Source organism: Microbacterium enclense (genome assembly GCF_004022425.1).
Classification (GTDB): Bacteria; Actinomycetota; Actinomycetes; order Actinomycetales; family Microbacteriaceae; genus Microbacterium; species Microbacterium enclense_A.
This window is the reverse complement of sequence record NZ_RBZY01000019.1, coordinates 1-55279: the sequence shown is the minus strand read 5'-3', so window position 1 is coordinate 55279 and position 55279 is coordinate 1. Positions and strand designations below refer to the sequence as shown.

The window sequence follows — 55279 nt, the reverse complement described above, 5'->3', positions numbered from 1 at the left end:
GGGCGGTGTGGGGCTGCTCACGCCCGAGCTGACGCGCGAGTTCTACGACGCGCGCCTGTTCGACGTGGCATCCATGCACGTGAACCTCGTGACCGCGTGGGGCCAGTCGGATGGCCAGGTCACGGTCGCGATCCTCCTGACGCTCGTCGTGCTGATGATCGCGTCGCAGTTCTTCACCCAGCTGCAGATCATCTCGAAGAACCTGTCGCCCGAGGCCAAGACCGGTCAGGCGTACCAGATGCAGAAGATCATGCTGTACATCCTGCCGCTGGCCTTCATCTTCTCCGGTGTCTTCTTCCCGCTCGGTGTCGTCATCTACTGGTTCGTCAGCAACCTGTGGACGATGGTGCAGCAGTTCATCGTCATCCGCGAGATGCCGACTCCCGGATCGGATGCCGCGAAGGCCCGGGAGGAGCGTCTGGCGCGCAAGGGCAAGGCGATCGACGCGAGCGGCAAGGTCGTTCCGATCGAGAAGTACGAGGCGGAGCAGCAGCGTCTGTTCGAAGAGGCTGAGCGCGCCCGCGCCGCCCAGCCGAAGCGCCAGCAGCCCGTCGGCAAGCAGCGCGCCAAGAAGCAGCAGCAGTCCACGAAGGGTTCGGGGACGGCACCGCGGCCGACCGCGAAGCCCGGAACCGACACCCCCTCCTGAGCACCCGGAGACGATGAGATGACGACGTCCGAGCAGATCGTGACCGACCAGCCTGCTGCCACCGAGGAGCAGCTCGAGCAAGAGGGCGACGTCGCTGCCGACTTCCTCGAGGGCCTCCTCGACATCGCCGACATCGAGGGCGACCTCGCGCTCGATGTGCGCGCGGGCCGTGCCTACGTGTCGGTCGAGGCCGACGACGTCGCGGCTCTGGCGACGCTGTCCCACCCTGACACCGTGCAGGCCCTGCAGGAGCTCACCCGTCTGGCCGTGCAGAACTCGACCGGCCGCTTCTCGCGGCTGATCCTCGATATCGGAGGGTCGCGCGACGCGCGTCAGCGCGAGCTCGAGAACCTGGTCGATCGCGCCATCCAGCGCCTCGACGAGGGGGCCTCGCAGGCGTCGTTGCCCGCCATGTCGAGCTACGAGCGCAAGCTCGTGCACGACATCGCCGCCGACCGCGGCTACTCGTCCGAGTCGTTCGGCGAGGGTGCGGACCGTCACACCGTGCTCCGTCGCGGCTGATCCGTTCGACGTGACGGACGAACTCGAAGCGGAACCGGATGCCGCGGCCGCGGTGTTCGGCGACCGCATCGACCTGGCGCGCGGCTTCACCGCCGCACTCGCCGAGCACGGGGAAGAGCGCGGACTGATCGGCCCGCTCGAGGTACCGCGGCTGTGGACGCGGCATATCCTCAACAGTGCCGTCGCGGCCCCGTTCTTCGACGGACGCGTCGCTGATGTCGGTTCGGGCGCCGGCCTCCCCGGTCTGGTCCTCGCGATCGCGCGGCCGGATGTGCAGTTCACGCTCATCGAGCCCATGGAACGCCGCACGGTGTGGCTGAACGAGCAGGTGGCATCCCTCGGGCTCGACAACGTGACGGTGGAGCGCCTGCGGGCTGAGGAGTGGGCCAAGGGGCGCGTCTTCGACGTCGTCACCGCCCGCGCGGTGAGCGCGCTGCGCACGCTCATCCCCTGGACAGCACCTCTGGTGCGCGTCGGAGGGCGTCTCGCGTATTTGAAGGGGGCGAACGTCGCGGCGGAGGTGGATGCCGCTGAGAAGCAGATGCGCCGGTTCGGTGTCGTCGACGTCGAGATCCACGTCGTGGGCGAGGGCGTGGTGGACGAGCCGACGCGCGTGTTGACGGCGACCGTCACCCGATAGGGATCCCATTCAATGGGAGTCGCGAGACCAGGCTCTCGCATGATGCAGCACGGCCGACGTCGGGTACGTCCCTCTGCCCGATGAGAGGTCGAAGACGTCGATGAGAAGCATCAGGGCGTACGTCGGGGCCTGATCGAATGTTGCGATCACGCGATTCTCGCAACCGATGAAGGTCACTCCCCCGCCCCACTCGACCGACCACGTCAAGGGCCGACGGGTGTCGTACGGGACGGTGGTCGCGATCATGTCGGTGGTGAGCCGGTCGTCGAGGTGGGCATTGATACCGCATCGCGTCCGCGTCCGCAGTCGGACGGTATCGGCATCGATCTCGGCGACGCAGATCTCGCCGCACTCGCGGGGGTCCTGGTGTTCGGTGCCGACGAGCCAGATCGCGGTCATGCAGTCGGGATCCGCGCTCGCGCGCAGGGTTACTTCGACACGGCCCGCACGTGGAGCGAAGCCGAGACGAGTGGGGACAGGCGTGTGGACGACGAGGTTTTCCGCGCGGTGGCGATGCGTGCCGCGATCGGAACCGACTGGACCCGAGTACGTGGCCGTCTGCATATTGGACACTCTGAGTGGTGCGTCCTCGGGACGCCAGTCGGGTTGATTCTCGTCGATCTGGAGGTGGAGCCCGGGGAGCGCGAACCGCAGCCGGGCAGCCGATCGTTCGGCTGTCGTCCAGTGCGGGAGGTAGTGCGAGGACCTGCTGTAGCAAGGGAGGAGCGGCCGGCTCGTGGCGAGGGTGCATCAACGTCTCGCGATGTCAGCGTGATCGAACAGGATCACCGATGGTTCCAGCGTCGATGGTACCGGCACACGAGGTGCAATCTGCGTGGGAGTTTGCCGTCCTAGGCCTGTGTGCGCGGGCATGACGGGCGCGCCGGATCCCTGCGCCGGCTGGGCCGCGCGGCAGATCGGCCCAGCAGCCGTCGTGTATCCGTTTCACGTGAAACGGCCCTATGCGCTGAAGCGGGTCGGGTGTGGCGTCTCGGCCGAGGCAATTGCCGTGTCTCCAGCGCATCGTGAGGCGGCGTTCCGCGCGGCGTACCCGGTACCTGCAGCGGACTGGCGCCCTTTGGGGAGTGAGTGCGCTCTCGTGGCTCATCCCGTACCCGGGAGTGTTGGGTGCCCGCACGATCGGACGCTCGAGGCACCACCATCCGATGCATCCACCCCCGCACACCGTGGCAGTCCTGCGCAGGTTGCCTCCGTCCTTCGGTATGGCCACATCTCGGCGTCACCGCGAGCTTCTCGACGGTCGGCTGTAGCCGACCTCGTCCGGCATTGGTACGGAGGCAGACGCGGGTGACGTTGGTCGTACGCGTGGCAAGATCGTGCGCGCACATCGATGGTCGTTGTGGGTCCGCAGTGGCCGCGCCCGGAACGGAACAGGCTCGGTGTCTCGTTCAGAGGTATCTGCACGGTCCGGTCTCGTCCTACGGTCGTGGTTGGACGGGCTGGACTGCGCGCTGGGGAGGGGCATCATCCTGCGGTGTCGTCCGAGCTCAGGTGTTGGCGTCGGAGACGGCTGCCCGTCAGTCGCGTCCGTGCGGTCCGCCAGGCCAACGGTCTCCCCGATCGTTGTCGGAGGATGTCGATCATCGAGAGGAAATCGCCGAGCTCTCGAGCGCCGGCGGCTTGGTCGACTTATCGTCGATGGCATTGGCTGCAGGAGTAGACCACCATGGGCCGGGTCGGAACCCACCCGAGAGGCCCGGCCCCTCGGGCCACGTGCACTGTGGCGGGAGTCGCTCGCAGAGTGACTGTAGGGCTTGAGTGTGGGTCCATGTTTCACGTGAAACCCGACGACTGTTCGGCCGGAACGGGGCGGGTGATACCGGCTACTCGCACCACTCTCCGCGGACGCGGGATTCGGTACGTCTCACGCCTGGTCGCATGGAGTAGGTGGTGGCCCGACGCGCACACGAGCTCCGTGCCTAGACGAGTCGTTTCACGTGAAACGAAGGCGCCGCCGTTCTGCGGCGAGGGTCGGTACGACGACCGGACGTGAGACCTGTCGTGCCTCGAGAGATGGCTCAACGAGCTCATGGCCGAGGTTCACGACACATTGCAAGGCGGGGCAGCTGCGAATGTGGGCTGAGCTGAACCCGGCGCGGACCGCCTGCTCGGAACCCAGCGACCGGTCGAGGTAGCGACTCACGGGAGCGTCGTCGATTCGCGGCGCGTGTCAGGGCCCGAGAGATGGGGAGAGTTGGGAACGACGCATCGACCCGGCCCGGGGTGAGACCGAGCACGGTGCGTCTGCGCTCCCTCTTGGTGACGGTTCACCACGCGATTCCCGCACGAGGGTGAGGCATCATCCGTTGCTGCCCACGCAGCATAAGATCGCTCCCGCCGGCTCCACTGGTCACGCTGCCTGCCGCCCGTTGCGACTTCTGTCGCGCCACACGTCGACTGTTGATTGACGCCTACTCCCCCGTTGTGGCGCAGGGAAATCGTGCGACGCGATACGTGCGTGAGGCCACGCACGCTCGACATGCCCGAAGAGCACGGGTCGCTGCAGCCGCACCTCGCGCATGCGATGCAATGGCGGATGCCTGGCGGACGTCGCTGGTACATCGCAGGGCGGTTCACGACGTCTCGGTGGTGTTGGCGGGAGTGTCTAGCATCGCCACCGCTGTTTCACGTGAAACATTCCCTCAGGTATCGCCCTCGTGGTGGTGTGCCGGCATCCGGCGCTTCGCGGGGTGCCGACATGCGGTGCCCATCGGGGCCGCCCCTCCCCCTAATCGCGCGGAGCGATCAGCCCCGCCCGTCACTTCAGGCGGCGCGTCCGGAGGGGGCGAAACCGCCAGGGTCACTGAGCGAGGGATGAAAGGACGCTGGGCCGCTTCAGGCACCCGCGCCGTATCCGACAGGCGGCATCACGATCGGCGGGGGATGGCCGGTGTCCTCACAAGTCGGCTCCGATGCCCTGGCCTGCGTGCAACCGTAGTGCGAGGCGGAACAGTGGGCCAGAACGCTCCGCCGGCTTGGATTACCAGGAGCGACCGGCGGGATGGGCCTGGGGGTGTACGTCCGCGGGGTGCGACGTGGTTGATCCCGGGAGACCATGCTGTGCGGGTAGAGGCGTCATGTTTCACGTGAAACACGACGGCGTCGTCGTCCCGCGCCGGATCATCGCGTGGAACCGCGCTGCGAGTCGATGCCTCAGCTGGCGCGTGAGGGACGCCGCCGCAAGGCGCGCCGGTTACGCGCACTCTTCAGCACCTCACGCACGCGCGCCGACACCGTCTTCAAGGCGCGGCAACGCACGCCGTACCGCTTCCCCCGGTGGCTAGGGAGCCATCCACCCGTGGAAGCGCACAGTCGGCGCAGGCCACATCTTTCCGTCAGTTCTCGCCGGGCCCGCAGAGCGGATACGGCCCGCCGCGACTGCCAGCTGCCGCACTGACCACTTCGACGCACTTTAGGGACGAGGTCGGGCGCCTAGGCGCAACACGTTTCACGTGAAACACACGCGTGACGATGCTCGGTGCGAACAACCGCGCCGCGCCCGCGCCCCACGTCAGCAACCCAGCCGAGGAGAGCGGCTGGCGGCCCGCGCGGCAAATAGGTCAGCTTGCGTAAGCATTCGGCGTGGTCCGCACGAGCTCCCACACCGTCGTCGGGATCGCGTCCCACGCCGTTTCCAGTCGGTCAGCAGTAGGAGTATGCGCTACCTACCCATCTACTCGACGCGATCGCGCCCAGGTGCAGCAGCGCGGAGAGATCCGGTCGGGATCCCGTCGCGGCCAGCCCCTGGCCTTCGCGCGATCCTCCGCCCGCGTAGACTGAGGTCGTTGTCCCCGGGTACGAAGGAGCGCGTTTCACGTGAAACAGTCCGGTGAGCCGTCTCGTTCCGCCACCTCCTTCGAAGACTCCCCCATTGCGCGCGAGCTCGCAGATTTGTCGGCGCGACGACGAGCGTTGGAGGCCGTTGAGGTGAAGCTGTCGGGACGCACCCGCGTATTCACGGTCTCCAACCAGAAGGGCGGCGTCGGCAAGACCACCACCGCCGTCAACATCTCGGCGGCGCTGGCATCCCTCGGTGCCAAAGTACTGGTGATCGACCTCGACCCTCAGGGCAACGCATCGACCGCGCTCGGGGTTCCCCACAATGCGGACACCGCGAGTATCTACGACGTCCTCATCGACGAGTTCCCGCTTTCCGACATCATTCAGACGAGCCCCGAGTCGCCGAACCTCCTGTGTGCGCCCAGCACGATTCATCTCGCGGGCGCGGAGATCGAGCTCGTCTCACAGGTGGCTCGCGAGCACAGGCTCCGCGGTGCGCTCCGCGACTACCTCGCCTCACCTGACACCCATCTCGACTTCGTGGTCATCGACTGTCCCCCGTCGCTGGGCTTGTTGACGATCAACGCCTTCACCGCCGCCGACGAGGTGCTGATCCCCATCCAGTGCGAGTACTACGCCCTGGAGGGGCTGAGCCAACTCCTCGGCAGCGTGCAGATGATCCAGAAGCACCTCAATCCCGCGCTCCACGTGTCGACCATCCTGCTGACGATGTACGACGGGCGAACCCGTCTCGCGCAACAGGTGGCCGATGAGGTGCGCACGCACTTCTCGAACGAGGTCCTCGAGACCGTGATCCCCCGCTCGGTACGTGTGTCAGAGGCGCCGAGCTTCGGTCAGACGGTCATCGCGTACGATGGCCACTCAGCGGGCGCGATCGCCTACCGCGAAGCGGCGGTCGAGATCGTTGCCCGCGACACCACCACGAAGGAAGACTGATGGCCAAGAGAACCGGACTGGGCCGCGGCATCGGTGCCCTCATCCCCACCGCCGAGTCGTCGGAGTCGCGTCCTGTCGACGTCTTCTTCCCGGGTGCGTCGTCGTCCGACGAAACCACGAAGGCGAGCACGCCGTCGGATGAGGCGACGGCTGACCTCGTCAGCGTGCCGGGTGCACGCCTCGTGCACATCGACCCGAAGTCGATCGTCCCCAATCCCCGGCAGCCGCGCACGCACTTCGATTCCGATGACCTCGCGGAACTCGTGCACTCGGTGCGCGAGTTCGGTGTTCTGCAGCCCGTCGTCGTGCGCGACAAGGGCGACGGCACGTTCGAGCTGATCATGGGTGAGCGCCGCACACGCGCATCGCGCGAGGCGGGCCTGACGTCCATCCCGGCGGTCGTGCGGGAGACCGAGGACGAGTATCTCCTGCGTGATGCCCTCCTGGAGAATCTGCATCGTTCGCAGCTCAACCCGCTCGAAGAAGCATCCGCCTACCAGCAGCTCCTCGAGGACTTCGGCATCACCCAAGAAGAGCTCGCCACCCGCATCGGCCGCTCGCGCCCCCAGATCAGCAACACGATCCGCCTCCTCAAGCTCCCGGTACCCGTACAGCAGCGTGTGGCGGCCGGCGTTCTCAGCGCCGGACATGCCCGCGCGATCCTTTCGCTCGACGATCCGCGCGAGATGCAGAAGCTGGCCGACAAGATCGTCAACGAAGACCTTTCAGTGCGTGCGGCCGAAGCGGCCGCGAAGATGCCCGGCGTGGCACCCGTCCGCCAGAGGCCGAAGGCCGGATCCCGCCGATCGGGTCTCGACGACATCGCGGAACGTTTGGGCGACCGGTTCGACACGAAGGTCAAGGTCTCACTCACGGCACGAAAAGGCCAGATCAGCATAGATTTCGCAACTATCCAGGACCTCAACCGCATTCTCGCCGTCCTGGGCGAAGACGGCTACACGGGCTGAGAACCGACTCATTCCTTCCCGGGTATACCCTGCGATGCCCGCCCGTCTGTCCCCGTGTCGGAGGGTCGACGTAGGCTGGATGGGTGACCGCGAACGACCAAAGCCCCCGCCGCCGAGCCAGTCTCGAGCTCCTTCGCGCTGAGGCCTCCGACGAGCTCGCTGTCCTGATTCACGAGCGGCTGCGCGGCGGCGAAGACCCGTGGGAGTTCATGGAAGACCTTCCGAGTGTCGACGAGCTCGTGGTTCTGACCCTTCGCGCGGAGAACATCGCCGAGAACGGCGGAGTGCGCCCTACGCGCGCCCGCAACTACCGCGTGCTGCGTCAGATCGCTCTCGACCATCCCCCACTCACTCGCGCTGTGTGGCGCATCCTCGGCGACGAAGAGCCCCACCGCCGGTGGGACGCATCCGTGCGTCTCGACGCCTCCTAGGTCGCGCGACAGCCCTGCAGACGGCGCGACAGCCTCCTAGGCCGCGCGACAGCCTTCACGGCCCCCCGCACCGTCTACGGGCCACGCACGCGCCGCGAACAGGCGCCGGGCCGTGGCATCGAGACGCGAAAAAGCCCCCGACATCACGAGGATGCCGGGGGCTTCACTGCGAGGGGACTCAGCCGAGGTAGGCCTCGAGGTCCTTCTCGAGAGCGAACTTGGGCTTGGCGCCGATGATGGTCGTCTTGACCTCGCCGCCCTGGAAAACCTTCATCGCGGGGATGGAGGTGATCTGGTACTTCATCGCGAGGTCGGGGTTCTCGTCGACGTTGAGCTTCACGATGGTGATCTTGTCGGCGTTCTCGGACTGGATCTCGTCGAGAACGGGGCTGACCATACGACACGGTCCACACCACTCGGCCCAGAAGTCCACGAGAACGGGGCCCTCGGCCTGCAGGACGTCCTGCTCGAAGGTCGCGCTGGTCGTCGCCTTGGCGGTCATGTGCATATCTCCTTAGATGGAAGCGTTACCGGCTGAAACCCCGGTGAGCGCGGGTTTATTCCTCAAACGACAGCGGGGTCGGGGAGCCCGTCGATGGGGCTTTCCGCGACGGCGGGCTCGCCGGCCTCGCCGCGTGCGGCGAGGAAGTGCTCCACGTCGAGCGCGGCCACGGTGCCACTGCCGGCAGCCGTGATGGCCTGTCGATACGTCGGGTCGATGACGTCGCCGGCGGCGAAGACGCCGTCGACCGATGTCCGCGACGAGCGACCGTCGACCCAGATCGTGCCCTGCTCGGTCAGCTGGAGCTTGTCGTGCACGAGGTGCGTGCGCGGGTCGTTGCCGATCGCGACGAACAGACCATCGAGGGGCAGGTCGCGCTCGGAGCCGTCGACGGTGGAGCGCAACCGGACACCGTTGACGGCCTCGTCGCCGAGGATGTCGGCGACTTCGCTGTTCCAGACGAACTCGATCTTCGGGTTCGCGAACGCGCGCTCCTGCATGATCTTCGAGGCGCGCAGGGTGTCCTTACGGTGGATGATGTACACCTTCGACGCGAACTTGGTGAGGAAGCTCGCTTCCTCCATCGCCGAGTCGCCGCCACCGACGACCGCGATCGTCCGCTCGCGGAAGAAGAAGCCGTCGCACGTCGCACACCACGAGACGCCACGGCCGGACAGGCGCTCTTCGCCCTCGAGCCCGAGCTTGCGGTACGCCGAGCCGGTCGCGTAGATGATCGAGGCGGCCTCGTGCACCTTGCCGCTGCCGAGCGTGACCGTCTTGACCGGGCCGTCGAGCTCGAGCGAGACGACGTCGTCGTACAGGACCTCGGCGCCGAAGCGCTCGGCCTGGGCCTGCATCTTGGCCATGAGGTCGGGTCCGAGGATGCCATCGGGGAAGCCCGGGAAGTTCTCGACGTCGGTGGTGGTCATGAGATCGCCACCCGCTTCGACGGAGCTCGCGACGACGAGGGGTTCGAGGTTGGCTCGGGCGGCGTAGATGGCGGCCGTGTAGCCGGCCGGGCCCGATCCGATGATGATGACGTGACGCACGGTAGCGCGTTCCCTTCGTTGATTCCGTCGGATGAAACCCATGCTAGCCCGGCAGTATTCCGCGAGCCGGGGGCTGGCGCACAGGCGGAGAGGTCAGTCTGAGGAGGCCGCGCCGTCCATCGCCGCGCGGGCCCGCCGACGGCTCGCGACGGTGCGTACGACGCCGATTCCGAGGAACGCCGCCACGAGCGCGATGAAGACGATCAGGCCGATGCTCTCCCATTCGGCACGCACTTCCACCGAGACGTTCTGTCGCGCGCCGATGGGCTCACCGGTCGGGCTGTACAACTGCATCCCGACGGTCACCTCGCCGTTCGCGATGCGGGCCTCCACGGGTACCTCGACACGCGTGTTGGCGGATGCCTGGGCGTTGATCGGGGTGCTCGGCTCCACGCGGAGGCGGACGTCGTCCGGTTGCGTCCGCAGCTCCACCGTTATCGGCCAGGGCAGGTCGTTGCGCACCCACGGGCGCAGCGGAGCGCTGGAACTCACCAGGCGGAAGTCCGACGACAGGATGCCGACGGAGTCGAGCGTCGTCTGGGTTGCGGCGCGATGGTCGGCGACGGCGGTGCGGGCGGCATCCCCCGTCCAGGCGACGTTGAGAACCTGCAGGACTTCGGCGCGTTCGCGCCCGGTGAGGAGTTCGGGCTGGTCGAGGATCGTCGCGAAGCGGTCGATGGTCTTCTCGCCGGTGAGGAGTTCGGCGACGTCGGCGGCACGTGCGGAGTCCGGGGCCGCGTCGGCGATCGAGACGTCCGACCGGGGGGCGCTCGCGATCGCGGCGAACGTCGTGGGGGTGTATCCGGGGGTGGATGCCAAGGCGCCCTGCGTTGCGCGCAGGCTCACGCGGGACCGGTCGGTGCCGCGATCGAGGACGGCGAGCACGGGCCGGTCGGGCGAGCCGGTGCGCGCGAACGCGAGGTGTCCGGAGACGGCGGCGAGGGCCGCGCCCCGCCGCGCGGTGTCGTTCTCGCCGGCCGCGGTCGTCAGCGCCCGAGAGATCTCGGCGTCGTAGACGGCCGTCGCGACCCCGGAGCTGGCTGTGCTGGCCGTGGGCGGAGACTCGGTCAGGTTTCCGGACGACACGAGGATGCGGGTCGGTGCGGCATCCGTTCCCAGGGCACCCAGAGCGCTCACGACGGAGCCGTCGACGGAGCCGGTGGCGGGCCAGAACACGTTCGGTGCGGCGGTTCCGATGTCGAGCAGCGCGCCGAGGTCGGGGAATGCCGGCTGACCGGGCTCGGACGAGGACGTCGGGCGCGGCGTCGCCACCGTCGCCACCTCTTGCGTGAAGTCGTTCGCGGACATGTAGGACTGCAGCGATGTCGGAGCGAGCGGCGTGGATACGCCGGCGTGAATCTGCGCCGAGAGATCCGCGTCGCCGAACTGCAGGGCGAACCGGTCGTTGGGGAGCGCGAGCAGGCGCTGAAGCCAGGCGACCGCCGTCGGTGGTGCGGCGGAGCCGAGCACGCGGATCGCGGCAGGGATGGCGGGGTCGACGGCGAGGGTGGAGAGCGAGCCGTCGACGGCGTCGAGCTGCGCGGAGAGCGGCCCGTCGACCGCCGTCAGCTCGGCGAGCTCGTTCGCGGTCAACAGGCCCCGGGTGCGCGGCGCCGCGGTGATCGGCACCACGACGGCGAGAGGAGTCGTCGCGCCGTCGGCCGGGATGACGACGACGGTCGGGGCCTCGAGCGCCGCCTCCCCGTTCGTCCTCGCGAGCACGGGGTAGACGCCGGCTGCCCGCCCGGCCAGAGCGGGGTCGGTGCCCTGCACGGTGAACGTCACCGAGGTCTGCGAGGTCGGCGCCGTGGCATCCAGGGTTCCGGTAGCGACCTGCTGCAGCGTCACGCCCGACGTGTCGCCGCCCAACCAGCGGGTCAGGGACGCGTCGTCGGCGAGCGGGGCGGAGCCGATCGACAGCGTCGCGGGCCGGGAGGAGACGGTCGCGCCTCCCGGGTTGGCGAGGGTCGTGAGGACGGTCAGCGCCTCTCCGGGACGCAGGATGCCGTTGCCGGCGGGGGCCGCGGCCAGCGAGGGTGATGACGCGGTGGCGGAGGGCGAGGGCGTCGACGTCGCAGCGACCGCGAGGGACGGCGTCGCGAGGCCGATCGCGAGGGCCACTGCGGCGAGGGTCGCCAGCAACCGGCGCGTGAGGGGGCGCCGCGGCACGGGTGAGCCCGAGGGCTGGGAGGTCACGGTCATACGAACGTCGGTCGGGCCAGGCGGCCTCGCACCGCGACGAGTCTAGGTCCGCACACCTCGGAACCCCCCGATAGCCTCGCGCAGACGGTTGAATGGACCGGTGCTCCCCGAACCCGACCCGACACTGTGCCGCGCTCTCGCCCATGATCTCCGGGCCGCGAGGTATTCCGGCGCGGCGCTCCGCGACGCGTGGGGCGTCCAGGCGGACGATGCCGTGGCTCGGGGCCTGCGCGGGCCGGCGGAGCGTGCGCTCGGCCGCCGGAGCGACGCGCTCGCGGTGCTCGGGCGCCTCTGGGGTCTCGGCGTTCCGGTCGCGCGAGAGGCTGCGGCCGCGGCTCTCCCCTCCCTCGGCGTGGAGGGGGCGGCAATGCTCGGCCTGGTCGCGCTCAAGGGTGACCACGTCGTGCCCGCCGTGCTCGTGCGCCCGCAGCCCTTCGACGACGGCGACGGAGAGGTGGAGTGGTGGATCGCGAGCGACCTCGACGAGGCCGCGCTGGGCGGGCCGCTCCCCGAGGACCACGTCCTCGGCGTCGGCGGGGCCTCGCAGACGCTCGCCACGCTCCAGCTCACGTGGCGCGGCGGGACGGCTCTCGATCTCGGCACGGGGTGTGGCATCCAGGCCCTCCGGTTGCGGCGGCTCGTGCCGCGCGTGATCGCGACGGACATCTCCGAACGGGCGCTGCGCTTCACGCGGCTGAACGCGCTGCTCAACGACGTCGACGGCATCGAGACGCGACTCGGTTCGCTGTTCGAGCCCGTGGCCGGCGAGACGTTCGAGCGGGTGGCATCCAATCCCCCGTTCGTCATCACGCCGCGCGTCGCGGGCGTCCCGGCCTACGAGTACCGCGACGGCGGGCTGGAGGGCGACGCGCTGGTCTCCGCGGTCGTCTCGGGCGTCGCCGCGCACCTCGCTCCCGGCGGGGTCGCGCAGTCGCTCGGCAACTGGGAGTACCGCGACGGCGAATCGGGGCTCGACCGGCTCCGCGGCTGGGTCGATCCGTCGCTGGACGCGTGGGTGATCGAGCGGGAGGTGCTCGATCCGCTCGCGTACGCCGAGCTGTGGGTGCGCGACGGCGGAACCGTTCCGGGCACGCCCGCGTATGCGCGTCTCATCGACGCGTGGCTCGACGACTTCGCGCAGCGCGGGGTCACCGGCATCGGGTTCGGATACGTCGTGCTCCGCCGCCCGCTCGCCGGTGCTCCCACGCTCGCGCGCTACGAGCGGGTCGCCGGCGGCGGCGAATCCGCGTTCGGGCCGCACCTCGCCGCGTGCCTCGAGAACCACGACCGCGCCGCCCTGCTGGACGACGAGGGGCTGGCATCCGCCGTCCTGAGGGTCGCGCCGGACGTGACCGAGGCCCGGCACCACCGGCCCGGCGAAGAGTCGCCCTCCGTGATCGAACTCCGGCAGGGTGGCGGCTTCGCCCGCACGATCGAGGTCGACTCGGCGGTCGCCGCGCTCGTGGGTGCATCCGACGGCGACCTTCCGGTCGGTGCGCTGCTCGACGCGATCGCGCAGCTGTTGGAGGTGGATGCCACCGAGCTCCGCGCCGATGTCCTGCCGCGGGTGCGCGAACCCATCGTGACGGGGTTCCTCGCGTTCGCCGACGCGTGAGGGGCGGGTGCGGTCGGATCGACCCGTTGAGTGTCCAAGACACGCGGATGCCGCGCCGCGCGGTCCGCGTGTCCAGGACACTGAACCGGGGGAACGGGCACGGACGCCGCCGAGACCCCGGCGCGTCGGTGCCCCCGGTTAGGCTCGAAGGCATGCTGAACATGGCCGACGGTGTCGCGCGCCTCGGCGACCTCGCCGAGCACCCGGTGGTCGCCACCCTCGCGCGGGTGTTCGCCGACGCCGGGCGCGATCTCGCGATCGTGGGCGGTCCCGTGCGCGATGCGCTCCTCGGGCGCACGACCCACGACTTCGACTTCACGACCGACGCGCGTCCCGACGAGATCCTGGCCCTCGTGAAGCCCGTGTCGAGCGTGCAGTGGGACCTCGGTCGCGCCTTCGGCACGATCGGCGCCAAGGTGCACGGCGAGCAGGTCGAGATCACGACGTACCGCGCCGACAGCTACGACGGCGTCACGCGGAAGCCCACCGTCGAGTTCGGCGACACGCTCGAGGCCGACCTCAGCCGCCGCGACTTCACGGTGAACGCGATGGCCCTGCGCGTTCCCGCGCGCACGCTCGTCGACCCGACCGGCGGCGTCGAAGACCTCCTCGCACAGCGCCTCCGCACGCCCATCGACCCGGCGGTCAGTTTCGGCGACGACCCGTTGCGCATGCTCCGCGCGGCCCGGTTCGCATCGCAGCTCGAGTTCGCGGTCGACCCCGAGACCCTGGATGCCATCACCGATCTGCGCGCCACGCTCGAGATCGTGAGCCCCGAACGCGTGCAGGCCGAACTCGTGCGGCTGCTCCAGACCGATGACCCGGTGCGTGGCATCCGGGTCCTCGTCGAGACGGGACTGATCGACGAATTCCTGCCCGAGATCCCCGCGCTGCGGCTCGAGGTCGACGAGCACCACCACCACAAAGACGTCTACGAGCACTCGCTCACGGTGCTGCGTCAGGCGATCGCGCTCGAGCACGAGCGGCACCCGGGCGAAGCCCCCGACGTTGCGCTGCGCCTGGCCGCGCTGCTGCACGACATCGGCAAGCCCGCGACCCGCCGCCTCGAACCCGGCGGTGGCGTGACGTTCCACCACCACGACATCAAGGGTGCGCGGATGGCGCGCAAGCGCCTTCAGGCGCTGCGCTTCGACGCCGCGACGACGACCGTGGTGGCGCGCCTGGTGGAGCTGCACCTGCGGTTCTTCGGCTACGCCGAGGGGGCGTGGACGGATGCCGCTGTCCGCCGCTACGTCCGCGACGCCGGCGACGAACTCGAACGCCTTCACATCCTCACGCGGGCGGACGTGACGACGCGCAACAAGCGGAAGGCCCAGCGCCTGGCATCCGCCTACGACGACATCGAGGCCCGGATCGTCGCGCTGCGCGAGCAGGAAGAGATCGATTCGATCCGCCCCGAGCTCGACGGCAACCGCATCCAGGAGGTGCTCTGCCTGAAGCCGGGGCGCGAGGTCGGCGAGGCCTACCGCTTCTTGCTCGACCTGCGCCTCGACGAGGGCGTGCTCGGCGAGGCCGAGGCCGAGAAGCGGCTTCGGGAGTGGTGGGCCGCGCGGGGCTGACGACGCCGCGGGCGTGTCGGCGCAGAACTCCGCGGGACGGGACAGGTCAGGTTCTCCGTACACGAATTCGGGGCGTGATTCGTGCGCCCCAATTCGCCGAATCACGCCCCGAAACCTGTGGAGAGCTCAGTCCTCCTCGTCGCGCGCCTGCTCGAGGGCGGCCAGCACGAGGTGTGTGAGGTCGATGCTCACGATGCGCGGCTGGTCGGTCACGGAGTCACCGGCGCCGGCGTGGGGTCGGCCAGCGTCGTCGCTCCGGGGGTGGGAGTGGCATCCGGAACCGCCCCGGTGGTCGCGGCAGGACTGGGCGCGACGTCGGTCGGCACGGGCTGCACACGCAGGAAGGGGAACTCCGTCGCCGTCGCCTTCTTGACGTCTTCGAAGGGATCCCACGCCATGTCGCCCGGCGGGATCTCCCGCAGCGGGAAGACGTTCCACGTGTCGCTCGCGCCGGGGGCCGTGTAGGGAACGGGCACCGGACCACCGCCGCCGTAGAAGTAGGCGTCGTACGGGGCCGGCCCGTTCTCGCGCCCGATGGTCGTGAGCGGATTGCCGTCCTGGTCGAACAGTTGCACCATCGGGATCGCATTGCCCTCGGCGTCGAACGCGAAGATGTTCCGCACCCGCTGGCCGTCGACCGAGAGGCCGGGGGTGAAGGATGCTCCGACCGACGAGCCGTTCGACGAGTCCCACACCATCGACTGCAGGTTCGACCCGAGGGCCGCCAGGGTGAACGGGGTCAGCAGCACCGCCACCACGGTCACCGCCGTGCGGAATCCGCGCGCGATCCGGTTGGGGGCCCAGCGCCCTCGTCCCCACTGCACGCTCACCAGGAGCAGACCCGTCATGAGCACGATGCCGGGGAACTGCACCGCGCCGAACAGGTAGGCGATCGGCCCCGACATCCAGCCGTAGCCGGACCAGAAGAACGGCGCGATGAAGAGATAGAGCACCACGGCCCGGAGGATCCACCAGAGCGGGCGAAGGGATGCCAGTAGGTCGAGAGTCCACGCCGCCGCCGGATTGCGTCGAATCTGCGCATCGACCGACCGCCCGAGCGCGGCGGCGCGCTGCAGGATCGGAGTGCCCGTCGCGCGAGGAGTGTCGGTGCGCTCGGGGAGTCCCGCGGCGGCGCGCAGTTCGGCGGCGTAGGTCGTGGCATCCGGGAGCGTGAAGTCGTCGCCGGCTTCCGCGGCCTGGTCGGACAGGTCGGCCTCGAGGCCGTCGAGCAGGTCGTCGACCTCGTCGGCGGGCAGGTCGTCGAGGTGCGCGCGCACGGCCGCGGCGAACGCCTGGATGTCATCGTGGACGGGCGTGGTGATCATCGGGCGTCTCCGATCGTGCGCAGCTTCTTCGGGGTGGTCGTATCGTCGAGCAGGTTCGTCATGGCCGACGCGAAGTGCGTCCAGCTGGCGCGTTGCGCGTCGAGCAGTTCGCGTCCCTGCGGGTTGATCGCGTAGTACTTGCGATGCGGTCCGCCGTCGGACGGCACCACGTAGCTCGACAGCGCCCCCGCGGAGTAGAGCCGACGCAGGGTGCCGTAGACCGAGGCATCCCCCACCTCTCCGAGCCCCGCGTCGCGTAGGCGCCGCACGATGTCGTAGCCGTACCCGTCGTCGTGCTGGACCACGGCGAGCACCGCAGCGTCCAGCACCCCCTTCAGCAGCTGCGTCGTATCCACGCCGCCCCCTTCGCTTGTCTGTGAGGGACAGTACCACGCGATGCGCGGTAGTGTGTAGTGCGGATCTAGTGGGCTGGGAGTTGGGGCGACGTAGGTGGCCCCGGGGTGTCGCCAATGGCCCCGGGGCCACCAACTGCGGCTTGGCTTAAGCGGCCGACGGTGCGAGATGCGGGAACGCCGAGGGGGTGGCATCCCGAACCGGATGCCACCCCCTCCATGCCGCGGTTACGGAACGATGACCGCGCGGCCGCGCACCTCGCCGTGGTGCAGGCGCTGGTAGGCATCGACGGCCGAATCGAAGCCGTACCGCTCGACGTGGACGCCGACGGCGCCGCTGCGCGCGAGATCGAGAACCTCGACGAGCTCGCTGCGGGTGCCCCAGTAGGGCGCCCGCACCGCGGCACCCATCGGCGTCGAGAAGAAGCCGGCGGGGAGGATGCCACCGCCGATCCCGACGATGTGGATGAAGCTGTCGAGCGCGGCGACCTCCCGCGCCAGGTCGATCGTGGGCTGCACGCCGACGAAGTCGAACACGGCGGTGGCTCCGAGGCCGTTCGTCAGCTCGCGGATGCGCTCGGCGGCGTGCTCGTCCGAGGTCACCGTGTGGTGCGCGCCGACCTCGCGGGCGAGCGCGAGCTTGTCTTCGCCGAGGTCGACCGCGATGACGGTGGCCTGCGTGATGGCACGGAGGATCTGCACGCCCACGTGCCCCAAACCGCCGACGCCGATCACGACGGCCGTGGCCCCGGGGTACAGCTTCTCCTTCGCGGCGACGATCGCGTGGTACGGAGTGAGGCCGGCGTCGGTGAGCGACACGGTCTCGACGGGGTCGAGGTCGCCCAGCGGCACGAGGTGACGCGGGTCGTCGACGATGACGTACTCGGCCATCGCGCCCGGAGCCCCGAGTCCGGGCGGGGTGATGCCCATGTCGGCGGCGTACGGGCAGTAGTTCTCGGCGCCCTTCGCGCAGGCGTGGCAGCGGCCGCATCCCCACGGTCCGTAGATCGCGTAGGCCTCGCCGACATTCACGCCCTCGACGCCCTCGCCCAGCTCGTCGACCACGCCGGCACCCTCGTGGCCGAGGGTCAGCGGAAGGCCATACGTGTACTGCTCCTCCGGGAGGTCCATCACGAACCAGTCGGAGTGGCAGAGGCCCGCGGCGGTCACCTTCAGACGCACCTGGCCGGGGCCGGGGTGGGGCTCTTCGATCTCGACGACCTCGGGTCCTTTACCGATCTCGCGGTACTGCACTGCCTTCATGGCTGTCCTTCCTCTCGGTGTGTCCGTTCCTCCACGGTGCCGTCGCGGACGGGTCGTGGTGGCGGGGGTTGACGGCTGTTCTCGCCAGTTGGGAATCGGTCTCAACAGTGGCCGCGGGGCTACCGCGCGGCTTCCGCGAGCACACCGTGACGCCCGGGTCCTGGCATCCCGCCGCGAACCCTCCCGTCCGCGGTTGCACGCACCTACACTGGTCCCACCTCCGTCACCGTCGATGGGAGTTCGGTGCCTTCTCCGTGGTCGCGTCCGACCGTGTCCCCCGAGACCTCGGGGTTGATCATCGCGCGCGCCCACGACGAGTTGCTCGCCGGCAACGAGGATCGGCGCCTCAGCGACGTGCGCCCGCTGGTGCGGGAGTCGTGGCGGAGGTCGTTGGCATCCCTCGTCGGTCCGGAGGGTCTGCCGACGCTCGACCTCGCCTCCGAGGAGCTCGAGGCGTATCGGCGCGCGCACCCGCTCGCCGGGGTGATGGACATGGTCCGCGCGCTGCTGCTGCCGGGGTCGGCGGAGGACTCGGGCGTCGTCGTCGCCGTGGGAGATGCGGCCGGGCGCCTGCTGTGGGTCGAGGGTGATCGGCACATCCGCACGCTCACGGGCGACATGGGGTTCGTGGCCGGGGCGAACTGGTCGGAGGATGCCGTGGGCACCTCAGCCCCCGGTACGGCGTTGACGCTCGACCGGTCGGTGCAGATCCGCGGCGCCGAGCACTTCAATCGGCTCGTGCAGCCGTGGTCGTGCACCGCGGCGCCCGTGCACGATCCCGAAACGCGGCGGCTGCTCGGCATGATCGACGTCACGGGCGGACCCGAGGCCGTGACTCCGCAGGCCCAATTGCTGGTGGATGCCACGGCCCGGGCGATCGAGAGCGAGATCCTCGTCGGCCGGCTCCGGGCGCATCAGAATCCCCCGCCGCGTCGACCTCGGCGCTCCCCCGGGACGCGCGCGCTGTTACGGATCCTCGGGCGGGATCGGGCGCTGCTCGAGGTGTCCGGCGAGTCCGGTGAGACGGTGGTCGAGCTCGGCGCGCGGCACGCCGAGATCCTGCTGCTTCTCGCCGTTCACCGCGAGGGCCTGTCGGCGGAGGCCCTGAGCGAAGCCGTGTACGGGCACCCCGCGACCGAGACGCTGCGCCCCGAGATGGTGCGGCTGCGGAAGGTCCTCGAGCCCCTCGCGCCCGCCCTGGTCCCGGCATCCCGCCCGTACCGGCTGCCCGACGGCCTCGAAACCGACGCCCAGCAGGTCGTGTCGTTGCTCGATCGCGGGGCGCACCGCGTCGCGCTCGCCGCCTACCGCGGGCCGGTGCTGCCGGATTCGGTGGCGCCCGGGGTGGCCGAGGTGCGGGAGTCGGTGCGCCAGGCGCTGCGCGAAGCGCTCATCGAGGAAGCGGGGCTCGACGTGCTGCTCGCGTACGCCGACACCGTCGACGGTCGAGAGGATGCCGAGGTGCTGCGGCTGTGCCTCGGCATGCTGCCCGCCCGGTCGCCCAAGCGCGCCGGGCTCGTCTCGCGGATCGAGCGCCTGGAACGGGACTGATGTCGGAGGCCCTGGTTACGCTGAATGCATGGACGAACAGACGCTCGACATCTTCTCGGCAGCTCGCGCCCGACGTGATGTGGGGCGCATCCGCGAGGCAGTCGCCGAGGTGAAGGCGGGTGACATCGCCCGCGTCCTGGTGCGGTCGCCGCGCTACGGTCTGTACGCGATCGAGGGCGCTGTCCGCATCGGCGTGGGCGGGCAGCCGCTCGTCGGAGACGTAATCCTCGCGACCAGCGCCGAGATTCAGCGCATCGACCTCGGCATCGCGGCTCCCGAGCCGGCGCTTTCCGCTGACGTCGTCGACCCCTCGACCCTCCCCCACGGCACGCCGGTGCGGGTCACGTTCGTCACGCCGACCGCCGCGACGTTCGCCGTGACGGGTCCGATCACCGCGGGCAACGACCGCTTCCTCCTCGTCGGCAGCTGGATCGTGGCCGACGACCGCGTGATCGCCCCGCGCGTGGTGAGCATAGAGCGCCTCGACGACGTCGACCTGCACGAGGTGAACGTCCCGCCGCTACGGTCGGTGCTGGTCGACGCCGACGCGTAGAAGCCGAATGGATGCCGCGGCCTCAGGGTCGCGGCATCCGTCGTTTCCGCGTGGTCGTGCGGCGCGGTGCGGCGTGCGCCGTTCGGCGGCTGCGGCGTCGGGTGGGCGCACGGCGGTGCGGGGCGGGGTGGTGCGCGGCGTCGGGTGAGCGCGCGGGGTCGTGCGGCCGGTGCGGTGTCTGCGACGGTGCCGTGTCGAGGGCGGTGCGGCGCCGAGAACACACGATCCGTGCGAGCGCACACGTTGTGCGCGGCCGAAACGTGTGCTCTCGAACGGAACGTGTGATCTCGCGGTCCCGACCCCGTGCTCTCACGGCCCCGACCCGTTGCAACCCGATGCAACCTCCCCCGGCGTACGTTCGGCGCATCGCCGCCCGGAGCCGTCGCGGCGTTCATGACCGTCGAAGGAGACACGCATGACCATCGTCGAAGAAGGCGTTTCCAGCGTCTACGCCGCCCCCGGACAGCGCGGGGCCGTCGCCCAGTATCGCGAGCGGTACGGGCACTACATCGGCGGCGAGTGGGTCGCCCCGCACAGCGGTGAGTACTTCGAAGACATCACTCCCGTCACCGGCAAGCCGTTCTGCGAGATCGCCCGTGGTGACGCCGCCGACATCGACCGGGCGGTGGATGCCGCGTGGAAGGCGTTCGCGTCGTGGAAGAAGACCACGCCCGCCGAGCGCAGCGTCATCCTGAACAAGATCGCCGACCGCATCGAGCAGAACCTCGAGATGATCGCGGTCGCCGAGACGTGGGAGAACGGCAAGCCGGTGCGCGAGACGCTCGCCGCCGACATTCCCCTGACCGTCGACCACTTCCGTTATTTCGCGGGTGTGCTGCGGGCGCAGGAGGGGTCGCTCAGCCAGCTCGACGAGAACACCGTCGCGTACCACTTCAACGAGCCGCTCGGTGTGGTCGCGCAGATCATCCCGTGGAACTTCCCGATCCTCATGGCCGCGTGGAAGCTCGCCCCCGCGCTCGCCGCGGGCAACTGCGTCGTGATCAAGCCGGCCGAGCAGACGCCGGCGTCGCTGCTGTTCCTGTTCGACATCATCGGCGACCTGCTGCCGGCCGGTGTCGTGAACATCGTCAACGGCTTCGGCATCGAGGCGGGGGCGCCGCTCGCGCAGCACAAGCGCGTCCGCAAGGTCGCCTTCACGGGTGAGACCACCACGGGTCGCCTGATCATGCAGTACGCGTCGCAGAACCTCATCCCGGTGACGCTCGAGCTCGGAGGCAAGAGCCCGAACCTCTTCTTCGAAGACGTGGCTCGCGCGACCGACGACGCGTACTACGACAAGGCGCTCGAGGGCTTCACGCTCTTCGCCCTCAATCAGGGCGAGGTGTGCACGTGCCCGTCGCGGGCGCTGATCCAGCGGTCGATCTACGACCAGTTCCTCGGCGACGGCCTGGCGCGCGTCGGCAAGGTGAAGCAGGGCAACCCGCTCGACCCCGAGACGATGATCGGTGCGCAGGCCTCGAACGACCAGCTCGAGAAGATCCTGTCGTACATCGAGATCGGCAAGGCCGGCGGCGCGAAGCTGCTCACCGGCGGGGAGCGGGTCGACCTCGGCGGCGAGCTGTCGGGCGGCTACTACGTGCAGCCCACCGTGTTCGAGGGCACGAACGACATGCGGATCTTCCAGGAGGAGATCTTCGGTCCGGTGCTCTCGGTTACGTCGTTCGATTCGTTCGACGACGCCATCTCGATCGCGAACGACACGCTCTACGGCCTCGGCGCCGGCGTCTGGAGCCGCAACGGCGACACCGCCTACCGCGCCGGCCGCGCCATCGAGGCCGGACGCGTCTGGACCAACACCTACCACCAGTACCCCGCGCACGCCGCGTTCGGCGGGTACAAGCAGTCGGGCATCGGCCGCGAGAACCACCTCAAGATGCTCGACCACTACCAGCAGACGAAGAATCTGCTCGTGTCGTACGCCGAGGGCGCGATGGGCTTCTTCTGATCGACGGAGCGTCGGGGCGGCGGGTCGCCGGCGCTCAGTGACCCCCGGGTTCGCGCCCGGGGGTCACACCCATTTCCGGATTCGAAGGAGAAGAACGGATGTCAGACCTCTCACGCGTGGACGTGACGGATGCCGCGGCCGCGCTGCTGCGCGACCTGACGGCCAAGCACGGCCCGCTGATGTTCCACCAGTCGGGCGGCTGCTGCGACGGTAGCTCCCCCATGTGTTACCCGGTGGGGATGTTCCTCACCGGCCCCAGCGACGTGCACCTCGGCTCGATCGACGTAGACCTCGACGACCCCGTCGAGGTCTACATGTCGGAGTCGCAGTTCGAGTACTGGAAGTTCACGCACCTCACGATCGACGTGGTGCCGGGGCGCGGCGCCGGGTTCTCGGTGGAGGGGCCGACGGGGATGCGGTTCCTCATCCGGTCGCGGATGCTGACGGAGGAGGAGGCGGTGGCGTTCGGGGTGGGAGTTTAGGAAGCTGCTGTATGACCTCACGATTTCAGTCGTGCGCTGCCAGGAGTATCTGCGGACTCTCGACTGCTTCGCTAGTCCCAGGTCGGGCGTGCTTTCTGAGGCTAGAGAAGCGCAGCCGCTGCCACCAGATGTGCAGAGTGCATGCGGAACTCGCCGTAGTCTCTCTAGTGGTGGGACGCCTGCACGGGGCCGATCGGACGCGCCACGGTGCCGGCGGCCGAGGGGGTAACCGAGGCAGTAAAAAGCGCGTCCAGAGGGGGCGCCCAGGGGGTTAGGCGCCATGAACCACTTGTTTGGACCGTGAGCAAGCACGGCGCATCTGCGCGCTGCAGGCGCTCTTCCCGTGGTGGGGATATCGCCGCCGTTGGCGCGTGTGGGTCGGGGCCTACTCTGTCTGGTCTGTCCATTTCATCAAGCGAGTGCTGGACGTGAGAAACGTCCGCAAGTTGGCGCGGCCGTCTAGATACCCCACGCGGACGTCATGCGGGAACCCTAACGGCCGACCCTGGTCGTCAACATCTACGGGCTTCTCGAGGATCTCTAGAACTATTCCGGGCTTCCCCGCGGCGGGGTAGGGGCGTGGCTGCAGGTACTTCCGCCACTGCACGAGCTCACCTTTACGCGGCGTGTAGCTTTCCTGCAAGGTGCGCAACGCGTCGCGCAGAAGTTCTGGGTAGTCGGGCGAGGATGCTACTTCTCTGTATGCCGCCGCATTCCGCTCTTGTTCACGCCTAGAGACGTTGAATAGGGCCTCGAAGGGGTCGCTCTCTTCTGAGGCGCCCGTATTTGCGTCCTCAGCGCTGCCGGTCTCTTGAGTCATGGCCTGTCCCTCGTGGTTTGCGCCAGGCTGTTGATATCGGCATCCCGTGACGGCCAGTACGCAACCGGCAGCTGAAGTTCCTGCAGCCAGCTCTGGCCCGTCCTGCTAATTGCGCCATCGCTCAGTCGACTTAGAAGAGACATGAGTACGGTGCTCATGTCTTCCCGGTCAGGGCTCGACCTTCCCGTCTCGCTCAGTCGGGGGCGTTTCAGTTCTGCTCGCATCGCGTCGACGGATTGATCAAATTCAGCATTGCTGGGGAAGCAGCGGTAGACGTCAACTGCCACTGATCGGGTGAAGTCGTACCTCGCGATATCTCGGATCTCGGAGAAATAGACGCCGGAGGCAATCGAGCGGTCAGTGCGCTCCTTCAACGGGAGCACACTGTAAAGATTATGGATGATCGATGCTTCCCCGTGAGTGAGTTCCTCGCGGTCAAATATGGCTTCATACAATGCTGCCCGTAGGTCCGCCTCCAGACCCGCAACAAACTCCGCAAATTCAGACCTTGGCCCAGCGTGCCAACGGAGACCGCGTAGAGCCAGTCGGCCCCACAGCATCATCGAAACGGCCTGACGGCGCGTATTGCTGCAGCCCTGCAGTCCGGATGCGAAATCGGCGCCGGCTATCCACACAGTCCAGCCTGGCTGGACTACAACTTGATCGTGAGTGGGGATGAAGTGGATATACCCTTCATCCCCAACGCTCACTTCGTGAGAGCCGCTGACGTCCCAGTCGAGCCCGCGAGCGACCATCAGGCGATCCGGGCGGTCGCTGAAGACGGGTGCAGCTTCATAGATCTGGCCGTCGACCCCATCAACCGTCGAGGCGAAACCTACTAGCTTGAGCTGATCAGACATGGTCCCCCGTTGCGAGCGCCTGGGTCATGCTGTCCACGGGACTTGCAACCTCCAGTACGCAGTCACCTATCCATCGTAAGTGCTCAGCCATAGCTTGGCGCTCGAGCGGCAATTCACGCTGAAGCCACGCCATGTATCCGTCAAGCTTCCCCTCTGAGAGGTAGAGCCGTGCCGGTATGAAGGCTCGCGGGCGTAAATCGCGCTTAGGGACGCGGCACTCCCAGGTCCACGCCTGGTCGGCGCACGCGGCCAGTTCAAACTCCGGCACGGAGCCAATCTTGGGTCGGTCACCACGTATGTATGCGCTCGCGGCCTCATACGCCCTGGAAATCCAAGCCCAAAATCGAATCCCGAACCATCGAGGATGAAAGGAGTGACGACGGAGTATGGGTGCTAGGTCGCTGCCGGGCTGCAGGGAAATCTTACGCGTGGCTAGGCCGCCGGTGTCGAAAGGCGAGACCCTCGCTCTCGCGCCAACAGCGCTGGCGCGTAGGCGTACCTGTGCCACGACCTCGCCGAAATGAGGATGAGGTCGACCGACGTAGAAGTAGGTTGACGCCGGGATTCCGAGGAGTGCTTCCGCGCTCTCCGTCGTCGGCGCGGTCTTCAAACGCTCCAGGTGCCCCATCGACCGCAAGTAGAGGTCCGACATCCACTGACCGCCCAAGGTTGCCGAATTCGGCCGGACACCTTGAACCAACTGTGTGTGGAGCACGCGCTACCTCCCCCTCGGTGTGCCGACTATATCGGGGTGTAGGCGTCGAGCATCAGGGCCTCACCGTCGATTCTTCGTGGGAGGCGGAACAGGCGAAGGTTCGCTCTTGCGACCCTAGGCTGCCAGATACGAGTCCCCGTCGCCCGCCGGTGCGCCCTGGGACAAGTGGAGCTCGTCGGCTACATAGGACAGCCGCGCGAGGGCGTCGGTCCCTGGACCTCCTCTGCGTGACGCCGAAGGGACAACCAGGACCCTCGCGAGATACTCGGGACGGCCGAAGGTCGTCACGATGAAGGCGCGGCATCCGGGAACCTGCGTGCGCAGCAGAGGCGCGGCAGCGGTGCCGTCGATCCCGGGCATCTCAATGTCGAGCAGCGCCACGGTCGCTCGGGACGCGCGAGCGGCCTCGACCACCCTGCCGCCGCGATCCATCTTGACGACCGCATCCGAGATTGGTGTGGCGAGGGTGAAATCGCGAGATCGAAGCACATGCAGACATTCGTTTCCCGCTAGCGTGTCGCTCGTTCATCACTCTTACGGGCAGTTGGAGCAAGACATGAATGTCCTCAACCGACGCTTCGGGCGTCACTTCATTGCGACCGTTGCCGTATCTGCAGCGATCATCGCCACCACCGTCATCAACCCTCATGACCAGGCGCGAGCTACCGACGATGCCGACGACGCGACCATCAGTTCTCAGGAGGTTGGGCACGCTCTGGAGGGCGTGAACGGTGGCCTCGTTCGGGATGCCGTGACTCAGGAGACAACCGTCGAAACGGGAACTGCTTCGCTGGAGGTCGAGATTCCGGCCGAGCCTATGGACGGTGTCCGCCTCACAGCGGGCGACTTCAGCCTGAAGATCGGTCTGCCGAACGCCGCGGGATCCCAGGACGCAGCCCCCACAGCCGACGGTGCCGTTGCCTACCCGTCCGAGGGCGACAGCGCTAACGCGGTGATCCCCGTTCGAGGAGGCGTCCAGCTCCTTTCGGTGATCGAGAACGAGGATGCTGATGAACACTTCGCCTATCCCCTGACGCTGCCTGCCGATCACTCGCTCGTTGCCACGGCAGACGGAGGTGCTCGGGTCGTCGATGCCACGGGCACCGTCAAGGCAGCGTTCGAGCCTGCGTGGGCGAAGGACGCTGCAGGGAGAAGCATTCCGACCCACTATTCGATCAGCGGGAACACCCTGACCCAGGTTGTGGAACACCGCGGGGTGGCGGACATCTCCTACCCGGTCGTTGCCGATCCGCTTCCCGTGATCTTGATCGTTGTGACCGCGGCTGCCGCGATCGTCGTCGCGGCACTGGCATTGGGAGTTGCAACGTGGATCGTCGTGAGCTGGTGGAACAACTGCCGGTCTCGGAACATGTATCCCGAGCTGTCTACGCGGAACGGGTTTACTGCGCGGTGCGTGCGATGACGATGGCGGGGAACCTCGACCGCGTCTTCGTCTTCGCGAGCTCCTTCGTGATCGCGTTTTGCCTCGTCGGGATCGCGGCAATGGGCTCGGCGGCCTGGTCCTTCAGTCAGGCTGCAACGGTCGAAGTGCCGCTCGTAGCGACGTTTCGCGGGTACGTGGAGCAGGGTGGCTCACATGCGATGACCGTGCAGGGATCATGGTTCGGTGTGTTGGCCGTCGTGTTGGCACTGGCGGCGCCGCTAGCGACCGTTGCGCTCGTCTACCGGAGCCGGCCCGAAGGCATCTAACGTCCTTGTATGCGCCGAATCCTTCACGTCGTGGCCGCTGTGATCGTGCGCGACGGTGCCGTGCTCGCGTGCCGCAGGCTCCCCGGAAAGTCAGCCGGCGGTCTATGGGAGTTCCCCGGCGGGAAGGTCGAGGAGGGGGAGACACTCAGCGAGGCGCTGCGACGAGAGATCGTCGAGGAGTTGGCGACCGATGTGCGCGTGATTGAAGAGCTGACCACCGACGACACGGACCTCGGAGAGGTGACTATCCGACTGAGCTGCCTGCGGTGCGAGTTGGTGGGCCCGGCACCCGAGGCGAGCTCGGATCACGACCGACTTGAGTGGGTTCCGATTGACCGCTTGCTTGAGCTCGAATGGGCGGGCCCGGACTTACCGGCCGTGCATCTGCTGTCGGTCTCCGCCTAACTCGGGAGAGAAACCAGAAAGCCGTCCTCAGTCCGCGTGACGAGAGTGATCCCGAGGTTGGCCATCAGCTCCCGAAGGTCCATCTCTGGAGGTCCCGGAAGAAGCACCACTGGTAACGCTGCCAGGTTCGCCTTGCGAGCGACGTGTGCGTAATCGAGGAACTGGCCGATTGCCATCCGCACGTGGCCCCGTGCGGTGGAGCGCTTCGCCTCCACGATCCAATTCCTGCCCGGAACCCACATGTCTGGCTCGATGACCGTGCTTCCGGCGCGGAGTGGAAGCCGCGCGGGTGGGGTGCCCTCCGTGTGAAGCCATTCCCCGAATGCGGCCTGGAGCTCGAATTCGACCCTGGAAGTCACACGCTCGCCCGGCGCTTGTGCCATCCCCGGGACGATGACATCCGTGAACTCGGGAGGACTCCACGCTCGTGGCGTCCCGACATAGCTCACAGGGCTCTCGGCGGACTCGAGCTCTCCGCCGTAGGCCGGGAGCAGATCCACTCGAGCATTCAGCGGCAAGAGGTTGAAGATGATGCCATTTCGCGGATTGCCGTCGGCGTCGGGAATGGTCTCGATCGTGTGGGTCGGAGAGCCAGTGGTGAATGCCCCCACGTAGGTCGCTAACGTCCCCCTCGTTCGAAAGAGACGAACGGTCTTCCCATCGCGCTCGGCGTCTCGGAGTGCTCGGTTCCCCCGAACGAATTCTTGTGGCCCGTACTGGCCCTCACCTGTGTAGGCGTACGAACCATCTTCGCGCAGGCCTTCGAAGCGGTCGTACCCAAACCTCGCGCCCGCCTCCGGGTCGGTGAAAATGAGAATTTCTGGACGGTTGCGCGGGGTTGAAATACCTCCTTGCTGTTGGCCCCCGTACGCGACATGCATCGATCGCCTGCGCACGGTATCGCCGGGTTCGAGCAGCCAACGCGTTTCTCCCTCGGGCGCTCCCGAGAACCGTGCTCGCACATCGTCTGCCTGCTGATCTGTGAGCTGCCGCCGGGTCTCCTCGCTGGGGAGGGTGCCGTAGAGCGAGCGTAGATAGTCACGGATTCGCTTCTGCGGAATCTGAAGCTCTATCGAGAGCTGCGCCGGCGTGATCGTGGCCATGAATCGAACATAACGGGCCGAGACGGAGCTTAGGAGCTCATTTTCCTGTCTCGATTTTTCTGCATGAATGCAGGCTGGTCGGAATCTAGAGAATGCGATCCCATTCCGTGGAAATCACGTCGATCCGTGGTCGGTCACAGCCGCCCCCGCTCCACCGCCACCCGCACCGCACCCGCCAACTCCGCTGCGGGGGTGTCCTTCACCACGAACCCCGACGCCCCGGCCTGCATAGCCCGCGCAAGGTACCCCGGCCGGCCGAAGGTCGTGACGATGAGGGCGCGGCATCCGGGAACCTGCGTGCGCAGAAGCGCGCACGGCGTGGACGGAGCCGAAGCTCTCGACGACGCCGCGCGCGTCGATCGCGGCGGGGGCGGTGGTGGAGGAGGTCATGTCCTCGTGCTGGCCCGGCCGCGCGCCCCGCGCCTGGGGCGGGGGTCACCTCGTGGGGGTGACGTTCGTCATGGGTCTACGGACTGGGCGACACGGGATCCTGGGCGCAGCGCGAAGTCGAGAGGATATCGACGACGACTCCCTCGTCGCGTGTGAGGACAGAGACGTCGAGCGTGCTGTTCATGTAGCCCGTCGCGATCATGCTGACGGAGGGATAGTTGAGGTCGAGCCCCGTCTCCTCGACGAGGAACTCCTCGCCGAGGGCGTCGGGCAGTCGATCCACGAAAGCCTGACCGTCAAAGCCCTCGGGCGTCGCGATGGTCCACTGACCCGTGTAGAAGACCCCGTCTCCCGAACATCCGAAGGGCTCGTCCGAGGGATTCTTCGCGATCTCGAGGCCGGTGGGGAGTTCGTCGACCACGCGCTGCATCGCGGACTGCGCCTGACCGCGCACCGTCTCGTAACTCGGCAGCGGCGTCGGCGCGCAGCCGGTCAGGATGAGCGCGCCTGCCGCAAGGAGCGCGGACGCGGGGCGGGTGGCATCCAGAGCCCCGCGCTCGTTCTGTTTTCGCGGCGACACGCTCACACCGGCTTCGACGCGCGGATCGTGTAGCTCAGCGGCATGACCGACGGCTGCTCGGTGAGGGCGTATTCGCCGTCGGGGCGCAGGGTCATGCGGCCGGGGAGCGCCTCCCACGGCACGCTGTCGTGCTCGATGAGCGCGTCGAGCCTCAGGCCTCGATCGAGCAGCGCCGTGACGATCTCGCCGAGGCCGCGGTTCCACTCGTACGTGCGCGTGGACTGCAGCGGTGCCGACACCTCGACGTAGGTGCTGTCGTCATCCCACTCCAGGGGTGTGGGCTGCTCGAAGTACGGGAACGCGAGGGTGAGCCCCGGGAGCGTCTCGTTCATCGACCACAGCACGGGATGCCCCTCGCGGATGTGGAGCGTGCCGCCGGGGGCCAACAGCTCGGCGACGACGCCGGCCCATTCGGTGATCGAGGGGAGCCAACACAGCGCACCGATGCCCGTGTAGACCAGGTCGAACTCCCCCGTCGGCAGCACATCGGTCGCGTGGAAAACGTCCGATCGGACGAAATCGACATCGTCTCCCGTCTCGGCGACGAGCTGCCGCGCCTCGGCCACCGCGTTCTCCGAGAAGTCGAGCCCTGTCACCCGCGCGCCCAGACGAGCGAGCGACAGTGTGTCGGTGCCGATGTGGCACTGGAGGTGCACGGCTCGCATCCCGGTGAGGTCGCCGAGCAGCGGCTCATCGAACCGCACGACGTCGCTCAGCGCGGTGCGGTCCTCGACGTACCGCAGCACGCCGTATCCCGACCCGTCGCGAGCGGCATGCAGAGTGGCACGCTCGTTCCAGTTGGCGCGGTTCGCATCGAGGTACTCGGTGGTCATGGCATCCCTTCCGACGGCACAGCCTTGCGACGATACACATCCGGATGCCAGGTCGCCAGGCCGCGGAGCCGTGACGGACCGTGACGACCACCGGCCCGAGTGTCGGAGGGCCGGGTTAGCCTGGCGACATGTCGGGCAGTGTGTACGTGATCCATGAGAACCCCCAATGGCTCCCGCCGTTCGAGGCGGCATTCCAGGCGGAAGGTATTCCGCTGGAGGAATGGCTGCTGACCGACGGGTCCATCGATCTCTCCGTCGAGCCGCCCGAGGGTGTGTTCTGGTCGCGGCTCAGCGCGTCCGCGCACACGCGGGATCACGGCGATAGCAAGGAGTACGGTCGCGCTGTGCTGCGTTGGCTCGCATCGTGGGGTCGCACCGTCGTGAACGGCGCCGATGTGCTCGAGCTCGAGGTCAGCAAAGTCGCCCAGCACGCGGCTCTGCGTCACGCGGGTATCGAGGTGCCGCGCACGTCGGCCGTGTTCGGGCGGGCCGGGCTGGCCACGAAGGCCCGCGAGTTCGAGGCCCCGTTCATCAGCAAGCACAACCAGGGCGGCAAGGGCCTGGGCGTGCGCCGGTGGGAGACGCACGCCGAGTTCGCGGCGTGGGTCGACAGCCCTGACTTCGAGCCGTCGCCCGACGGGATCACGCTGCTGCAGGAGCTGCTCGTCGCACGCGCGCCGTTCATCACGCGCGCCGAGTTCGTGGGGGGCGAGTTCGTCTACGCCGTGCGTGTCGACACGAGCGCGGGCAGCTTCGAGCTGTGCCCGGCCGAGGCGTGCGCGATCCCCGGTGCCGACGGCGTGGAGCCCGAGCCGCTGTTCCGCCTCCGCGACGACGTCGAGCCCGCGCTCATCGACCGCTACCTCGCGTTCCTCGCGGCCGAGGGCATCGGCGTCGCCGGGATCGAGTTCATCGAGACCCGCGACGGCCGCGTCGTCACCTACGACGTCAACACCAACACGAACTACAACCCCGACGTCGAGGCATCCGCTCCCCGTTCCGGTCCGCGCCAGATCGCGCGCTGGCTCGGGGCGCTGCTCGAGCAGGACGCCCCGCTCGTCACGCGCTGACCGCGCCGTGCCGCGGCGGGCCTCCGGCAGCTTCCTGCCCCGTTGAGTGTCCGAGACACGCGGATGCCGCCGCGCGCGGTCCGTGTGTCTTGGACACCGAGCCTATGCAGGAGCGGCGTTGACGGGCCGCCGAACCCGGGTCCGTCGCGGGGCGTTGCCATCTCGTTGAGTGTCCAAGACACGCGGGTGCCGCGGGGGTTGGTCCGCGTGTCTTGGACACCGAACCTCTGCAGGAGCGGCGTTGACGGCTGCCGAACCCGGGTCCGCCGCGGGGCGTTGCAATCTCGTTGAGTGCCCAAGACACGCGGATGCCGCCGCGCGCGGTCCGCGTGTCTTGGACACTGAAACCGGGGAGCACCCGCCTCAGGCGTCGCGCAACGCCTCCAGCCGGCGCACGCGCGGGATGACCTCGGCGGCGAAGCGCTGCAGCTCGGGCAGGTGCGGCGAGAACTGCAGCAGCAGCGTCGAGACGCCGACGTTCGCGAACTCGACGATGCGCTCGGCCACCTGGTCGGGCGTGCCGACGAGGTTCGGGCGCAGGCCGCGGTTCGAGACCGAGTACTCCTTGAGGTCGACCGGGGTGTCGAGCTTCGACTTGCTCACGAAGTCCTGGTACGAGCCGTAGGCCGCTCCCCCGCGCACGTCGGTGATCCGGTCGACCTCTGCCTGCGCCTCTTCCTCGGTGTCGCGGACGATGCCGTACGCCGCCATCCCGAACGCCTCGAACGGGCTCGCGCCGGCCTCCGCGCGGCGACGTCGCATGTCGGCGACCTTCGCCTCGAGCTCGTCGAGCGTGCCGCCGTGGGTGAGGTAGGCGTCCGCGAACCGCGTGATGGCGGTGCGGCCTGCTTCGCTCTCGCCGCCCGCATACAGGCGCGGGATCACCCGCGGCTTCGGCTCGAGGAACGTGCCCTCGGTCCGGTAGTACTCCCCCGCGTACGCGAACGGCGTCTGCGTCCACAGCCCACGCAGCACCTCGACCCACTCGATCGTGCGGGCGTAGCGGTCGTCGTGGGCGCTGAAGAGCCCGTCGTATTGCTTCGCTTCCTCGGCCCACCAGGCCGACACGACGTTGAGGGTGAAGCGCCCGCCGCTGATCTCGTCGATCGTCGCGGCCTGCTTCGCCGTGTGGAACGGGTTGTGGAAGCCGGGGCGCACGGCCGCCAGCAGCTCCAGCGTCGAGGTGACGGCCGCGAGTCCCGCGGTCACGGCCCACGCGTCCAGCGACGGCGCCTCGATGCCCTTGATGTCGTTGAGGTTCAGCTCGGGGATCAGCGTGAGATCGAAGCCGCCTTCTTCGGCCGCCCGCGCGATCTCGGCGATGTGGGCGAACGACACGGGCGTCTGCTCGTCGTCGACGTTGCGGAGCCAGCCACCGAAGATCGGGGTCCAGTAACCGAAACGCACGCGCTGGGGGGAGGTCATGGCATCCATCCTCACCCGGTCCAACGGCGTGTGTCGTCATGCGAGGACACGGTCCGTCACATGTCGTTGACCCTCGACGAGGGCAGTGCGACGGTAGCCGGGTTCCGATCCCCGAGGAGAACCCCATGACCGACACCGCCCCCACGCACGAGCCCCTGAAGTTCGCCTACTGGGTCCCCAACGTCAGCGGCGGGCTCGTGATCAGCTTGATCGAGCAACGCACCGGCTGGAGCCTCGACTACAACGTCGAGCTCGCCCGGACGGCCGAGCGTGTCGGATTCGAGTACGCCCTCAGCCAGGTGCGGTACGCCTCGAGTTACGGGGCCGCGCAGCAGCACGAGTCCACCTCGATCAGCCTCGCGTTGCTGCTGGCCACCGAGAAGCTGAAGGTGATCTCGGCCATCCACCCCGGGATCTGGCATCCGGCCGTCCTGGCGAAGTTCATCAACACCGCCGACCAGTTCTCGCACGGCCGCGCCGCGGTCAACGTCGTGAGCGGCTGGTTCAAAGACGAGTACACCGACCTCGGTCTGGAATGGCTCGAGCATGACGAGCGGTATGAGCGGGCGGCGGAATTCATCCAGATCTTGCGCGGGCTGTGGACGCAGGAGAAGTTCTCGTTCCACGGCAAGTACTACGACATCACCGACTTCACGCTCCGACCCTTCCCGTACGCGGTGCCGGGGCGTGCGCACCCCGACATCTTCCAGGGCGGCAACTCGACAGCGGCCCGCTTCAACGGCGGCGCCTACGCCGACTGGTACTTCTCCAACGGCAAGGACTTCGACGGCTTCACCGAGCAGTACGACGACGTCACGCGTATCGCGGCGGAGCACGGACGCCGCACGCGATTCGGGCTGAACGGCTTCGTCATCCAGCGCGACAGCCGCGCGGAAGCCGAAGAGCAACTGCGCGAGATCATCGCGCACGCCGACGGCGGCGCCGTCGAGGGATTCCGCCGGAGCGTGCAGGAGGCGGGCAACGCCACCACCGACAAGAAGGGGATGTGGGCCGACTCCACGGTCGCGGACCTCGTGCAGTACAACGACGGCTTCCGCACCCAGCTCTTCGGCGACGCGCAGCAGATCGCCGAGCGGATCATCGAGTACAAGAAGCGCGGCGTCGACCTGTTCCTCCTCGGATTCCTGCACTTCCAGGAGGAGCTCGAGCGGTTCGGAGAGACCGTCATCCCGATCGTGCGCGAGATCGAGGCGGACCTCGCCCGCACGGGCGACCCGATCGGAGTCGCACGGGGCTGACGCCCACGTCGAGTGTCCACGACACGCGGATGCCGACAGGCCCGGTCGGCGTGTCTTGGACACTCGATAGGGGTGCCCGGCGCGAACTGAAGCCGTCTATGCCCCGTCGAGCATGTGCTGGGCGGCCGCGGTCTGCGCGCGCAGCGCGTCCGCGAGGGCCGCCACGGCGGGGATCCGTAGCGAATCCGCGCGCACGATCATCCAGTACGGCAACCGTTCGTCGACGAGGTCGGGGAGCAACCGCACGAGGTCGTCGTGTCGGTCGGCGGCGAAACACGGAAGCATGCCGATTCCGGCACCTACCCGTGTCGCTTCCACGTGCACGAAGACGTTCGTCGACGTCACGCCGTCACGCATGCGCGGAACGAGCCGCCGGGGCAGATCGAGAGCCTCTACCTGCAGCATCGAGTCGACGAAGTACACCAGCCGGTGCCGCTCCAGCTCTGAGAGGTCGCGGGGCGTCCCCTCCCGCTCGAGGTACGCCCGCGAGGCGTACATCCCGAGCGTGTACGAGCCGAGGCGGGTCGCCTCGCCGCGCGAGGTCTGCGGCTCCCCCACGACCACCTCGAGATCGAGGCCCGGGCGGTGCAGGGCCGCCCGGCGCTGGGTGGCGACGATCTCGACGGAGAGTTCCGGATGCCGTTGCCGCAGCGCTGCGATCGCGGGAGCCGCGACGTAGGCGCTGAAGCCGTCCGTCGCCGACATCCGTATGACCCCCGACACGGGGTCGGGCTCCTCTCCCCCGCCCGACAGGCGCGACATCGCCGCCTCGATGCGGCCGGCCGTCTCGACCGCGTGCTGCCCGAGCGACGTCAGCTCCCAGCCGCGACCGGACGCGGCGACGACGCGCCCGCCGAGGGCGTCCTCCAGGGCGGCGATCCTCCGGGCGACGGTCGTGTGGTCGACGCCGCGCACCTGTGCGGCGGCGGTGTAGCGGCCGGTGCGCGCCACCGCGAGGAGCATGAGCAGGTCGTCGGCGCGGACGTTCGTGGCATCCATGTGTGCAATTCTGCACATCGCACCCGCAGGTCTGGGCATTGCCGCAACGCGATCAGCCCCGCAGACTCGTCACCGGATGTCACCGTCGACACCGAAGGAGCAGCATGGAATCCCCCGCCGCCGCGCAACGCAGCGCCTCCCCCGAAATCCCGACCAGCAAGATCCGCCGCGTCGTCGCCGCCTCGATGGCCGGCACGGTCGTCGAGTGGTACGAGTTCTTCCTCTATGCCACGGCCGCGAGCCTGGTGTTCGGCACGTTCTTCTTCCCGTCGTCGGGGTCCCCCCTCGACGGCATCATCGCCGCGTTCGTCACGTACGCTGTCGGCTTCATCGCCCGCCCGCTCGGCGGCATCGTCTTCGGCCAGATCGGTGACCGGTTCGGTCGCAAGCCCACGCTGCAGGCGACGATCATCATCGTCGGTGCGGCCACGTTCCTGATGGGCTGCCTCCCCGGCTTCGCCTCCGTCGGATACTGGGCGCCCGCGATGCTGGTCGCCCTTCGCTTCATCCAAGGCTTCGCCGTCGGTGGGGAGTGGGGCGGCGCCGTCCTGCTCGTCGCCGAGCAGAGCCCGAACCGGTCGCGCGCGTTCTGGGCCAGCTGGCCGCAGGCTGCGGTTCCCGTCGGCAACCTGCTGGCGACCACTGTGCTGCTCGTGACCTCGTTCGTGCTCTCGCCCGCGGCGTTCCTCGACTGGGGATGGCGCATCGCGTTCTGGCTGTCGGCCGTGATCGTGCTCGTCGGCTTCTACATCCGTACGCACGTCGAGGAGGCGCCGATCTTCCTCGAGGCCAAGAAGCAGGTGGAGCAGGAGAAGGCGACGTCGTTCGGCGTCGTCGAGGTGCTGCGCCGCTACCCGAAGGGCGTCGTGCAGGCGATGGGCATCCGCTTCGCGGAGAACATCGTCTACTACATCGTCGTCAGCTTCTCGATCGTGTACCTGAAGTTCGTGCACTCGTACGACACGAGCCAGCTGCTCCTCGCGCTCCTCATCGCGCACGTCATCCATTTCGCCGTGATTCCCCCGCTCGGCCGTCTCGCCGACCGCATCGGTCGCAAGCCCGTGTACCTCGCCGGCGCGATCCTCAGCGCGACCTGGGCGTTCTTCGCCTTCCCGATGTTCGACACGCTCAACCCCGTCGTCATCGTCGCCGCGGTGTCGATCGGGCTGGTGTTCCACGCCGGCATGTATGCGCCGCAGCCGGCCGTCATGGCCGAGCTCTTCCCGACGCGCATGCGCTACTCGGGCGTCTCGCTCGGCGCCCAGGTCACCGCGATCCTCGCCGGTTCGCTCGCGCCGATCCTCGCGACGCAGTGGCTGCGCGACTTCGGGTCGTGGCTGCCGATCGCGTTGTACATCGTGGCGGCCTGCGTGCTGACCTCGGTCGCCGTACTGTCGCTGAAGGAGACGCGCGGCATCTCGCTGCGCGACATCGACGCCGCCGACGCCGCGCGGGGGAAGTAGAACCATGGGCATCGACCTCAGCGGACGCCGCGCCCTCGTCACCGGCGGTGCCAGCGGCATCGGTGCCGCCATCGCGCGCGCGTTCGCCGAGGCCGGCGCGACCGTGACGGTCGCCGATTTCAACGCCGAGGGCGCCGCCGCGCTCGCGGACGAGATCGGCGGGCGCTCCTGGGCGGTCGACCTGTCGGACACGGCGGCCCTGGCCGACCTCAGCCTCGACGTCGACGTCCTCGTCAACAACGCCGGCATCCAGCACGTGAGTCCGATCGAGGAGTTCGCCCCCGAGCGCTTCTCGTTCATGCTGCGGCTGATGCTCGAGGCGCCGTTCTTGTTGATCCGCGCCGCCCTCCCCGGCATGTACGAGCGCGGCTTCGGGCGCGTGCTGAACATGTCGAGTGTGCACGGTATACGCGCATCGGCATACAAGTCGGCGTACGTCACCGCGAAGCACGGACTCGAGGGTCTGTCCAAGACCACGGCGCTCGAGGGCGGCCCCCGCGGCGTGACGAGCGTGTGCATCGACCCCGGGTACGTGCGGTCGCCGCTCGTCGAGAAGCAGCTCGCGGATCAGGCGCGGGCGCATGGCATCCCGGAGTCCGAAGTTCTCGAAACGGTCCTGCTGAAGGATGCCGCGATCAAGCGGCTCGTCGAGCCGAGCGAGGTCGCGTCGCTCGCGCTGTGGCTCGCGGGCCCGGATGCCGCGATGGTCACCGGCACGAGCTACGTCATGGACGGCGGCTGGTCGGCGCACTGACCGCACGTCACGCCGGGGCGGAACCTACCGGCCGATCACATCGAACACGATGGTGAGCAGCCACCAGCCGACGCCCAGCACGATGAACACCGCGGTGATCCACGAGAAGCCGCGGCGCAGCCGGCGGCCCTCGCGCGCGACACCGACCGGCGGGGGCGTCAGCAACGGAACAGGGGATGCCGAGCCCGAGGCCGAAACCGGGGGAGCGGCGGCCCCCGCAGCCTCCGCGGCAAGCCGCTCGTCGCGCCACCGCGCCCACTGGCCGAGCTTGTCGTCGATGGCATCCACCGTTTGGGCGATCCATTCCCACACCGCGGGGTCGGTGGTCGACAGCTCGCGGCGGGCGTACAGGTAGAGGCGGTCGTCGACGATCTCGACGTCGACCGCCGCGGCGTTGTCGATGAAGCGGGCCATGACGTCGGGGGTGAAGAGGTACAGCGCGTCGCGCTCGTATCCGCGCGGGCAGTACAGCGCGAAGTACCGGTCGAAGTCGCCCTCGAGGCTGAGCCGCTGGTCGCGGCCGAACGTCGTGGGCAGGTTCGACATGCCGAACAGGCCGTTGTTGCCCACGGCATCCAGGACGATATGCGGGAGCGGAGTGTCGAGCCGCAGCTCGACGTACGCCCACTTGTGCGTCTGCTCGTTCTTCCCCGACCCGGTCTTGTAGCTGTAGTTCGCCACCGCGAGCGGCCGGCCGAGCGACCCGCGCACGACGTCGGTGGCCTCGCGGTCGCGGCCCAGCGCGAAGATCATGCCGGGGAGGTCGGGGCTGGACACCGCGGGGATCCACGTCAGCCCGTTCGCCGCGGCGAAGTGCGCGAGCCGGTACCGCCGCGTCGCCCGGCCGCGGAACAGCACGACCAACGTGTACGCGACGAGGGCGATCACGGCGACGAAGAACAGCAGGAAGCCGATGCCGATCGGACTCGGGCGTCCGTTGTCGGCGAGGAGTCCGAAGCTGACGACGGATGCCATGAGCACCGCCGCCACGAGCAGGATGCCGCCGATGACCACGATCCCGACGGCGGTGACGACGATGCTCGTCAGCTTGCCCTCGCGTCGCAGCTTCGCGGTGAATGCGCGCACGTCGGCGCGGGAGACCGGCTCGGTGAGGGCAGAGGTGTCCAGGGCGATACCGCTCATGGCCCCACGCTACCGAGAGGGGCGATGGATGCCAGTTCCGCACAGGGCCGTGGCATCCGTTAGACTACGAAGGTTGTCTGGCGACGCCCATGCGCGTGTAAGCCCGAGACGACGTGCACCACACCCTCCTGCTGCCGGGAAATGCCCGTCAGCCGTTCTAGTCCGAAGGAGGTGGGTTAGTGACGCACCAGTACGAACTCATGGTCATCTTCGACCCCGAGGTCGACGAGCGCCAGGTCGCTCCGAAGCTCGACGGGTTCCTCAAGGTCATCACCAACGATGGGGGAACCATCGACAAGGTGGATGTCTGGGGACGCCGCCGTCTGGCCTACGAGATCAAGAAGAAGAACGAGGGCATCTACGCCGTCGTCGACTTCACCGCCACGAGCGAGGCCACGCAGGAGCTCGACCGCCAGCTGAAGCTGAGCGAGCAGATCATGCGCACCAAGGTCCTCCGTGCGGAAGAAGCCATCGCGCAGGTCGCCGCCGAGGCGAAGCGCTCCGAGGAGAAGGCTGCCCGCAAGGCTGCCGCTCCCCGCAAGGTCGAGTCCGCCGAGAAGGCTGCGAAGTAACGACGATGGCCGGCGAAACCGTCATCACCGTCGTGGGAAACCTCACGGCCGACCCCGAGCTGCGGTACACGCAGAACGGGCTGCCGGTGGCGAACTTCACCATCGCGTCGACCCCCCGCACGTTCGACCGTCAGGCGAACGAGTGGAAGGACGGCGAGGCGCTCTTCCTGCGCGCCTCGGTGTGGCGCGAATTCGCCGAGCACGTCGCCGGATCGCTGACGAAGGGGTCCCGCGTCATCGCGACCGGTCGCCTGAAGCAGCGCTCGTACCAGGACCGCGAGGGCAACAACCGCACCTCGATCGAGCTGGAGGTCGACGAGATCGGCCCCTCGCTCCGCTACGCGACCGCTCAGGTCACCCGTGCCGCCTCCTCGGGCGGCGGCGGTGGCGGCGGCGGGCAGCGTCCGCAGGTGCAGCAGTCGAACGACGAGCCGTGGTCGACCCCCGGGTCGAACCAGGGCGGCGGCGCCGACGCGTGGAGCACTCCCGGTTCCTACGGAGACGACACCCCGTTCTGATCTCGCTACGCCTCACGGCGTGACGACCCCCGAAATTACGGATGCCGAGTCCGGACGCCGTGCGCGCCCCTGGCATCCGAACCCACACGAAAGAAGGAAGCATGGCTGGAAAGGCCACTGGCGACCGCCGCAAGCCGCGGAAGGGCGCGAAGAACGCAGCCCCCGCGAAGGCGATCCGCGTCGGCGTCATCGACTACAAGGACGTCGCCACCCTCCGCAAGTTCATCTCGGAGCGCGGGAAGATCCGCGCCCGTCGTATCACCGGTGTCTCCGTGCAGGAGCAGCGCCTGATCGCCCGCGCCATCAAGAACGCGCGCGAGATGGCTCTCCTGCCCTACGCCGGCGCCGGCCGCTAAGGAGCACCCGATGGCAAAGCTGATTCTCACGAATGAGGTCACCGGGCTCGGTAGCGCCGGTGACGTTGTCGAGGTCAAGAGCGGGTACGCCCGCAACTACCTCATCCCGCAGGGCTTCGCCGTGGCCTGGAGCCGCGGTGGCGAGAAGCAGGTCGCGTCGATCCGCGCCGCTCGCGAGTCCCGCGCGATCCACGACCACGAAGAGGCCGTGGCCCTGAAGAACTCGCTCGAGTCGAACACCGTCAAGCTGGCCGTCAAGGCCGGTGCCGAGGGTCGCCTGTTCGGTTCGGTCAAGACGGGCGACGTGGCCGACGCGGTCAAGGCCGCCGGTCTCGGTGAGCTCGACAAGCGCAAGATCCAGATCACCTCGGCGATCAAGTCGGTGGGCGAGCACGAGGCGACCGTTCGCCTGCGTGACGACGTCACCGCCGTGATCACCCTCCAGGTGGTCGCCGCGAAGTAGTTCGCGTCTGACACGGCCCCGGTCCCGCTTCGGCGGGCCGGGGCCGCTTCTTTCGTTCCCGAGCTGTAACGCGGGACTCCTAGGCTGGCGGCATGACCGTCGATCGCGCACCCGAGCGCCCGCGGGTCGTGCTGTATTCGGCATCCCTCGTCGTCCCGATCACCGCTCCGCCCATCGTCGAGGGGGCGATCGCCGTCGCGGGCGGGCGCATCCGGCACGTCGGTGACCGCGAATGGGTGCGGCACGAGCTGCGCCAGCGCGGCGCGGAGTTCGTCGAGGTGCACTGGCCCGGCATCCTGACTCCCGGCCTCGTCAATGCGCACTCGCACCTGCAGTACACGGGCATGGCCGCGGTGGGGCGGGGGTCGTACGCCGGGTTCGAGGAGTGGGCCGCGGCCTTCCAACCGGTCTACGAGTTGGGGTTGGACTGGGCGATGGATGCCATGACCGGCGCCGCGCAGATGATCGCCGCCGGCACGACCTCCGTCGCCGACGTCGTCACCGACGTCGAGGCGGCATCCGCGCTGCACGACGCGCGGCTGCACGGCATCACCTACTGGGAGGTGATGAGCTGGATCAACGCCGCGTGGGCCGAGCGGGGGAGGGCCGAGGTGGAGGCGCGGCTGGACTCGCTGCCGTCGCCGCCCGGAACCGGCCTGTCGCCGCACGCGCCGTACTCGCTCGACGTCGAGCCGCTGCTGGAGATCCCCGACATCGTGCGGGAGCGGGGGAGTCGGCTGCACATCCATCTCGGCGAGGCCGCTTTCGAGCGCGAGCACGGCGAGGCGCTGCCGTGGCGCGATCGGCGTCCGGCGAGTTTCCAGGCGCTGCGCGACGAGGGCTTCGGCACGGGTGCGACGGAGTTCGTCGACGAACTCGGGGTGCTCGGACCCGACTGCCATATCGCCCACGGCGTCTACATGACGGCGCGCGACCGTTCGGTGCTGCGGCAGCGGGGGACCACCGTGGCGCTGTGTCCGCGGTCGAACGCCGTGATCGGCCTCGATGAACCGCCCGTCGCGGCGTACCTCGTCGAGGGCAATGCGATCGCGGTGGGCACCGACTCGCTGTCGTCGTCTCCCTCGCTCGACCTGCTGGCAGACGTGGCCGCGCTGCACGGGCTGGCGCGTGCGCAGGGGTACGCCCACCGCGACCTGTCGGCGGTGCTCCTGCGAGCCGCGACGCTCGGGGGAGCGCACGCCATGGGCCTGGACACCGGACCGCAGCGCACCGGATACCTAGCCGTCGGCGCCGTGGCCGACCTGGCGTTCTTCGACGTCGACGTCGCCGCGGTCGACGACACGATCGAGCACCTCGCGGTCGACGGCGCCGGGCGCGCGGCCGCGACGTTCGTCGAGGGTGAGGTGCGCTTCGCATCCCCCGCTTTCACCCGAGAGACCGGAGTGTCCTGTGACTGACGACCGCCCGACCACCGCCCGACTGCTCGACCTCGCGCAGCACCCCGAGGGCGGGTGGTTCCGCCGCATGTGGACCGGGACCTACGCGGTCGACACCCCCGCCGGTGCGCGGCCGGCGGCGACGCTGATCCACTACCTGCTCACCCCGGGCGAGCACAGCGCGTGGCACGTCGTGTCGAGCGACGAGGTGTGGCTCTGGCACGGTCCGGGCCGCCTCGAGCTGTCGTTCGGCGGCGACGGTTCGGCGCCTTCGGGTGCCGACACGGTGGTGCTCGGCGCCGACCTCGCGGCGGGGGAGCGGCTGCAGGTCACCGTCCCGGCGGGCGTCTGGCAGTCGGCGCGGCTCGTCGACGACGCCGAGGCCGTGGTCAGCTGCCTCGTCTCGCCCGGGTTCAGCTTCGAGGACTGGCGCCTCGCCGACTGAGGCGGGGGCGGGCCGGGCGGCGGGCGGGGCTGGGGAGGAGATTCCGGCGGCCGGAGGACCCAGGGAGGGGCTTCGACCCTCCGCTGCCCGAATCTCCTCCCGTCCTGAGGCTCGCCGGACTCTCACAGACCCCGGACACGCCGGACACCGGATGCCAGACCCCCAATAGACCCTGGCATCCGGTGCCCCGTCGGGAGAGGCCGAAGCCCCTCCCGAGCGGGCATCAGGCGGTGAGGCGCCGGCGGGCGAGCAGCACACCTCCCACGCCGAGCAGGATCAGCGCCGTGTTCAGCAGGGTGAACAGCGCAGCGCCGTCGGTTCCGGTCACGGCGAGCTCGCCGCGCCCCGACGCTATCGGCGACGACACCGCCGAGACCGACGACACCGAGGCGACCGAGCCGGTCACACCCGGGGTTCCGGGGGTGCCGGGGGTGCCGGGGGTGCCGGGGGTGCCGGGCGTGCCCGGGGTTCCCGGGGTTCCGGGCGTTCCGGGCGTGCCCGGGGTTCCGGGCGTTCCGTGCGTGCCCGGGGTGCCGGGCGTGCCCGGGGTTCCCGGGGTGCCGGGGGTGCCGGGGGTGCCCGGGGTTCCGGGGGTGCCCGTCTCCGAGCCGACGGTGGTGCTGTCGCCGATGATCGAGACCGCGTTGCCGCCGATGGTGACCGGCAGGTCGATCGGGACGATCAGCTGGTTACCGCCGAGGATGCTGTCGCCACCGCCGGTGGCGATGTCACCGATCAAGCCGCCCGAGCCGCCGCCGCTGGTGGTGGCGTCCTCGCTGTTGCTGTCGCCGATCCCGGAAACGGCGTTCCCGCCGATGGTGACGGGCACGCTGATCGGGAGGATCGCCTGGTTCCCGCCGAGCNGGGGTGCCGGGCGTGCCCGGGGTTCCCGGGGTTCCGGGCGTTCCGGGCGTGCCCGGGGTTCCGGGCGTTCCGTGCGTGCCCGGGGTGCCGGGCGTGCCCGGGGTTCCCGGGGTGCCGGGGGTGCCGGGGGTGCCCGGGGTTCCGGGGGTGCCCGTCTCCGAGCCGACGGTGGTGCTGTCGCCGATGATCGAGACCGCGTTGCCGCCGATGGTGACCGGCAGGTCGATCGGGACGATCAGCTGGTTACCGCCGAGGATGCTGTCGCCACCGCCGGTGGCGATGTCACCGATCAAGCCGCCCGAGCCGCCGCCGCTGGTGGTGGCGTCCTCGCTGTTGCTGTCGCCGATCCCGGAAACGGCGTTCCCGCCGATGGTGACGGGCACGCTGATCGGGAGGATCGCCTGGTTCCCGCCGAGCAGGCTGTCGGTGCCGTCGGTCTCGACGTCACCGGCGCCGCCCGAGGTCGAGCCACCGGTGGTGGTGGCGTCCTGGGTGTGGCTGTCGCCGATGACCGACACGGCGTTGCCGCCGACCGTCACCGGTGCCGAGACCGGAGCGTCGGCCTGGTTGCCGCCGCCGAGGCTGTCGGTGCCGTCGGTCTCGACGTCACCGGCGCCGCCCGAGGTCGAGCCACCGGTGGTGGTGGCGTCCTGGGTGTGGCTGTCGCCGATGACCGACACGGCGTTGCCGCCGACCGTCACCGGTGCCGAGACAGGGGCCTCGGCCTGGTTGCCGCCGCCGAGGCTGTCGCCGCCGTCGGTCTCGACGTCGCCGGAGTCGCCCGAGCCCGAGCCCGAGCCGCCCGTGGTCGCGGCATCCTCGCTGTGGCTGTCGCCGATGACCGACACGGCGTTGCCGCCGACGGTCACGGGCACGTCCACCGAGACGAGGCCCTGATTGCCGCCGAGGAGGCTGTCCCCGCCGTCGGTGGTGGCATCCACCGTGGGCTGCGATGCGGGTGCCGAGGTGCTGGCATCCGAGGTGTCGCTGTCACCGATGACCGACACGGCGTTGCCGCCGACGGTGACGGGCAGGTCGACCGAGATGATCGCCTGGTCGCCCGAGAGGAGGCCGTCGGTACCCGACGTCTCCGAGGCGTGGGCCATGCCGGCCCCGACGACGGCCAAGCCGCCGCCGATCAACGCGCCGAGGATGGCGCGCGAGTAGATCTTGCGCATGAAAGTTCTCTCCTGAGGTGTGAATGAGGTGCGCGGAACGCGCGGGGGACCGTCTGTCGTGCTGGGGCACGACGCGGTCCGCCTCAGTCAGGGGAGACGTCGGTGGCGAAGGTGGGAGCGCCGGGGAGATCGTCGTCGACGAGAGCGCTGCGGAAGAGAAGGACGAAGGTCGGCGAACCCGCGCGGTCGTCGAGGCGCGCGGCTGTCGGTCCGCTCGCACCGGACGACAGGGATGCCGAAGACGACCCCGGGATGCCATCACCCAGGCCGTAGCCGATTGGGGCCTCGGTGGGCGGCGCGGTGCCGTGGGCAGAGCTGTCGCCGGGAACGCTCGTCGCGGCCGCGGCGAAGGCCTGTTCGGCAGCCTGGACACCTGCGGTGCCGGCCGCCGCGGTGGTGCTCACCGGGCTGTCGGTGGTGGCAGAACCGGCCGGGACGATGGCCTCGGCCGGCACGAGGACCTCGGCGGGCTGGTCGACCGGCGCGGGCGAGGCGGGGCCGACGCTGCCGCCGGGGATGCTGGGAAGGGTGCCGACGTCCGGGATCGTCGGGACGATCGGAGGGGCGGTGCCGACGACGACCGGCAGGGTCTCATCGACCGTGTCGACGACCTTGGTCACGACGTCGTCGAGGCCGACGCTCGAGACGATGTCGCCCACCACCGGAACGGCGACGACGGTATCGACCACGGGGGAGACGACCGATCCGACGACCTCCGACGAGGCGACGTCCGACACGGTGTCGGTGACGGTGTCGACCGCGCTCGCCGCGGTGTCGTTGACCGTGTCGACCACGGTGTGCACGGTGTCGACGGTGGTCTCCGTGACAGCGCGGACAGGCTCGCTCACGGGTGCCGGCACGACCTGGGCGACGGGAGCCGCTACCGGCTCGACCGTCTGAACCACGGATGCCACGGTCTCATCGATGAGTCCACCCACCGCTCCGGTGGTGCTGTTCACGGTGTCCGAGACGAGGCCGAGAAGACCGGAACGGTCATCGTTCGCCGACGCGGACGACGACGTGAAGGTGAGGGAGAGGAAGACCCATGCCAGGGCCGCAACGAACGCCCACCCGAGCATGCGAAGCGCCGGGATCGCGCTTCGCCGGGTCACGGCATCCATTGCTGACTCCCCAAAGTCCTTCGACATTCGCCTATGACATGTCTATGGCGGGTGACTTTACGCCCGTGCGTGGGGGAAGGCCAGAGTCTCAGGAAACCGTCAGTTACCACGCGGTGTCCGACGGGAGGCGTGCCGACACGCCGCACGTGAACATGACTTGACAGCGCGGGCGGTAGTCAGTAGCTCAGCGCCGAAGTTATCCCCCGGGTTGTCCACACTCTTTTGTCAAGTCGAGCAACCTTCAACCGTTGCTTCAAACAGGATTCCCCCAGGTTTCCTGTGGAGAGATAAAGACCCGGTTAGAGGTCATTTTGAGAAGAAGATTCCACATCATCCACCGAGTTCTCCACAGGAGTTGTGCACAGCAATCGCGGCGTTTCTCGCAGACTATCCACAGAGTTATCCACAGGCCTGTTTGCGTGGAGGAGGGGTCGTCCTTAGCGTGGGTGCATCCCATCGGGCAGACCCGTCACCACCCGCGCGTCGATGTCGGAGGTCGGTGATTCGATGCTGCTCGAGGTCGTCATCCCGATGTGGTCGTTGCGCTTTCCGTGCGCAATCCGGCCGATGGGGGAGTGCGTCCGAAACTGAGAAGGAGTGCCTGTGTCGATCACCGACATCGCGAACGAACGTCTCGGCGGATCGTCGCCGCGGCCCGAGCGCACTCCGCCGCACGACATCCTCGCCGAGCAGAGCGCCCTGGGCGGCATGCTGCTGTCGAAAGACGCCGTGGCCGATGTCATCGAGACGCTGCGCGGGCCCGACTTCTACGTGCCGAAGCACGAGCTGATCTTCGAGGCGATCCTCACGCTGTACTCGCACGGTGAACCGACCGACGTGGTCGCGGTCACCGACGAGCTCATCAAGACCGGTGAGCTGCAGCGCGCCGGCGGCGCCGACTACCTCCACACGCTCACCTCGATCGTCCCTACGGCGGCGAACGCCGGGTATTACGCGTCGATCGTCGCCGAGCGCGCGCTGCTGCGCCGTCTGGTCGAGGCCGGCACGCGCATCGTGCAGATGGGCTACGCGGGCGAGGGCGACCCGACCGAGCTCGTCAACAGCGCGCAGGCCGAGATCTACAACGTCTCGGGCGACGACAGCGCCGAAGATTACATCCCCCTGACGATGGCGGTGGATGCCGCGGTCGAAGAGATCGAGGCCGCTCGCGGTCGCGACGGGTCGATGACCGGCATCCCGACCGGCTTCGCCGGGCTCGACCAGCTGACGAACGGTCTGCACCCCGGCCAGATGATCGTCATCGCCGCGCGTCCCGCCATGGGTAAGTCGACGCTCGCGCTCGACTTCGCGCGTGCCGCCGCGGTCAAGGCGGACATGCCCACGATCTTCTTCTCGCTCGAGATGGGGCGCAGCGAGATCGCGATGCGCCTGCTGAGCGCCGAGGGCGCGATCCCGCTGCAGAGCATGCGCAAAGGCACGCTCGACTCGCGCGACTGGACGACGGTGGCCGCCACCCGCGGCCGTATCAACGACGCCCCTTTGTACATCGACGACAGCCCGAACATGACGCTGGTCGAGATCCGCGCGAAGTGCCGTCGCCTGAAGCAGCGCGAGGGTCTGAAGATGGTCGTCATCGACTACCTGCAGCTGCTCACGAGCGGTAAGCGCGTCGAGTCGCGTCAGCAGGAGGTCAGTGAGTTCTCGCGTGCGCTGAAGCTGATGGCGAAAGAACTGCAGGTTCCCGTCATCGCGCTGTCGCAGCTGAACCGTGGTGCCGAGCAGCGTGCCGACAAGAAGCCCGCCCTGTCCGACCTGCGTGAGTCGGGCTCGATCGAGCAGGATGCCGACATGGTGGTGCTCCTGCACCGCGAGGCCGCGTACGAGAAGGACAGCCCCCGTGCCGGTGAGGCCGACCTGATCGTGGCGAAGCACCGTAATGGTCCGACCGACACGATCACGGTCGCGTTCCAGGGCCACTACTCGCGGTTCGCCGACATGGCGCCGGGGATGTAGCTCGGGGCCACTGTAAATTCCGGCTCATTGTGTCCGATGAATCGGCCTGAACAGGAAGTATTCGCCGGAGATGCGTGAGCGTGCGTTGCGGATGCTCGCGGAGGCGCGGCCGGAGCCCTGAGCATGATGAGCGCGGTCCGGCATGTGGCCGGGCTGCTGGGGATGAGCCCGGAGACGCTGCGGCTCTGGCAGCGCCGGTACGAGGTTGATGCCGGCACCAAGCCCGGCGTCACCACCGACGCCGCGGCGCGGATCAAGCAGCTGGAGAAGGAGGTCTCGGAGTTGCATAAGGCGAACGAGGTCCTCAAGGCTGCGAGCGTGTTTTTCGCGAAGGAGCTCGACCGCCCTTTTTCCCAGCACAAATGTCCCGTTCTGTCGCGGCTACCTCAGGCCCGCTTGAATGGCGCGGATGTTGGCGCCGAGGACGCCTCGGCTGAGGAGCCCGGGTCCAAGGGGGCCGGCCGTGTCTTCCCCGAGGAGTGGCAGCTGTCGTAGCGCCGTCCTGGCTTCCGGGCTCAATTGCTCAAGCTGCCAGCGGATCTCGTCGCGGACAGCGTCGACGTGATCGGGTCTCGACAGGCCCGCTGCTTGGGCGGCGTATGCGGCGGCTCCGAGGGCGTGGGCGCCCATGTGTGCGACGCCGGCGGCTTGTGCAGCTGCTCGTGCTGCCGCGATGGCCGGTGGGGTTGTGACGTCGTGGGCGGCGCGCCCTGCGACGAAACGACGTCGGATCTCTGCGGCGGCATCGATCTCGCCGCGCGCGAAGGCGCGGGTGCGAGCGATCGCGTCGCGCGGCCGCGGGTCTGTGGGCGCCTCCGACTCGAATGCCGCGAGGACTCGTTCGGCGCAGTCAGCGGCCCACGCTGCCACGACCCGCCGATCGATCTCGCTCAACGATTGCGGCGATCCCATCAGGCCGAGCCGGCCCGACGAGAAGCACGAGCTCGCGCTGCCTCGTGGGCGTCGCGCAACAGCGAGATGGCTTGCTCCGACGTCGACTCTGCTGGGTTCACCACCGACACCCATCCGGCCGTTCCGTACAGCGGGTGTGCCACGAACACGTCGGGATCTGCGGGACTCGCGCCCTCGTCCACGATCTGCGGCGAGCGGTCGCGGCCGATGTGGATGTTCACGCGGAACCGGTCTGGATCGTCGAGTCTCGATTCTGCGTCGTCCGGGTAGTTCTTCGTCACGATCGTTCCGTATGGCTGAGTCCGCTCCGGCATCACGCCATCGGGGGCGTAGTAGAAGAACGCATCGCCCCACGCCAACTCCGGCGATCCGCTCCCCTCGCCTGGGGTGACCACGAGCACTCCGTCGAAGCTGCTGACAATGTCGACAATCTCATCCATCTCCATGCCTCAATCGTCGCCCTCAAGTGCTTATGTGGACTTTGACGTGATGGGAACGAGCATGCCAACGAGTAAGTCTCAAGAGGCTGAATGGACGACGGCTGCCATCGCCCGGCTTGTGGGGTACTCCACGCAGCAAGTTCGTGACCTTGAGCGGCTCGGAGTCCTACCTGCCGCCGAGCGCACCCCCAACGGATATCGGCGATACGAGGAGCGCCACATCATCGCGCTTCGCGCCTATCGCGGATTGGCAGCCGCGATAGGTCCCGTGCCGGCGCGACAGATGATGCCCACTCTTCTGCAGGGCACTCTCGATACCGCCGCGGAGAGGATCGACGGCCTGCATGCCATGCTCGCCCGCAGCCGAGACCAGGTCCGCGAAGCGAGTCGCGGCCTACGAGCCGTCCTCGCCGACACCGCCGACGTCTTCGACGACCGCGACTCCATGACGATCAGTGAGCTCGCAGAAGCCATTGGTGTCCGCTCATCGGCACTACGCCACTGGGAGCACGAAGGACTTGTAAACCCCGAGCGGACGAGCCGGTCACAGCCCCGCCGTTACAACGCCCGGGCTATCACCGAAGCACGGATCGTCGCAGCATTGCGAAGCGGGGGGCATCGCATCCCCCCGATCTCGCGTGTGCTCGAGCAGCTTCGCGAGCACGGCCTGACCGCGGAGGCGCAAGCACTTCTCGACGAGCGGCTGACTGATCTGAATCGCCGCAGCGTCGCACTCCTCGGCGCCTCGGGAGATCTCCACACTCTGCTGAGCCAGCGCCGAGAAGACGTCGCGAGCGGCTGAGACCGCCAGATGGGACTTTTCTCACCGGAATCCGAACGGCGATCCGAGGACAGTTACCCCGGAGAAACGGCCTGATCCTGGACATCTGTGGGCGGAGTTTACAGCCACCCACCTCCACGAGGGGCGGCGTAGCATCGCCGTCATGGACCTCGTCATCGTGCTCGCCGTCACTCTGCTGCTCGGCGCCGTGGCGCTGGTCTGGATCTTCATCCACTGGATCAGGACGCGGCGGACCACGCGCGATGATCTTCGCCGCGCCGGCGACGACGCACGGGTGACGCCCTACGAGGCGTCGCGCCGAGCGGAGGGTCGGGCGGCCTGGACCCGAATCGGCGGCGGCGGCGGCTGACGCGTCGCCCGCGCGTTTGCACTGACGGCGGCAGTACGGAGATCGTGGCGGCTGTGCCGCCGCCCGTGAGATCGAGGACGGCGTCGACGTGTTCGGCACCTTCGCGCCTCAGCGGCGGTTGATCCATCAGGCTGTACGCATGACTTCTGCTTCGTCGCCTCCGGGGCAGGGCCGCGGCGCCGGCGCCGTCATCGTCGCGCAACTTCTTCTGCGCACAGCCTCGGCCGCGGGAGCGCTCGTGCTGGGCGCGTACTTCGTCGACCTCGCGCGCGACGGTGCGCCCGTGGGCGCTGTCTTGCTCGGCGCGCTCTCGGGTCTGAGCTTCTTGGCCGAGCTGATCCTGGCGCCCATTGCGGGGTCGGCCAGCGATCGGCGCGGCCGGCGCGTGTTCCTCATCGCCGCGCCTCTGCTGGCGGCAGCGGGCATCGTGATCACTCCGGGTGCGTCGATCGTGGCGACGGCACCCTCGATCGTCCTCGTCGTGGTCATCGTCGGCACGTCGCGGTTGTTGGACGGAGCCGGCGCGGCGATCGCGGCTCCCGCGACGCTCGGCTTGCTCGCCGATGCGAGCGATGACGACCGGATGCGGAGGGGACGGGTGACGAGTCTCTACGAACTCTCCTCCTCGGGAGGTATCGCGCTCGGCGCGGTCGCCGGACCCCTGTTGTACGGGGCGTTGGGGCTGTGGTCTTTCGTGACGCTCGCCGTCGTGTACGTCATCGCATCGGTCCTCGTGCTGCTGTTCGTTCGCTCGCCGGGGTCAGTGCCGGAGACCGTCGCCGCCGAAGCGGCGGCGCCACCGCCCATGGTGGGCGATCGCATCCGCGTGCTCACGCAACCGCGGCTGTTGGCGTTCCTCCCGGCCTGGGTCGCCGTGAACGCGATTCTCGGCACGTGGGTCACGTCGCAGATCACCTTCGTGCTGGCCGGTGACCAGACCGATCCCGACCAGCTCTTCCCGGGTGCGTTCGCCGGCAACGAAGCAGGTCTCTCGGCCGTGCTCGGCATCTATGTTCTCGTCTTCAGTCTCTGCATCGTCGCGTGGGCGTTCTTCATCGGGAAGCTGCCGACCGTCCCCACGTTGTTCGTGACGGTGTTCGGCGCCGTCCTCGCCTCGGTCGGCTTGTTGCTGGCCAATCGAGGGCTGCCGCTCGGAGTGGCGATCCCCCTCGTCCTCGTCGGGGTGTTCCTCGAGGCCGGGTTCACCCCCGCCGCGCTCAGCCACCTCAGCGACATCTCGGCCGAGTATCGCGACAACCGCGGCCTCATCATGGGCGCGTACTCGGTCGTGGTCGGTGCGGGATACCTGCTCGGCAACATCCTGGGCGGTGTCTTCGCCGAGTGGCGTCTGTTCGAGGGGCTCGCGATTCTGACGATGCTCCTCGCCGCCGTGGCGCTCATTTCGATCGCCATCATGTACCTGATCGAGAAACGGATGACGGCGCAGCGCGCGCAAGTCTGACCTTGAGGTCTCGCGTGTCAGCTCGGCCCGGGTTCCTCCGAGGCCTGAGGCGCCTACGCCACCCAGAACCCCACCGCGCACAGCAGCCGCGTCTCGTCATCGGCATCCGCGGGCGGCTCGATCGCCGGAGGGAACACGCCCCACTGTCGCCATTCGTCGGCGTGCGGGGTGACGTGCTCGTTGAGCCCGGCGATCAGCTCGGGGGAGAGGTGGAATGGGATGCCGAAGTGCTTCGCGATTGACCATGCCTGGAACGCGCGATACATCGACAGGTGAGCGAAACCGTCGGCGGCGGGGTAATCGCCATAGATGAACCGGAAGGTCTCGGCGAAGTCGCCCGAGCGCACCGCGGCCGTCGCAGCGTCGTTCAGAGCGTCGTAAGAGGCGATCGGGTCGTCGCCCAGGAGGTCCACGTCGGCGAACGGGTCGCCGTCGGCGGCCGCACGCCCGGCGATCACGTCGGGGATCCACGCCTCGTCGTAGGCGTGGCGGCCCAGGATGCCGAGCAGCGTGGGCGATTCGAGCTCGCTCCACTCCTTCGGCACGGGGGCGGAGAAGTCAGCGGGATCGAGCTGGTCGATGACCTCGCGGAGGGCGGCGTCGGAGTGGAGGAAGAGTTCGTCCGGTGTCATGGCGCCGACGTTACTCCCGGGCACCGACACCGCGACGACCCGGAGTTTCGATCATCGTTATCAGTTGCATGCACGTATTGCGATTCGTTTATGTGTTGTGGTGTGCTGATCAGGTGGAACGCGAAGCGGGGCTAGAAGCGACGGCGTCCTTGTTCAAGGTTCTCGGATCGCCGTCGCGCCTTTACCTCGTCCGGCTGCTTGCCTCGGAGCCCTCCGGGGTGAGCGCGCTGGTGCAGCGCAGTGAGATGTCGCAACCGCTGGTGTCGCAGCACCTTCGGACGCTGCGGCAGGCGGGAATAGTGACCGTGTCACGCGCCGGGCGTGAAGCGATCTACCAACTCGCGGACCACCACATCGCGCACGTCGTCGACGACGCGATCACCCACGTCCTCGAAGGGGACGCCTCTGACAAAGGAGAGATCTGATGAGCACGACTGAGGTTCACGCCGAGCACACGGTGTCCGAGCACGCGCACGGGGCCGACTGCGGCCACGAGGCGGTCCAGCACGACGACCACTACGACGAGCACGAGAGTGTCGCCGAGCACACGGTCGCAGAGCACGCCCACGGCGCGGATTGCGGACACGAGACCGTCTCGCACGACGATCACGTCGACTACGTGCACGACGGGCACAAGCACGCCTCGCACGGCGAGCACTACGACGAGCACTGAGTCTCGGTGCCGCCGAGCGCGCACATCGACGAGGGGCTGACGGGCAACCGTTGGCCCCTTCGTCGTGCTCGGGTCGTCGGCGCCGCCCATCGGCGAGCGGGGGCGCGTCCGCTCGACGGGGGCGCTTGCCGCACGTCTCAACGCTCCCTCGGCGGTGGTGTGGGTGATCGCGTTCCTCGCGCTCGGGCTGGTCTTCGGATACTTCGTGACGTCGATCCAGGACCTGCTCGGAGACAACCCCGCGGTGGCCCAGGTGCTCGCAGCCGGGGCGACCACGTCGGACGAGCTGGTGTCGGCGTTCCTGCTCACGGTGGTGAGTCTCATCGGCATCCTCGCCGCGATTCCGGGCGTGCAGGTCGTGCTCCGGATCCGCACCGAGGAGGGCGCGGATCGTGTCGAACCCGTCCTCGCCGGGGGAGTTCACCGCGCGACCTACCTCGGCAGCAACCTCGCGATGGCGCTCGGGTTGTCGACCGTGTGCGTCCTGCTCTCCGGCACGCTCGTCGCGCTCTTGGCGGCCGGGGCGGACATCGGGCTGACGTTCGACGGGGCGTTCCTGCAGTCGGTCGCCTCGCTCCCGGCCGTGTGGTCGCTCGTCGCGCTCGCCGCCGTCGTCTTCTCCGCGAGACCGCACGTGGCCGTCGCGGCGTGGGCGGGTGTCGTCGCCACGTTCGGTCTCACGATCCTCGGACCGACGTTCGACTTCAGCGATGAGGTTCTGGCGATCAGCCCGTTCTGGCACATCCCGGTGATCGAGGACGGTGCCGACCTGACGGGTGTGTTCGGAACGGTCGCGGTGGTCGCGGTGTTTCTCGCGCTGGCGTTCGCCGCGTTCCGGAGGCGCGACATCGCCCGGTGAGCCAGGCAACGAAACGGTAACGAGGTTTTGCGTCAACGCGTTTGACGCTCCTACGGTCGCATCAAACGTTTGACGCCGCGCCCCGCGGGATCGGTCAAACGATTGATGTCGAAGGAGCCGTCGTGATCACGTTGAAAGACCTCGCCGCCGCGGTGGGCGTGTCGCCCTCTGCCGTGTCGCTGGTGCTCAACGACCGCCACGCCGGTCGAGTGAATGCGACGACCGCGGCCCGCATCCGTGTGATGGCCGAAGACATGGGGTACATCCCCAACCAGCTCGCGCGGGGCCTGAAGACCAAGCGCACGCACACGATCGGGGTTTTGTCCGACCGCGTAGCCAGCGTGCCCTTCGCCGGTCGGATGCTCGAGGGGGTGCAAAGCGAGGCGTGGGACAGCGGTTACCTCGCGATGATCATCGACACCACCGATCGGGCCGAGATGCTCGACCAGTCGTCGCGCGCACTTCTGCAGCGCGACATCGATGCCGTGATCGTGGCAGCGCAGTTCCATCGCGAGGTGGCTCTCCCGGTCATTCCGCCGACCCTGCCGGTGGTGGTGCTCGACGGGTTCGCCGCGTCAGCCGCCGTGGCGGACGGCGTGGTTCCCGACGAGCGGGGCGCCGCATTCGACGCCACGGCCCATCTGATCCGACACGGCCACGCGCGGATCGCGTTCTGCACGGTGCAGAGCGGAACCTTCGTCGCCACGGAACTGAGACGCGCCGGCTACCAGGACGCCCTCGACGCTGACGGCATCCTGGGCGACCCGTCGCTCATCGTGGAGCTGCCCGAACCCGCGACCGCCGCAGCGTATGCGCCGGTGCGGCGACTCCTCGAGCGTTCCGACCGGCCGACCGCCGTGTTCTGCTTCTCCGACCAGATCGCCTTCGCTGTCTTCCAGGCGGCAACGGATCTCGGACTGCGCATCCCCGACGACCTGTCTGTCGTGGGCTTCGACGATCAGCTGTTCATCGCCGACGCCCTGCGACCGGGTCTCACGACGATGCGTCTCCCTCATCACGACATGGGCGCATGGGCGGCCCGCCGGGCGATCGACCGCATTCACGGCAACGTGTCGGCGCCGCCCGGCGTGACGACGTTGACATGCCCCCTCATCGAGCGCGGGTCAGTGGGGCCTCCGCCCCGAACCTAGCCATCACCCCGAACCGTCCGACCATGCACGCGCATGGCCGGTATCCGGCGCGCCCGCGAACGCGGCCGCCCCCACTAGAGGAGAGAAATGAAAGCGACCAAGCGCAGTGCGGCGCGTGTCGGACTCGGCATCCTCGCCGCGACCGTCGTGTCCGTCTCACTCGCCGGATGCGCCGGCTCCGGCGCCGACTCCGGTGACAACACCTTCACGATCCTGCAGTATGAGCTGCATGAAGACCGCTCCGCCCTCGGCGTGCACGGCATCCGCCACCTTCGCCCAGCCGGCCGCCTGCGCGTCGGTGACGATGCCCGGCTGACCGGGGTACGCCCGCGACTCGGCGCTCGGGAAGACGCCCTCGGTCACCAGCAGACCGATACCCGCGCGCTGCGCGTAGTAGGTCGCGATGAGGTGCCCGGGAACGCCGTCGGCGCTCGCGCGCAGGCGGGTCATCGGGGCGAGCGAAACACGGTTGCGGACGTCGACGTCGCCGACGGTGGTGGGGCTGAACAGGCTCATGGGGGTCCTTTCGAGGGGAAACAGGGCCGGCTCTCCCCAACCCGGGGTGCGCGGCGGGTATTCCACAACCGCGCCCGTCCTGTCGGCGCTCGGCCGTACGATGGTGCCTCCCGAGCCCCACCGAAGGACCCCGCGATGACCGAGAACCCCCTCGCCCACCGGCTCGACTACACGCTCGCCGAACTCGATGACGACGCGCTCTCGGCCTCGCCGATCGCGCTGTTCCAGGGCTGGCTCGCGGAGGCCGCCGACCTGCCCGAACCGAACGCGATGGTGGTGTCGACGGTGGATGCCGAGGGCTCCCCGACCTCGCGCACCGTGCTCCTGCGCGGGATCGACGACGACGGCGCGTTGTGGTTCTTCACCAACCGGGAGTCGCGGAAGGGGCGCGCGCTCGCCGAGAATCCGGCGGTGTCGGTGCTTTTCCCCTGGTACGCGCTGCAGCGGCAGGTCATCGTCCTGGGCACGGCGAAGCCGCTGCCGGCCGAGCGAGATGATGCGTACTTCGCTTCGCGTCCGCGCGGGTCGCAGCTGTCGGCCTGGGCGAGCCACCAGTCGGAGTCCGTGGCATCCCGAGCCGCACTGGATGACGCCATGGCTGCCGTCGAAGCGCGCTTCGCCGACGTCACGCCCGTGCCGCGGCCGCCGCACTGGGGC

General features: G+C 68.7%; 57 protein-coding genes and 1 pseudogene (1 of these 58 cut by a window edge). 35 read left to right on the top strand and 23 right to left on the bottom strand.

Features of this window, described 5'->3' with window-relative positions:
- The 3 genes in view from yidC to rsmG are tightly spaced (at most 18 nt apart) and all read left to right on the top strand, a layout consistent with a single transcriptional unit that may run on beyond the window.
- Nucleotides 1-649 carry the 3' portion of a membrane protein insertase YidC gene (yidC, locus tag D8Y23_RS06940; RefSeq protein WP_128217432.1) on the top strand. Its footprint begins 425 nt before the window's first position, so 649 of the gene's 1074 nt are visible here — the last part of the coding sequence; its start codon lies beyond the left edge, outside the window; the stop codon is at nt 647-649.
- 18 nt (nt 650-667) lie between these two features.
- On the top strand, nt 668-1171 hold the full coding sequence (locus D8Y23_RS06935) for a protein jag (RefSeq protein WP_128217431.1): 504 nt from the start codon (nt 668-670) through the stop codon (nt 1169-1171).
- A gap of 10 nt (nt 1172-1181) precedes the next feature.
- A complete protein-coding gene (gene rsmG / locus D8Y23_RS06930) occupies nt 1182-1811 on the top strand; it encodes a 16S rRNA (guanine(527)-N(7))-methyltransferase RsmG (RefSeq protein WP_205796937.1) in 630 nt (209 codons plus the stop codon).
- 9 nt (nt 1812-1820) lie between these two features.
- Here the strand turns inward: rsmG and D8Y23_RS06925 are convergent, their stop codons facing one another.
- Nucleotides 1821-2210 (bottom strand): hypothetical protein, encoded by a 390-nt coding sequence (locus tag D8Y23_RS06925; RefSeq protein WP_128217429.1) that lies wholly within the window; start codon nt 2208-2210, stop codon nt 1821-1823.
- Nucleotides 2211-5648: 3438 nt separating this feature from the next.
- Between D8Y23_RS06925 and D8Y23_RS06920 the strand changes: the two genes are divergently transcribed.
- The 3 genes from D8Y23_RS06920 to D8Y23_RS06910 all read left to right on the top strand — a co-directional run bounded on the left by D8Y23_RS06920 (nt 5649) and on the right by D8Y23_RS06910 (nt 7968).
- On the top strand, nt 5649-6569 hold the full coding sequence (locus D8Y23_RS06920) for a ParA family protein (protein ID WP_128217428.1): 921 nt from the start codon (nt 5649-5651) through the stop codon (nt 6567-6569).
- A complete protein-coding gene (locus tag D8Y23_RS06915) occupies nt 6569-7537 on the top strand; it encodes a ParB/RepB/Spo0J family partition protein (protein WP_128217427.1) in 969 nt (322 codons plus the stop codon). Before D8Y23_RS06920 ends, D8Y23_RS06915 begins: the two co-directional genes overlap by 1 nt.
- 83 nt (nt 7538-7620) lie before the next feature.
- Nucleotides 7621-7968 carry a tryptophan synthase subunit alpha gene (locus D8Y23_RS06910; protein WP_128217426.1) on the top strand — a complete coding sequence of 116 codons (348 nt, stop codon included), beginning with the start codon at nt 7621-7623 and terminating at the stop codon, nt 7966-7968.
- Between the two features lie 178 nt (nt 7969-8146).
- Here D8Y23_RS06910 and trxA read toward each other — a convergent pair whose 3' ends face one another.
- The 3 genes from trxA to D8Y23_RS06895 all read right to left on the bottom strand — a co-directional run bounded on the left by trxA (nt 8147) and on the right by D8Y23_RS06895 (nt 11721).
- On the bottom strand, nt 8147-8470 hold the full coding sequence (trxA, locus tag D8Y23_RS06905) for a thioredoxin (RefSeq protein ID WP_128217425.1): 324 nt from the start codon (nt 8468-8470) through the stop codon (nt 8147-8149).
- 62 nt (nt 8471-8532) lie between these two features.
- On the bottom strand, nt 8533-9519 hold the full coding sequence (gene trxB / locus D8Y23_RS06900) for a thioredoxin-disulfide reductase (protein WP_128217424.1): 987 nt from the start codon (nt 9517-9519) through the stop codon (nt 8533-8535).
- A gap of 93 nt (nt 9520-9612) precedes the next feature.
- Nucleotides 9613-11721, bottom strand: a complete 2109-nt coding sequence (locus D8Y23_RS06895; RefSeq protein ID WP_128217423.1) for a DUF6049 family protein — start codon at nt 11719-11721, stop codon at nt 9613-9615.
- Between the two features lie 100 nt (nt 11722-11821).
- On the opposite strand from D8Y23_RS06895, the gene D8Y23_RS06890 reads away from it, so the two are divergent.
- Both D8Y23_RS06890 and D8Y23_RS06885 read left to right on the top strand, forming a co-directional pair.
- Complete coding sequence (locus D8Y23_RS06890; RefSeq protein WP_128217422.1) at nt 11822-13336, top strand: DUF7059 domain-containing protein; 1515 nt, start codon at nt 11822-11824, stop codon at nt 13334-13336.
- Between the two features lie 152 nt (nt 13337-13488).
- Entirely contained in the window at nt 13489-14916 is a 1428-nt protein-coding gene (locus D8Y23_RS06885) for a CCA tRNA nucleotidyltransferase (protein WP_128217421.1), read from the top strand.
- 209 nt (nt 14917-15125) lie between these two features.
- Here D8Y23_RS06885 and D8Y23_RS06880 read toward each other — a convergent pair whose 3' ends face one another.
- The 3 genes from D8Y23_RS06880 to D8Y23_RS06870 all read right to left on the bottom strand — a co-directional run bounded on the left by D8Y23_RS06880 (nt 15126) and on the right by D8Y23_RS06870 (nt 17857).
- Nucleotides 15126-16241: a hypothetical protein gene (locus tag D8Y23_RS06880; RefSeq protein ID WP_128217420.1), complete on the bottom strand. Its 1116-nt coding sequence runs from the start codon at nt 16239-16241 to the stop codon at nt 15126-15128.
- Entirely contained in the window at nt 16238-16597 is a 360-nt protein-coding gene (locus tag D8Y23_RS06875; RefSeq protein WP_128217419.1) for a PadR family transcriptional regulator, read from the bottom strand. The genes D8Y23_RS06880 and D8Y23_RS06875 overlap by 4 nt, the downstream gene beginning before the upstream one ends.
- Before the next feature lie 225 nt (nt 16598-16822).
- Nucleotides 16823-17857, bottom strand: coding sequence for an NAD(P)-dependent alcohol dehydrogenase (locus D8Y23_RS06870; protein WP_128217418.1), 1035 nt, complete (start codon nt 17855-17857; stop codon nt 16823-16825).
- Between the two features lie 243 nt (nt 17858-18100).
- Here D8Y23_RS06870 and D8Y23_RS06865 point away from each other — a divergent pair, with 243 nt between their 5' ends.
- The 4 genes from D8Y23_RS06865 to D8Y23_RS06850 all read left to right on the top strand — a co-directional run bounded on the left by D8Y23_RS06865 (nt 18101) and on the right by D8Y23_RS06850 (nt 22409).
- Nucleotides 18101-19408, top strand: coding sequence for a GAF domain-containing protein (locus tag D8Y23_RS06865; protein WP_128217417.1), 1308 nt, complete (start codon nt 18101-18103; stop codon nt 19406-19408).
- Between the two features lie 28 nt (nt 19409-19436).
- A complete protein-coding gene (locus D8Y23_RS06860; RefSeq protein ID WP_128217416.1) occupies nt 19437-19961 on the top strand; it encodes a hypothetical protein in 525 nt (174 codons plus the stop codon).
- Between the two features lie 415 nt (nt 19962-20376).
- Nucleotides 20377-21927 (top strand): acetaldehyde dehydrogenase ExaC, encoded by a 1551-nt coding sequence (exaC, locus tag D8Y23_RS06855; RefSeq protein WP_128217415.1) that lies wholly within the window; start codon nt 20377-20379, stop codon nt 21925-21927.
- Nucleotides 21928-22025: 98 nt separating this feature from the next.
- Nucleotides 22026-22409, top strand: a complete 384-nt coding sequence (locus tag D8Y23_RS06850; RefSeq protein WP_128217414.1) for a DUF779 domain-containing protein — start codon at nt 22026-22028, stop codon at nt 22407-22409.
- 385 nt (nt 22410-22794) lie between these two features.
- Here the strand turns inward: D8Y23_RS06850 and D8Y23_RS06845 are convergent, their stop codons facing one another.
- Together D8Y23_RS06845 and D8Y23_RS06840 are read right to left on the bottom strand one after the other, a co-directional pair.
- Nucleotides 22795-23229: a hypothetical protein gene (locus D8Y23_RS06845; protein ID WP_128217413.1), complete on the bottom strand. Its 435-nt coding sequence runs from the start codon at nt 23227-23229 to the stop codon at nt 22795-22797.
- Complete coding sequence (locus D8Y23_RS06840) at nt 23226-24089, bottom strand: hypothetical protein (RefSeq protein ID WP_128217412.1); 864 nt, start codon at nt 24087-24089, stop codon at nt 23226-23228. Before D8Y23_RS06840 ends, D8Y23_RS06845 begins: the two co-directional genes overlap by 4 nt.
- A 1271-nt stretch (nt 24090-25360) precedes the next feature.
- Here D8Y23_RS06840 and D8Y23_RS06830 point away from each other — a divergent pair.
- Genes D8Y23_RS06830 through D8Y23_RS06820 form a run of 3 tightly spaced genes read left to right on the top strand, consistent with a single transcriptional unit; the run spans nt 25361 to nt 26919 of the window.
- The gene (locus D8Y23_RS06830; RefSeq protein ID WP_128217410.1) at nt 25361-26227 is read left to right on the top strand and encodes a hypothetical protein; all 867 of its coding nucleotides are present in this window, start codon (nt 25361-25363) and stop codon (nt 26225-26227) included.
- A complete protein-coding gene (locus D8Y23_RS06825; protein WP_128217409.1) occupies nt 26224-26514 on the top strand; it encodes a hypothetical protein in 291 nt (96 codons plus the stop codon). Before D8Y23_RS06830 ends, D8Y23_RS06825 begins: the two co-directional genes overlap by 4 nt.
- A 9-nt stretch (nt 26515-26523) precedes the next feature.
- Complete coding sequence (locus D8Y23_RS06820; protein WP_128217408.1) at nt 26524-26919, top strand: (deoxy)nucleoside triphosphate pyrophosphohydrolase; 396 nt, start codon at nt 26524-26526, stop codon at nt 26917-26919.
- Here the strand turns inward: D8Y23_RS06820 and D8Y23_RS06815 are convergent.
- The 4 genes and pseudogenes from D8Y23_RS06815 to D8Y23_RS06800 all read right to left on the bottom strand — a co-directional run bounded on the left by D8Y23_RS06815 (nt 26916) and on the right by D8Y23_RS06800 (nt 29825).
- Nucleotides 26916-28022 carry a hypothetical protein gene (locus D8Y23_RS06815; protein ID WP_128217407.1) on the bottom strand — a complete coding sequence of 369 codons (1107 nt, stop codon included), beginning with the start codon at nt 28020-28022 and terminating at the stop codon, nt 26916-26918. The two genes, D8Y23_RS06820 and D8Y23_RS06815, sit on opposite strands and share 4 nt — an antisense overlap.
- 161 nt (nt 28023-28183) lie before the next feature.
- A pseudogene (locus D8Y23_RS17085) lies at nt 28184-28327 on the bottom strand (DNA-binding response regulator); the annotation flags it as partial.
- Nucleotides 28328-28488: 161 nt separating this feature from the next.
- On the bottom strand, nt 28489-28992 hold the full coding sequence (locus tag D8Y23_RS06805) for a hypothetical protein (RefSeq protein WP_128217406.1): 504 nt from the start codon (nt 28990-28992) through the stop codon (nt 28489-28491).
- Between the two features lie 2 nt (nt 28993-28994).
- The gene (locus D8Y23_RS06800; protein ID WP_128217405.1) at nt 28995-29825 is read right to left on the bottom strand and encodes a class I SAM-dependent methyltransferase; all 831 of its coding nucleotides are present in this window, start codon (nt 29823-29825) and stop codon (nt 28995-28997) included.
- Nucleotides 29826-29953: 128 nt separating this feature from the next.
- Here D8Y23_RS06800 and D8Y23_RS06795 point away from each other — a divergent pair, with 128 nt between their 5' ends.
- Complete coding sequence (locus D8Y23_RS06795; protein ID WP_128217404.1) at nt 29954-30895, top strand: ATP-grasp domain-containing protein; 942 nt, start codon at nt 29954-29956, stop codon at nt 30893-30895.
- A 363-nt stretch (nt 30896-31258) separates the two neighbouring features.
- Here D8Y23_RS06795 and D8Y23_RS06790 read toward each other — a convergent pair whose 3' ends face one another.
- On the bottom strand, nt 31259-32320 hold the full coding sequence (locus D8Y23_RS06790) for an LLM class flavin-dependent oxidoreductase (RefSeq protein WP_205796934.1): 1062 nt from the start codon (nt 32318-32320) through the stop codon (nt 31259-31261).
- A 125-nt stretch (nt 32321-32445) separates the two neighbouring features.
- Between D8Y23_RS06790 and sfnG the strand changes: the two genes are divergently transcribed.
- On the top strand, nt 32446-33579 hold the full coding sequence (gene sfnG, locus D8Y23_RS06785) for a dimethylsulfone monooxygenase SfnG (RefSeq protein ID WP_128217403.1): 1134 nt from the start codon (nt 32446-32448) through the stop codon (nt 33577-33579).
- 96 nt (nt 33580-33675) lie between these two features.
- On the opposite strand, the gene D8Y23_RS06780 is transcribed toward sfnG, so the two are convergent.
- Nucleotides 33676-34578 (bottom strand): LysR family transcriptional regulator, encoded by a 903-nt coding sequence (locus tag D8Y23_RS06780; protein ID WP_240663821.1) that lies wholly within the window; start codon nt 34576-34578, stop codon nt 33676-33678.
- A 104-nt stretch (nt 34579-34682) separates the two neighbouring features.
- Here D8Y23_RS06780 and D8Y23_RS06775 point away from each other — a divergent pair, with 104 nt between their 5' ends.
- Both D8Y23_RS06775 and D8Y23_RS06770 read left to right on the top strand, forming a co-directional pair.
- Entirely contained in the window at nt 34683-36041 is a 1359-nt protein-coding gene (locus tag D8Y23_RS06775; protein ID WP_164878155.1) for an MFS transporter, read from the top strand.
- A 4-nt stretch (nt 36042-36045) separates the two neighbouring features.
- Nucleotides 36046-36795 carry a 3-hydroxybutyrate dehydrogenase gene (locus tag D8Y23_RS06770; RefSeq protein WP_128217402.1) on the top strand — a complete coding sequence of 250 codons (750 nt, stop codon included), beginning with the start codon at nt 36046-36048 and terminating at the stop codon, nt 36793-36795.
- Nucleotides 36796-36819: 24 nt separating this feature from the next.
- On the opposite strand, the gene D8Y23_RS06765 is transcribed toward D8Y23_RS06770, so the two are convergent.
- A complete protein-coding gene (locus D8Y23_RS06765) occupies nt 36820-37938 on the bottom strand; it encodes a hypothetical protein (protein WP_128217401.1) in 1119 nt (372 codons plus the stop codon).
- 179 nt (nt 37939-38117) lie between these two features.
- Here D8Y23_RS06765 and rpsF point away from each other — a divergent pair, with 179 nt between their 5' ends.
- From rpsF to D8Y23_RS06735, 6 genes are all read left to right on the top strand, one after another.
- Complete coding sequence (gene rpsF / locus D8Y23_RS06760; protein WP_128217400.1) at nt 38118-38510, top strand: 30S ribosomal protein S6; 393 nt, start codon at nt 38118-38120, stop codon at nt 38508-38510.
- A gap of 5 nt (nt 38511-38515) precedes the next feature.
- The gene (locus tag D8Y23_RS06755) at nt 38516-39028 is read left to right on the top strand and encodes a single-stranded DNA-binding protein (RefSeq protein WP_128217399.1); all 513 of its coding nucleotides are present in this window, start codon (nt 38516-38518) and stop codon (nt 39026-39028) included.
- Nucleotides 39029-39129: 101 nt separating this feature from the next.
- A complete protein-coding gene (rpsR, locus tag D8Y23_RS06750) occupies nt 39130-39384 on the top strand; it encodes a 30S ribosomal protein S18 (protein ID WP_013584646.1) in 255 nt (84 codons plus the stop codon).
- A 10-nt stretch (nt 39385-39394) separates the two neighbouring features.
- The gene (gene rplI, locus D8Y23_RS06745; protein ID WP_128217398.1) at nt 39395-39847 is read left to right on the top strand and encodes a 50S ribosomal protein L9; all 453 of its coding nucleotides are present in this window, start codon (nt 39395-39397) and stop codon (nt 39845-39847) included.
- Nucleotides 39848-39939: 92 nt separating this feature from the next.
- Complete coding sequence (locus D8Y23_RS06740) at nt 39940-41265, top strand: amidohydrolase family protein (RefSeq protein ID WP_128217397.1); 1326 nt, start codon at nt 39940-39942, stop codon at nt 41263-41265.
- On the top strand, nt 41258-41689 hold the full coding sequence (locus tag D8Y23_RS06735) for a cupin domain-containing protein (RefSeq protein WP_128217396.1): 432 nt from the start codon (nt 41258-41260) through the stop codon (nt 41687-41689). Before D8Y23_RS06740 ends, D8Y23_RS06735 begins: the two co-directional genes overlap by 8 nt.
- 223 nt (nt 41690-41912) lie before the next feature.
- Here the strand turns inward: D8Y23_RS06735 and D8Y23_RS06730 are convergent, their stop codons facing one another.
- The 3 genes from D8Y23_RS06730 to D8Y23_RS06720 all read right to left on the bottom strand — a co-directional run bounded on the left by D8Y23_RS06730 (nt 41913) and on the right by D8Y23_RS06720 (nt 44852).
- Nucleotides 41913-42518: a hypothetical protein gene (locus D8Y23_RS06730; protein WP_205796931.1), complete on the bottom strand. Its 606-nt coding sequence runs from the start codon at nt 42516-42518 to the stop codon at nt 41913-41915.
- A complete protein-coding gene (locus D8Y23_RS16955) occupies nt 42418-43659 on the bottom strand; it encodes a chaplin family protein (RefSeq protein WP_428844470.1) in 1242 nt (413 codons plus the stop codon). Before D8Y23_RS16955 ends, D8Y23_RS06730 begins: the two co-directional genes overlap by 101 nt.
- Nucleotides 43660-43814: 155 nt before the next feature.
- Nucleotides 43815-44852: a hypothetical protein gene (locus tag D8Y23_RS06720; protein WP_128217393.1), complete on the bottom strand. Its 1038-nt coding sequence runs from the start codon at nt 44850-44852 to the stop codon at nt 43815-43817.
- A 603-nt stretch (nt 44853-45455) separates the two neighbouring features.
- On the opposite strand from D8Y23_RS06720, the gene dnaB reads away from it, so the two are divergent.
- The gene (dnaB, locus tag D8Y23_RS06715; protein WP_128217392.1) at nt 45456-46826 is read left to right on the top strand and encodes a replicative DNA helicase; all 1371 of its coding nucleotides are present in this window, start codon (nt 45456-45458) and stop codon (nt 46824-46826) included.
- Between the two features lie 123 nt (nt 46827-46949).
- Nucleotides 46950-47321, top strand: coding sequence for a transposase (locus D8Y23_RS06710; protein WP_128217391.1), 372 nt, complete (start codon nt 46950-46952; stop codon nt 47319-47321).
- Here the strand turns inward: D8Y23_RS06710 and D8Y23_RS17080 are convergent.
- Complete coding sequence (locus D8Y23_RS17080) at nt 47208-47738, bottom strand: putative immunity protein (RefSeq protein WP_128217390.1); 531 nt, start codon at nt 47736-47738, stop codon at nt 47208-47210. The genes D8Y23_RS06710 and D8Y23_RS17080 overlap by 114 nt on opposite strands.
- Entirely contained in the window at nt 47738-48184 is a 447-nt protein-coding gene (locus D8Y23_RS06700) for a DUF6194 family protein (RefSeq protein ID WP_128217389.1), read from the bottom strand. The genes D8Y23_RS17080 and D8Y23_RS06700 overlap by 1 nt, the downstream gene beginning before the upstream one ends.
- Before the next feature lie 28 nt (nt 48185-48212).
- Here D8Y23_RS06700 and D8Y23_RS06695 point away from each other — a divergent pair, with 28 nt between their 5' ends.
- The 3 genes from D8Y23_RS06695 (at nt 48213) to D8Y23_RS06685 (ending at nt 50791) form a co-directional block, all read left to right on the top strand.
- Complete coding sequence (locus D8Y23_RS06695) at nt 48213-48980, top strand: MerR family transcriptional regulator (RefSeq protein WP_240663820.1); 768 nt, start codon at nt 48213-48215, stop codon at nt 48978-48980.
- Nucleotides 48981-49122: 142 nt separating this feature from the next.
- Nucleotides 49123-49329 carry a hypothetical protein gene (locus D8Y23_RS06690; protein WP_128217388.1) on the top strand — a complete coding sequence of 69 codons (207 nt, stop codon included), beginning with the start codon at nt 49123-49125 and terminating at the stop codon, nt 49327-49329.
- Between the two features lie 139 nt (nt 49330-49468).
- Complete coding sequence (locus D8Y23_RS06685) at nt 49469-50791, top strand: MFS transporter (protein ID WP_128217387.1); 1323 nt, start codon at nt 49469-49471, stop codon at nt 50789-50791.
- 53 nt (nt 50792-50844) lie between these two features.
- Here D8Y23_RS06685 and D8Y23_RS06680 read toward each other — a convergent pair whose 3' ends face one another.
- Nucleotides 50845-51423 (bottom strand): hypothetical protein, encoded by a 579-nt coding sequence (locus D8Y23_RS06680; RefSeq protein ID WP_128217386.1) that lies wholly within the window; start codon nt 51421-51423, stop codon nt 50845-50847.
- A 68-nt stretch (nt 51424-51491) separates the two neighbouring features.
- Between D8Y23_RS06680 and D8Y23_RS06675 the strand changes: the two genes are divergently transcribed.
- The 4 genes from D8Y23_RS06675 to D8Y23_RS06660 all read left to right on the top strand — a co-directional run bounded on the left by D8Y23_RS06675 (nt 51492) and on the right by D8Y23_RS06660 (nt 54106).
- A complete protein-coding gene (locus D8Y23_RS06675; RefSeq protein WP_128217385.1) occupies nt 51492-51848 on the top strand; it encodes an ArsR/SmtB family transcription factor in 357 nt (118 codons plus the stop codon).
- The gene (locus D8Y23_RS06670; RefSeq protein WP_128217384.1) at nt 51848-52096 is read left to right on the top strand and encodes a hypothetical protein; all 249 of its coding nucleotides are present in this window, start codon (nt 51848-51850) and stop codon (nt 52094-52096) included. Before D8Y23_RS06675 ends, D8Y23_RS06670 begins: the two co-directional genes overlap by 1 nt.
- Before the next feature lie 64 nt (nt 52097-52160).
- Nucleotides 52161-52955, top strand: a complete 795-nt coding sequence (locus D8Y23_RS06665) for a hypothetical protein (RefSeq protein ID WP_164878154.1) — start codon at nt 52161-52163, stop codon at nt 52953-52955.
- Nucleotides 52956-53077: 122 nt separating this feature from the next.
- On the top strand, nt 53078-54106 hold the full coding sequence (locus D8Y23_RS06660; protein ID WP_128217382.1) for a LacI family DNA-binding transcriptional regulator: 1029 nt from the start codon (nt 53078-53080) through the stop codon (nt 54104-54106).
- Between the two features lie 156 nt (nt 54107-54262).
- On the opposite strand, the gene D8Y23_RS06655 is transcribed toward D8Y23_RS06660, so the two are convergent.
- Nucleotides 54263-54622, bottom strand: a complete 360-nt coding sequence (locus D8Y23_RS06655) for a hypothetical protein (RefSeq protein WP_240663819.1) — start codon at nt 54620-54622, stop codon at nt 54263-54265.
- A gap of 135 nt (nt 54623-54757) precedes the next feature.
- On the opposite strand from D8Y23_RS06655, the gene D8Y23_RS06650 reads away from it, so the two are divergent.
- On the top strand, nt 54758-55279 hold a 522-nt coding region (locus D8Y23_RS06650), incomplete at its 3' end, for a pyridoxine/pyridoxamine 5'-phosphate oxidase (RefSeq protein WP_128217381.1).

Coding starts and splice junctions, on each gene's coding strand:
- rplI (WP_128217398.1), top strand. CDS start 39,395: ATGGCAAAGCTGATTCTCACGAATGAGGTCACCGGGCTCGGTAGCGCC.
- D8Y23_RS06740 (WP_128217397.1), top strand. CDS start 39,940: ATGACCGTCGATCGCGCACCCGAGCGCCCGCGGGTCGTGCTGTATTCG.
- D8Y23_RS06840 (WP_128217412.1), bottom strand. CDS start 24,089: ATGTCTGATCAGCTCAAGCTAGTAGGTTTCGCCTCGACGGTTGATGGG.
- D8Y23_RS06720 (WP_128217393.1), bottom strand. CDS start 44,852: ATGGATGCCGTGACCCGGCGAAGCGCGATCCCGGCGCTTCGCATGCTC.
- D8Y23_RS06690 (WP_128217388.1), top strand. CDS start 49,123: ATGGACCTCGTCATCGTGCTCGCCGTCACTCTGCTGCTCGGCGCCGTG.
- D8Y23_RS06795 (WP_128217404.1), top strand. CDS start 29,954: ATGTCGGGCAGTGTGTACGTGATCCATGAGAACCCCCAATGGCTCCCG.
- D8Y23_RS06850 (WP_128217414.1), top strand. CDS start 22,026: ATGTCAGACCTCTCACGCGTGGACGTGACGGATGCCGCGGCCGCGCTG.
- D8Y23_RS06800 (WP_128217405.1), bottom strand. CDS start 29,825: ATGACCACCGAGTACCTCGATGCGAACCGCGCCAACTGGAACGAGCGT.
- D8Y23_RS06655 (WP_240663819.1), bottom strand. CDS start 54,622: ATGAGCCTGTTCAGCCCCACCACCGTCGGCGACGTCGACGTCCGCAAC.
- D8Y23_RS06790 (WP_205796934.1), bottom strand. CDS start 32,320: ATGACCTCCCCCCAGCGCGTGCGTTTCGGTTACTGGACCCCGATCTTC.
- D8Y23_RS17080 (WP_128217390.1), bottom strand. CDS start 47,738: ATGGGATCGCCGCAATCGTTGAGCGAGATCGATCGGCGGGTCGTGGCA.
- D8Y23_RS06870 (WP_128217418.1), bottom strand. CDS start 17,857: ATGAAGGCAGTGCAGTACCGCGAGATCGGTAAAGGACCCGAGGTCGTC.
- D8Y23_RS06700 (WP_128217389.1), bottom strand. CDS start 48,184: ATGGAGATGGATGAGATTGTCGACATTGTCAGCAGCTTCGACGGAGTG.
- D8Y23_RS06915 (WP_128217427.1), top strand. CDS start 6,569: ATGGCCAAGAGAACCGGACTGGGCCGCGGCATCGGTGCCCTCATCCCC.
- exaC (WP_128217415.1), top strand. CDS start 20,377: ATGACCATCGTCGAAGAAGGCGTTTCCAGCGTCTACGCCGCCCCCGGA.
- D8Y23_RS06860 (WP_128217416.1), top strand. CDS start 19,437: ATGGACGAACAGACGCTCGACATCTTCTCGGCAGCTCGCGCCCGACGT.
- D8Y23_RS06755 (WP_128217399.1), top strand. CDS start 38,516: ATGGCCGGCGAAACCGTCATCACCGTCGTGGGAAACCTCACGGCCGAC.
- D8Y23_RS06775 (WP_164878155.1), top strand. CDS start 34,683: ATGGAATCCCCCGCCGCCGCGCAACGCAGCGCCTCCCCCGAAATCCCG.
- D8Y23_RS06765 (WP_128217401.1), bottom strand. CDS start 37,938: ATGAGCGGTATCGCCCTGGACACCTCTGCCCTCACCGAGCCGGTCTCC.
- D8Y23_RS06895 (WP_128217423.1), bottom strand. CDS start 11,721: ATGACCGTGACCTCCCAGCCCTCGGGCTCACCCGTGCCGCGGCGCCCC.
- sfnG (WP_128217403.1), top strand. CDS start 32,446: ATGACCGACACCGCCCCCACGCACGAGCCCCTGAAGTTCGCCTACTGG.
- D8Y23_RS06685 (WP_128217387.1), top strand. CDS start 49,469: ATGACTTCTGCTTCGTCGCCTCCGGGGCAGGGCCGCGGCGCCGGCGCC.
- D8Y23_RS06820 (WP_128217408.1), top strand. CDS start 26,524: ATGCGCCGAATCCTTCACGTCGTGGCCGCTGTGATCGTGCGCGACGGT.
- D8Y23_RS06675 (WP_128217385.1), top strand. CDS start 51,492: ATGCACGTATTGCGATTCGTTTATGTGTTGTGGTGTGCTGATCAGGTG.
- D8Y23_RS06845 (WP_128217413.1), bottom strand. CDS start 23,229: ATGACTCAAGAGACCGGCAGCGCTGAGGACGCAAATACGGGCGCCTCA.
- D8Y23_RS06880 (WP_128217420.1), bottom strand. CDS start 16,241: ATGATCACCACGCCCGTCCACGATGACATCCAGGCGTTCGCCGCGGCC.
- D8Y23_RS06780 (WP_240663821.1), bottom strand. CDS start 34,578: ATGGATGCCACGAACGTCCGCGCCGACGACCTGCTCATGCTCCTCGCG.
- rpsR (WP_013584646.1), top strand. CDS start 39,130: ATGGCTGGAAAGGCCACTGGCGACCGCCGCAAGCCGCGGAAGGGCGCG.
- D8Y23_RS06710 (WP_128217391.1), top strand. CDS start 46,950: ATGATGAGCGCGGTCCGGCATGTGGCCGGGCTGCTGGGGATGAGCCCG.
- D8Y23_RS06815 (WP_128217407.1), bottom strand. CDS start 28,022: ATGGCCACGATCACGCCGGCGCAGCTCTCGATAGAGCTTCAGATTCCG.
- D8Y23_RS06680 (WP_128217386.1), bottom strand. CDS start 51,423: ATGACACCGGACGAACTCTTCCTCCACTCCGACGCCGCCCTCCGCGAG.
- D8Y23_RS06830 (WP_128217410.1), top strand. CDS start 25,361: ATGAATGTCCTCAACCGACGCTTCGGGCGTCACTTCATTGCGACCGTT.
- D8Y23_RS06825 (WP_128217409.1), top strand. CDS start 26,224: ATGACGATGGCGGGGAACCTCGACCGCGTCTTCGTCTTCGCGAGCTCC.
- D8Y23_RS06885 (WP_128217421.1), top strand. CDS start 13,489: ATGCTGAACATGGCCGACGGTGTCGCGCGCCTCGGCGACCTCGCCGAG.
- D8Y23_RS06935 (WP_128217431.1), top strand. CDS start 668: ATGACGACGTCCGAGCAGATCGTGACCGACCAGCCTGCTGCCACCGAG.
- trxA (WP_128217425.1), bottom strand. CDS start 8,470: ATGACCGCCAAGGCGACGACCAGCGCGACCTTCGAGCAGGACGTCCTG.
- D8Y23_RS06925 (WP_128217429.1), bottom strand. CDS start 2,210: ATGACCGCGATCTGGCTCGTCGGCACCGAACACCAGGACCCCCGCGAG.
- D8Y23_RS06670 (WP_128217384.1), top strand. CDS start 51,848: ATGAGCACGACTGAGGTTCACGCCGAGCACACGGTGTCCGAGCACGCG.
- D8Y23_RS06770 (WP_128217402.1), top strand. CDS start 36,046: ATGGGCATCGACCTCAGCGGACGCCGCGCCCTCGTCACCGGCGGTGCC.